53 protein-coding genes and 1 other annotated feature (1 of these 54 running past the window's edge) are annotated in these 57671 nt (G+C 29.7%); of the genes, 16 read left to right on the top strand and 37 right to left on the bottom strand.

The genetic code is table 11. From position 1 onward, the window contains the following. Positions 1-1979, top strand: partial view of a ribonucleoside-triphosphate reductase, adenosylcobalamin-dependent gene (nrdJ, locus tag ACX6CF_RS20870; protein WP_458787300.1) — the 3' portion only. It extends 379 nt beyond the left edge of the window; only the last 1979 of its 2358 coding nucleotides appear in the window; its start codon lies beyond the left edge, outside the window; the stop codon is at positions 1977-1979. Between the two features lie 76 nt (positions 1980-2055). On the opposite strand, the gene ACX6CF_RS20865 is transcribed toward nrdJ, so the two are convergent. Both ACX6CF_RS20865 and ACX6CF_RS20860 read right to left on the bottom strand, forming a co-directional pair. Then, the gene (locus ACX6CF_RS20865; protein ID WP_458787299.1) at positions 2056-2763 is read right to left on the bottom strand and encodes an HAD family hydrolase; all 708 of its coding nucleotides are present in this window, start codon (positions 2761-2763) and stop codon (positions 2056-2058) included. Positions 2764-2992: 229 nt separating this feature from the next. Next, positions 2993-3778: an SDR family NAD(P)-dependent oxidoreductase gene (locus tag ACX6CF_RS20860; RefSeq protein ID WP_458787298.1), complete on the bottom strand. Its 786-nt coding sequence runs from the start codon at positions 3776-3778 to the stop codon at positions 2993-2995. A gap of 192 nt (positions 3779-3970) precedes the next feature. Here ACX6CF_RS20860 and ACX6CF_RS20855 point away from each other — a divergent pair, with 192 nt between their 5' ends. Continuing rightward, on the top strand, positions 3971-5053 hold the full coding sequence (locus tag ACX6CF_RS20855) for a response regulator transcription factor (protein WP_458787297.1): 1083 nt from the start codon (positions 3971-3973) through the stop codon (positions 5051-5053). A gap of 6 nt (positions 5054-5059) precedes the next feature. Here ACX6CF_RS20855 and ACX6CF_RS20850 read toward each other — a convergent pair whose 3' ends face one another. After that, positions 5060-5899 (bottom strand): AraC family transcriptional regulator, encoded by an 840-nt coding sequence (locus ACX6CF_RS20850; RefSeq protein WP_458787296.1) that lies wholly within the window; start codon positions 5897-5899, stop codon positions 5060-5062. Between the two features lie 84 nt (positions 5900-5983). Here ACX6CF_RS20850 and ACX6CF_RS20845 point away from each other — a divergent pair, with 84 nt between their 5' ends. After that, positions 5984-7288 (top strand): sulfatase-like hydrolase/transferase, encoded by a 1305-nt coding sequence (locus tag ACX6CF_RS20845; protein ID WP_458787295.1) that lies wholly within the window; start codon positions 5984-5986, stop codon positions 7286-7288. A gap of 54 nt (positions 7289-7342) precedes the next feature. Here ACX6CF_RS20845 and ACX6CF_RS20840 read toward each other — a convergent pair whose 3' ends face one another. Continuing rightward, positions 7343-7603: a hypothetical protein gene (locus tag ACX6CF_RS20840; RefSeq protein ID WP_458787294.1), complete on the bottom strand. Its 261-nt coding sequence runs from the start codon at positions 7601-7603 to the stop codon at positions 7343-7345. A 169-nt stretch (positions 7604-7772) separates the two neighbouring features. Between ACX6CF_RS20840 and ACX6CF_RS20835 the strand changes: the two genes are divergently transcribed. Continuing rightward, entirely contained in the window at positions 7773-8108 is a 336-nt protein-coding gene (locus tag ACX6CF_RS20835) for a YlbF family regulator (RefSeq protein WP_458787293.1), read from the top strand. Positions 8109-8138: 30 nt separating this feature from the next. After that, positions 8139-9920: a YcaO-like family protein gene (locus tag ACX6CF_RS20830; protein WP_458787292.1), complete on the top strand. Its 1782-nt coding sequence runs from the start codon at positions 8139-8141 to the stop codon at positions 9918-9920. 19 nt (positions 9921-9939) lie between these two features. Here ACX6CF_RS20830 and ACX6CF_RS20825 read toward each other — a convergent pair whose 3' ends face one another. Then, positions 9940-10335 (bottom strand): hypothetical protein, encoded by a 396-nt coding sequence (locus tag ACX6CF_RS20825; protein ID WP_458787291.1) that lies wholly within the window; start codon positions 10333-10335, stop codon positions 9940-9942. Positions 10336-10635: 300 nt separating this feature from the next. On the opposite strand from ACX6CF_RS20825, the gene ACX6CF_RS20820 reads away from it, so the two are divergent. Continuing rightward, complete coding sequence (locus ACX6CF_RS20820) at positions 10636-11964, top strand: methyl-accepting chemotaxis protein (protein WP_458787290.1); 1329 nt, start codon at positions 10636-10638, stop codon at positions 11962-11964. Here ACX6CF_RS20820 and ACX6CF_RS20815 read toward each other — a convergent pair. From ACX6CF_RS20815 to ku, 7 genes are all read right to left on the bottom strand, one after another. Continuing rightward, positions 11961-13049: an NAD(P)H-dependent flavin oxidoreductase gene (locus tag ACX6CF_RS20815; protein WP_458787289.1), complete on the bottom strand. Its 1089-nt coding sequence runs from the start codon at positions 13047-13049 to the stop codon at positions 11961-11963. The two genes, ACX6CF_RS20820 and ACX6CF_RS20815, sit on opposite strands and share 4 nt — an antisense overlap. 243 nt (positions 13050-13292) lie before the next feature. Beyond that, positions 13293-14966, bottom strand: a complete 1674-nt coding sequence (leuA, locus tag ACX6CF_RS20810; RefSeq protein WP_458787288.1) for a 2-isopropylmalate synthase — start codon at positions 14964-14966, stop codon at positions 13293-13295. Between the two features lie 237 nt (positions 14967-15203). Continuing rightward, positions 15204-15445: a binding site (T-box leader), on the bottom strand. A 97-nt stretch (positions 15446-15542) separates the two neighbouring features. Beyond that, positions 15543-17021: a glutamate--tRNA ligase gene (gltX, locus tag ACX6CF_RS20805; protein WP_458787287.1), complete on the bottom strand. Its 1479-nt coding sequence runs from the start codon at positions 17019-17021 to the stop codon at positions 15543-15545. Positions 17022-17202: 181 nt separating this feature from the next. Next, on the bottom strand, positions 17203-18450 hold the full coding sequence (locus ACX6CF_RS20800) for an EAL domain-containing protein (protein ID WP_458787286.1): 1248 nt from the start codon (positions 18448-18450) through the stop codon (positions 17203-17205). A gap of 227 nt (positions 18451-18677) precedes the next feature. Continuing rightward, a complete protein-coding gene (ligD, locus tag ACX6CF_RS20795; RefSeq protein WP_458787285.1) occupies positions 18678-19571 on the bottom strand; it encodes a non-homologous end-joining DNA ligase in 894 nt (297 codons plus the stop codon). After that, positions 19564-20508 (bottom strand): non-homologous end-joining DNA ligase, encoded by a 945-nt coding sequence (ligD, locus tag ACX6CF_RS20790; protein ID WP_458787284.1) that lies wholly within the window; start codon positions 20506-20508, stop codon positions 19564-19566. The genes ligD (ACX6CF_RS20795) and ligD (ACX6CF_RS20790) overlap by 8 nt, the downstream gene beginning before the upstream one ends. A gap of 20 nt (positions 20509-20528) precedes the next feature. Further along, positions 20529-21359, bottom strand: a complete 831-nt coding sequence (gene ku, locus ACX6CF_RS20785) for a non-homologous end joining protein Ku (protein ID WP_458787283.1) — start codon at positions 21357-21359, stop codon at positions 20529-20531. Between the two features lie 306 nt (positions 21360-21665). Between ku and ACX6CF_RS20780 the strand changes: the two genes are divergently transcribed. The 3 genes from ACX6CF_RS20780 to ACX6CF_RS20770 all read left to right on the top strand — a co-directional run bounded on the left by ACX6CF_RS20780 (position 21666) and on the right by ACX6CF_RS20770 (position 24211). Beyond that, entirely contained in the window at positions 21666-21833 is a 168-nt protein-coding gene (locus tag ACX6CF_RS20780) for a hypothetical protein (protein WP_458787282.1), read from the top strand. 105 nt (positions 21834-21938) lie between these two features. Then, positions 21939-22574 (top strand): lactate utilization protein, encoded by a 636-nt coding sequence (locus ACX6CF_RS20775; RefSeq protein WP_458787281.1) that lies wholly within the window; start codon positions 21939-21941, stop codon positions 22572-22574. 131 nt (positions 22575-22705) lie between these two features. Continuing rightward, the gene (locus ACX6CF_RS20770) at positions 22706-24211 is read left to right on the top strand and encodes a TraB/GumN family protein (RefSeq protein WP_458787280.1); all 1506 of its coding nucleotides are present in this window, start codon (positions 22706-22708) and stop codon (positions 24209-24211) included. A gap of 287 nt (positions 24212-24498) precedes the next feature. Here ACX6CF_RS20770 and glyA read toward each other — a convergent pair whose 3' ends face one another. Continuing rightward, entirely contained in the window at positions 24499-25731 is a 1233-nt protein-coding gene (gene glyA, locus ACX6CF_RS20765; protein ID WP_458787279.1) for a serine hydroxymethyltransferase, read from the bottom strand. A 156-nt stretch (positions 25732-25887) separates the two neighbouring features. Further along, positions 25888-27249: a sodium-dependent transporter gene (locus ACX6CF_RS20760; protein ID WP_458787278.1), complete on the bottom strand. Its 1362-nt coding sequence runs from the start codon at positions 27247-27249 to the stop codon at positions 25888-25890. A gap of 423 nt (positions 27250-27672) precedes the next feature. Between ACX6CF_RS20760 and ACX6CF_RS20755 the strand changes: the two genes are divergently transcribed. Continuing rightward, positions 27673-28449, top strand: a complete 777-nt coding sequence (locus ACX6CF_RS20755; RefSeq protein ID WP_458787277.1) for a threonine/serine exporter family protein — start codon at positions 27673-27675, stop codon at positions 28447-28449. Next, positions 28446-28865 (top strand): threonine/serine exporter family protein, encoded by a 420-nt coding sequence (locus ACX6CF_RS20750; RefSeq protein WP_458787276.1) that lies wholly within the window; start codon positions 28446-28448, stop codon positions 28863-28865. Before ACX6CF_RS20755 ends, ACX6CF_RS20750 begins: the two co-directional genes overlap by 4 nt. Positions 28866-28968: 103 nt before the next feature. On the opposite strand, the gene ACX6CF_RS20745 is transcribed toward ACX6CF_RS20750, so the two are convergent. The 6 genes from ACX6CF_RS20745 to ACX6CF_RS20720 form a co-directional block, all read right to left on the bottom strand. Then, entirely contained in the window at positions 28969-29178 is a 210-nt protein-coding gene (locus ACX6CF_RS20745) for a hypothetical protein (protein WP_458787275.1), read from the bottom strand. After that, positions 29179-29898 carry an N-acetylmuramoyl-L-alanine amidase gene (locus tag ACX6CF_RS20740; protein ID WP_458787274.1) on the bottom strand — a complete coding sequence of 240 codons (720 nt, stop codon included), beginning with the start codon at positions 29896-29898 and terminating at the stop codon, positions 29179-29181. A gap of 194 nt (positions 29899-30092) precedes the next feature. Further along, positions 30093-30257: a hypothetical protein gene (locus tag ACX6CF_RS20735; protein ID WP_458787273.1), complete on the bottom strand. Its 165-nt coding sequence runs from the start codon at positions 30255-30257 to the stop codon at positions 30093-30095. Positions 30258-30417: 160 nt separating this feature from the next. Further along, a complete protein-coding gene (locus ACX6CF_RS20730) occupies positions 30418-30903 on the bottom strand; it encodes an N-acetyltransferase family protein (protein WP_458787272.1) in 486 nt (161 codons plus the stop codon). Between the two features lie 109 nt (positions 30904-31012). Beyond that, positions 31013-31669 (bottom strand): HAD family hydrolase, encoded by a 657-nt coding sequence (locus tag ACX6CF_RS20725; RefSeq protein ID WP_458787271.1) that lies wholly within the window; start codon positions 31667-31669, stop codon positions 31013-31015. Between the two features lie 14 nt (positions 31670-31683). After that, on the bottom strand, positions 31684-32382 hold the full coding sequence (locus tag ACX6CF_RS20720; protein ID WP_458787270.1) for an HAD family hydrolase: 699 nt from the start codon (positions 32380-32382) through the stop codon (positions 31684-31686). Between the two features lie 788 nt (positions 32383-33170). Between ACX6CF_RS20720 and yidC the strand changes: the two genes are divergently transcribed. Further along, complete coding sequence (yidC, locus tag ACX6CF_RS20715; protein ID WP_458787269.1) at positions 33171-33836, top strand: membrane protein insertase YidC; 666 nt, start codon at positions 33171-33173, stop codon at positions 33834-33836. 133 nt (positions 33837-33969) lie between these two features. Further along, a complete protein-coding gene (locus tag ACX6CF_RS20710; RefSeq protein ID WP_458787268.1) occupies positions 33970-34143 on the top strand; it encodes a hypothetical protein in 174 nt (57 codons plus the stop codon). A gap of 50 nt (positions 34144-34193) precedes the next feature. Here the strand turns inward: ACX6CF_RS20710 and ACX6CF_RS20705 are convergent, their stop codons facing one another. Next, the gene (locus tag ACX6CF_RS20705; RefSeq protein ID WP_458787267.1) at positions 34194-34442 is read right to left on the bottom strand and encodes a hypothetical protein; all 249 of its coding nucleotides are present in this window, start codon (positions 34440-34442) and stop codon (positions 34194-34196) included. Between the two features lie 11 nt (positions 34443-34453). Continuing rightward, a complete protein-coding gene (locus tag ACX6CF_RS20700; protein ID WP_458787266.1) occupies positions 34454-35626 on the bottom strand; it encodes an iron-containing alcohol dehydrogenase in 1173 nt (390 codons plus the stop codon). A gap of 400 nt (positions 35627-36026) precedes the next feature. On the opposite strand from ACX6CF_RS20700, the gene ACX6CF_RS20695 reads away from it, so the two are divergent. Next, a complete protein-coding gene (locus ACX6CF_RS20695) occupies positions 36027-37484 on the top strand; it encodes a recombinase family protein (RefSeq protein WP_458787265.1) in 1458 nt (485 codons plus the stop codon). Here the strand turns inward: ACX6CF_RS20695 and ACX6CF_RS20690 are convergent. The 8 genes from ACX6CF_RS20690 to ACX6CF_RS20655 all read right to left on the bottom strand — a co-directional run bounded on the left by ACX6CF_RS20690 (position 37469) and on the right by ACX6CF_RS20655 (position 45588). Further along, positions 37469-38149 (bottom strand): hypothetical protein, encoded by a 681-nt coding sequence (locus ACX6CF_RS20690; RefSeq protein ID WP_458787264.1) that lies wholly within the window; start codon positions 38147-38149, stop codon positions 37469-37471. The genes ACX6CF_RS20695 and ACX6CF_RS20690 overlap by 16 nt on opposite strands. Before the next feature lie 38 nt (positions 38150-38187). Continuing rightward, entirely contained in the window at positions 38188-39591 is a 1404-nt protein-coding gene (locus ACX6CF_RS20685) for a recombinase family protein (protein WP_458787326.1), read from the bottom strand. Between the two features lie 153 nt (positions 39592-39744). After that, positions 39745-40923, bottom strand: a complete 1179-nt coding sequence (locus ACX6CF_RS20680) for an acetyl-CoA C-acetyltransferase (protein ID WP_458787263.1) — start codon at positions 40921-40923, stop codon at positions 39745-39747. A gap of 47 nt (positions 40924-40970) precedes the next feature. Continuing rightward, on the bottom strand, positions 40971-41711 hold the full coding sequence (fabG, locus tag ACX6CF_RS20675) for a 3-oxoacyl-ACP reductase FabG (protein ID WP_458787262.1): 741 nt from the start codon (positions 41709-41711) through the stop codon (positions 40971-40973). Between the two features lie 110 nt (positions 41712-41821). Continuing rightward, positions 41822-43066 (bottom strand): DUF1015 domain-containing protein, encoded by a 1245-nt coding sequence (locus tag ACX6CF_RS20670; RefSeq protein WP_458787261.1) that lies wholly within the window; start codon positions 43064-43066, stop codon positions 41822-41824. 27 nt (positions 43067-43093) lie between these two features. Then, entirely contained in the window at positions 43094-43996 is a 903-nt protein-coding gene (locus tag ACX6CF_RS20665) for a D-2-hydroxyacid dehydrogenase (RefSeq protein ID WP_458787260.1), read from the bottom strand. Between the two features lie 68 nt (positions 43997-44064). After that, on the bottom strand, positions 44065-45135 hold the full coding sequence (locus ACX6CF_RS20660) for a pyridoxal-phosphate-dependent aminotransferase family protein (RefSeq protein ID WP_458787259.1): 1071 nt from the start codon (positions 45133-45135) through the stop codon (positions 44065-44067). A 270-nt stretch (positions 45136-45405) separates the two neighbouring features. After that, positions 45406-45588 carry a hypothetical protein gene (locus ACX6CF_RS20655; protein ID WP_458787258.1) on the bottom strand — a complete coding sequence of 61 codons (183 nt, stop codon included), beginning with the start codon at positions 45586-45588 and terminating at the stop codon, positions 45406-45408. 228 nt (positions 45589-45816) lie between these two features. Here ACX6CF_RS20655 and ACX6CF_RS20650 point away from each other — a divergent pair, with 228 nt between their 5' ends. After that, positions 45817-47307, top strand: coding sequence for a hypothetical protein (locus ACX6CF_RS20650; RefSeq protein ID WP_458787257.1), 1491 nt, complete (start codon positions 45817-45819; stop codon positions 47305-47307). Positions 47308-47356: 49 nt separating this feature from the next. On the opposite strand, the gene ACX6CF_RS20645 is transcribed toward ACX6CF_RS20650, so the two are convergent. Continuing rightward, on the bottom strand, positions 47357-48502 hold the full coding sequence (locus ACX6CF_RS20645; protein ID WP_458787256.1) for a uroporphyrinogen decarboxylase family protein: 1146 nt from the start codon (positions 48500-48502) through the stop codon (positions 47357-47359). 128 nt (positions 48503-48630) lie between these two features. Between ACX6CF_RS20645 and ACX6CF_RS20640 the strand changes: the two genes are divergently transcribed. Then, entirely contained in the window at positions 48631-49476 is an 846-nt protein-coding gene (locus ACX6CF_RS20640) for a helix-turn-helix domain-containing protein (protein ID WP_458787255.1), read from the top strand. 76 nt (positions 49477-49552) lie between these two features. On the opposite strand, the gene ACX6CF_RS20635 is transcribed toward ACX6CF_RS20640, so the two are convergent. The 6 genes from ACX6CF_RS20635 to ACX6CF_RS20610 all read right to left on the bottom strand — a co-directional run bounded on the left by ACX6CF_RS20635 (position 49553) and on the right by ACX6CF_RS20610 (position 57624). Next, positions 49553-52165: an acyl-CoA reductase gene (locus ACX6CF_RS20635; protein ID WP_458787254.1), complete on the bottom strand. Its 2613-nt coding sequence runs from the start codon at positions 52163-52165 to the stop codon at positions 49553-49555. Between the two features lie 50 nt (positions 52166-52215). Beyond that, positions 52216-53337: a LuxE/PaaK family acyltransferase gene (locus tag ACX6CF_RS20630; RefSeq protein ID WP_458787253.1), complete on the bottom strand. Its 1122-nt coding sequence runs from the start codon at positions 53335-53337 to the stop codon at positions 52216-52218. A gap of 107 nt (positions 53338-53444) precedes the next feature. Continuing rightward, positions 53445-54449, bottom strand: coding sequence for a GNAT family N-acetyltransferase (locus ACX6CF_RS20625; RefSeq protein ID WP_458787252.1), 1005 nt, complete (start codon positions 54447-54449; stop codon positions 53445-53447). Continuing rightward, complete coding sequence (locus ACX6CF_RS20620) at positions 54446-55684, bottom strand: MFS transporter (RefSeq protein WP_458787251.1); 1239 nt, start codon at positions 55682-55684, stop codon at positions 54446-54448. Before ACX6CF_RS20620 ends, ACX6CF_RS20625 begins: the two co-directional genes overlap by 4 nt. 322 nt (positions 55685-56006) lie before the next feature. Next, positions 56007-56993 (bottom strand): glycoside hydrolase family 130 protein, encoded by a 987-nt coding sequence (locus tag ACX6CF_RS20615; RefSeq protein WP_458787250.1) that lies wholly within the window; start codon positions 56991-56993, stop codon positions 56007-56009. Positions 56994-57009: 16 nt separating this feature from the next. Further along, positions 57010-57624 (bottom strand): DUF624 domain-containing protein, encoded by a 615-nt coding sequence (locus tag ACX6CF_RS20610; protein ID WP_458787249.1) that lies wholly within the window; start codon positions 57622-57624, stop codon positions 57010-57012. Positions 57625-57671 lie beyond the last annotated feature (47 nt).

The raw sequence follows: 57671 nt of genomic DNA, 5'->3' as shown, positions 1-57671 counted from the left end.
TTTATTATAGAACTTACTCTAGATGGCTCCCGGAAGAAAAAAGGCGTGAATATTGGTGGGAAACCGTAAGACGAGCAGTAGAATACAATTGCAGTCTAGTCCCTACTACAAAAGCTGAAGCCGAAAAATTATACGATAATATATTCAATCTTAAACAATTCTTATCAGGGCGTACTTTTTGGGTAGGTAATACTGATGTTGCTAAGAATTACCCTATGGCTAATTATAATTGCTCATTTACAATTATTGATGATTTTGACGCATTCAAAGACTTGTTTTATCTATTAATGATAGGCTCTGGAGTAGGTATTAGAATATTGAAAGATGATATTGGCAAATTACCGAAAATCAGAACTAAATTTGATATTATCCATGAGGATTACACCCCTACGCCTATACACCTACGCGAAGATAGTACTAGTTTAGAATTCAACCATAACAATACTGCTAAAATCATCATAGGTGATAGTAAAGAAGGATGGGTTCAGGCAATAGATTTTTATCTGAAAATATTATATAGCAACGAATACCGTAAAATCAATACCCTAGTAATTAATTACAATCATGTCAGACCAAAAGGTGAAAAACTCAAAACCTTCGGTGGTACAGCAAGTGGACATTCAAGCTTGAAAAATATGTTTATAAAAGCAACCAATATCATAAAAAAACGTGGTGTATTAAACAGAGAAGATTATACTAAGCTTCTTCCCATAGATTGTCTTGATATAGCCAATATTATTGGTGAAAATGTAGTTGTAGGTGGTGTTAGAAGAACTGCGGAGATTGTACTGGTAGATCCAGATGATAAAGAAGCTATTGAAGCAAAAAGTGATCTATACAAACAAATTGATGGTCAGTGGATTGTTGATGAAGATATCATTCACCGTCAAATGAGTAACAATTCCATCTACTATAGAGAAAAACCCTCTAGAGAACAGTTACATTGGCAATTAGAACAAATGCGTTATTCTGGAGAACCTGGATGGGTTAACGAAGTTGCTGGTAGCAAAAGAAGACCAAATATGAATGGTGTTAATCCTTGCGGTGAAATCCTTCTTGATTCAAAAGGTTTGTGTAACTTAACCACAGTTAATGTATTTTCTTTTATAAACAAAGATGATACTATTGATTATGATGGTCTATATGAAGCCCAAAAATTATCAGCAAGAGCAGGATATAGGATGACATGTACAGAATTAGAAATTCCTAGATGGAACTATATCCATAAAAGAGATAAATTATTAGGCTGTTCCTTAACAGGATGGCAAGATATGGTTAACGCAGTTGACCTTACTATTAAAGACCAAGGTGAATTACTAAAAAAACTCAGAGAGATTGCTATTTCATCCGCTAAGGACTATGCAGATGAAATAGGTGAAAACGAACCTCTATTAGTAACAACTGTCAAACCTGAAGGAACTCTAAGTCAGTTACCATCTGTATCCAGCGGAGTCCATTATTCACATTCGCCTTATTATATTAGACGAATCAGAATAAACAGTGACGACCCATTAGTAAAAGTTTGTGAAGAATTAGAATATCCTATTTTTCCAGAAGTGGGTCAAGATAAGGATTCATGTACTACTAAAGTAATTGAATTTCCAGTAAAAGCCCCAAAAGGTATTACTAAATACGATGTTTCCGCAATTCAACAATTAGAGAATTATCAACTATTCATGGACAACTACGTTGATCATAACTGTTCAATCACAGTACATGTCAGAGATCATGAATGGGATGAAGTTGAAGAATGGGTATGGAATAATTGGGATAGCATTGTAGCGTTGTCTTTCTTATCATTAGATAACAATTTTTACAAGCTATTACCCTATGAAGCAATAGAAGAAGAAGAATTCAACCAAAGAACCGCTAAGTTAAGACCTTTTCTACCTAGCCTTATCAGCAAATATGAAAAAGAAGAAATCAATTTCGACATTGGTGATTCCAGTTGTGATAACGGAGTTTGTCCAATAAGATAATATACTACAATATAATTATGTGAGCTATCTTACTATACATTTTATATATCATAGTCTAGTAAGATAGCCTACTAATCTAGATTGCCGGCAGACTCTCTACATATTTATATAAATCTTCATATTTACCTCTATAGGTACAGTTGATATCTCCTCCATTTCTATTGATTATATGATTTTCCACTAAAAATGTTTGTAGACCTAATTCCCCTGCAACCAAATCTTCTTGAACATCGTTTCCAACCATAATACATTCTTCAGGTCTTTTATTTATGAATTTTAATATTTCTTCATAATAATTTACACATGGTTTACAATAGTGACTAGTTTCGTAAGAAGTTATATGATGGAAATCTGTCTCTTTGAGTCCAGCCCAATTAATTCTATGGTTAATTGCCTTCAGCGGGAATAAAGGATTAGTAGCTAGAACGACAGTATATCCTTTATCCTTAAGCATATTGACACATTTAGCCGCATAATCATTTTTTGTTACTACTTTTTCAACCTCTAAAAAGCCCCTATCATAAAAATCGTCAAATCTAATCTTATACTCATCAATTTCATCCCCAACTAATTCTTCAAACTTATTCATGAAGATTTCCATGTTGGTCTTTTGTTCTTCACTCTTCCTCATAAAATCTGTTGCAGTCCACACATATTTAATAAATACTTCTTTTTCAATCATATCTTCGAATACTTTATGCATTTCATCAAAATATGTTTTTACAAATTTTTGTTCTTCTAATGGTAGTAATGTTCCATCTAAATCAAATAGAAATGTATTCATTCTTGTACTCCTTACAAATTATATTTAGATTTTTTTAGGTAATCTATAATCCTTAATCAATAATAAAGATAGTTTATATCAATGATATAAAAAAAATCCCAATAAATCAACAATAATTTACGGGATTTCAAAAATAATATCTTAAAACACATTTTTACATCATGTTGTAAAGATACTCTTACATATCTATTTAATTTGTAATTATAATTCTACTTATTAATTATTCAAGTTAGAATACTATAGATCCACCATCAACATTAATATCTTGTGCTGTAATATTTTTTCCTTGTTCAGAACATAAATAAACAATTATATTTGCTATGTCCTCTGGTTCTTGTGGCCTGTTAAGAGGAATTTCTTTTTCAATATAACTATCAAATATCTTATTTTGTTCTTCTACACTGTCAGCCATAGTTTTTAACTGCGCTGTCCACATTGGTGTCTTAATAATCCCAGGGCAAATAATATTGATATTGATATTATCATGTGCAACTTCTCTTGCTACAGCCTTACTAAAGGCAATAACACCACTTTTTGTAGCTGCATACATAGAAGTTCCTGGAGAAGCATTTTTTGCAGCAACTGATGATATATTAACTATCTTACCATCTTTATTAGGTATCATATGTTTTAATGCTTCTTTAGTTCCATAAATTGTACCTTTTAAATTCAAATCTAAGATTTTATCAATTTCACTATCTGCAAAATCGCAAACTGGTTTCATGATTCCCATTCCAGCAGCATTTATCATAATATGTAAATCACCGAATTCTTTAATTGTAGTTTCCACTAAAGAACAAACTTCATTTGATTTTGTAATATCAGTTTTTACTGCAATGCTTTTTTGACCCATGGCTTTTATTTCATTAACTGTTTCTTTTGCACCTTCAAAATTAATATCGGATATTGTAACTACAGCACCTGCTTCAGCTAATTTTAGAGCAATTGCTTTTCCAAGTCCACTTGCACCACCTGTTACAATTGCTACTTTTTTCGATAAACTTATTTCTAACATATAATTATATCTCCTTTCACTTATGTCGCATAATTTTTAGATTTTCTTTATTTGTAAATTGTTTTATGTTATTATTATCTCATTATTGGTCTTAAAAAGAATACGTATACTTAATTAATCTATCTAGTATTTTTTACGTATTTTTTATAAATAAGCTGAAAACAATGACATTATAAATAAAGGTGAGAATATATGCTGAAAAAAAATGACTTAAATAGATTATTAGATTTTACCTTAGAAATTCAAAATACAGATTATGATTTTAGACAGAAGACTTTAGATATGATCTCTGAACTTTTCAATTATCCTAATACGAATTTTTTTTTATATGATATAAATAGGAATGATATCAATTTATGTAATCCAACATCAACAAAAACCGTTGAGAAAGCAATGAATTCTTACATAAAACATTATTTTTATAAAGATATTTTTCATAAAGCTTATTGTAGTAATCTTAATAATAACTTACACCATAGCAAAGTTATTACTGTAAAAGATTTGATGTCTTACTATAGTTTCACAAAAAGCGAATATTATAATGATTTTCTAAAATGTTACCATTGGGATAATCAAATCGTATTACCTTTAAATTATGACAATAGACAATTAGGCGCAATTGCAATTTTGAAGCAAGGTGGAGAAAATGATTTTACAATTTATGAATCTTGTCTATTAAGTAAGCTAAATGAAATAATAACCCAATCATTAAACATGCATTTAAAAGATTTAGAGTTAAATAAGGAAGCCAATATGTTTAGATCCTCATCTTCTGTTTTGCCTTCTGGATTGATGATATTGAATTATCAATTTTCATATATATACATAAATGATACTGCTAAAGAGTATTGTAAAATCATCTCTCAAAATAGAAATTATTTTAATCACTCGGATGAATATATTAATAAAATTATAGATTTATTTGCTGTTGAATATCATAAATCTAAGAATAGTGAAATTAACATAGATAATCATACATTCAAAATATATCCATTTATTGTTAGTAATACACATAATACTATTGAAACTATGTACACTATCTATATAACCGAAAATCCACAATCTAAAAAAATTAATGATGAGAAGTTGATTAATTATAAACTTACTAAAAGAGAAATAGAAATCATTGATCTCTTATTAAAAGGTTTAACAAATAATGAAATGGCTGATTCTTTATTCTTGAGTAGCCATACAATTCGAACTCACATACAGAATATATATTCTAAAATGAATGTTACCAACAGAACGGCTTTACTATATAAATTGAATTCTTAAGATATTCTACCTGCTATTTTTCATCTTGGCGGGCGTAATACCAAAAGTTTTTTTGAATTGGTTAGAGAATATATATTGATCTGAATAACCTAATTTATTAGCAATTTCCTTAATTGAATAATTGTATTCTGTTAATAGAGTTCTTGAGTATTTCATTTTATTTTCAAAAATATAGCTTTTTGGAGAGATATTATACTGGGCTTTGAATTTCTTGGAAAAATAAGCACTGGAATAACCTGATATTTTTGCTAATTCATTAATATCATGTTCCTTCAATGGATGCTTACTAATATATACTCTGGCTCTTTCTAGACGCATATCATAGCTTCTTCCTTCATTGCTCATCTCACAATATATATCTGATAGAATCTGTGTCATATAAGCGTTAAGTAGCCTTTTATAATTAATTCCATAACTTAGATTTAAATAACATTTGTATATTTCGTTCATTAAGTTTCTATAGTATTCACTGTTACTTGGTGAATGATATATATAAAAAGGATTAACCTCAACACTAAGATCATTTAATAATTGATTATCATATATACCAAATCTAATTGAATATAATGAAGGTGTAATTTCATATTGCTGTGCACTATGTATTAGATTAGGACTAATTAATATCATATTACCAGGTACAATAGGACATATTTTACCGTCAATATCATAATGTCCATTACCATCTCTGATATAAGCTAATAGATAATCATCAATTCTACGCTTTGCTAATCCCCATTTCTTTCTCAATTCAACATTATGAATATCATGAATCTGGAAATGACCTTTGTATGGTATCATATTCAACAGTTCATCAAATCTCTTCCAATTAGTATCGTTTAGTATCATCTTTTTATCTCCTCTTACTATTCATTATCTCCTAAAATAATTATATACTTTATAAAAACAAAATGCATCTTATAGGAGGTAACTATGAATATTGTTATGTTATTAACGGACCAAATGCACAAATATGCAGTTGGTTATGAACAGAGTTTCATCAAAACACCTAATATTGATAAACTAGCTAAGGAAGGCTGCATATTTCGCAATTCATATTCCAATAATCCAGTATGCGGTCCATATAGAGCTAATTTATTTACAGGAATGTACTCCTCTGATAGTAAAGTATATCATAATTGTGAACCTCTTCCTGAAAATATTACATGCATGGCAGATGATTTCAACAAATCAGAGTACGAAACTAGTTTTGTGGGCAAATGGCATTTAGGGGGTAATGGAAATTGTCCTATCCCCGAAAACTTAAGAGGGGGTTTTAAACATTTTATCGGATATCAATGTTATAACGGTTTTTTAGATGATGTATATTTCTATGATGAAAGTAATACTGAGCATAGATATAATAAACACCGAACAGATGTTACAACCGACCTGGCTATTGAAAGATTAAAAAATCTTGCTGATACTAATAACCCTTTTCTACATGTTGTTTTTTATCAAGCACCCCATTATCCTGTTCAACCCTCACAAGAATATGAAGAGTTATATAAAAATGTGGATATGCCTTATCCAATTAATTATGAAGATACTCTACCCTTCACACCAACTGGATCTCCACGTAGTCCAAGACCTGTAGAAAATGACCTAAATTATCAACGTTACGGTACAGATATGGAAAAATATAAACATCTATATTATGGTATGGTTTCTCAGATAGATAACGGTATTGGACGTATTATTGAAGCTATACATAATCTAAATCTTGCAGATGATACTGCTATCATTTTTTCAGCTGATCATGGTGATCTACAAGGAAGTCATGGATTAATCAATAAGAATTACCCATATGAAGAATCATGTGGAGTACCTCTTGTAATATATGTACCTGGTCAAAAAGGTCATAACGAAATTAAAGCACCTGTTTCATGTATTGATTTATATCCTACTTGTCTGGACCTAGCTAATATTAATGTGAATCGCTCTTTTGAAGGCACAAGTTTATTACCTTTCATGTTAAATGATTCAGAACCTGAAAAACAACCTGTCTTTGCAGAAAATTATCATTGCGAAGAAACTGACTGGGTAATGATTAGGACAAATAGATATAAGCTATCTGTAAAAACAACTACTAATGAACCATGGTTATTATTTGATATGATAGATGACCCTTATGAATTGAAAAACCTAGTACATGATGAATCTTACAAACAAATTCTTGGCAATTTTATGAAGCAATTATTTGTTTGGAGTAACCAGCGAGTTAATTCACCTTTATGATCTAATATAATAACCTTAATAATAATTGGGCTGTCTCTAATTGAACAGCCCTTTTTATATAACAATCCTTCCCTCTTCAAATTGAAATATCTTTCTTATTTCAAATGTAGGTGTAATACTTATAGTGAAAACGGCACTTTTAGCAACTCTTCTAGTACCCTCAGTAACATTCAGTGTAAAAGGTATATTAGCTTTTACCAATATATTAATAATGCTATGTATTTGTCCTAACGTAATGACTCCAAGTTCATTACACTCCTTAAAAATATAAGCTGATAACAATGATAGTACATCATTAATATTTTCCTCTCTCATTTTCCCACCTACCTAGTAGTACCTTATATCATTATATGTTAAACAACTTTTCTTGGATACATGTCCATTTATTTATTTTATAATTAAAGAAGAGAGCTAATTTATTTATCATATTTTATGGTTCTACGAATATATTGTAATCACAAATAAATTATTTTTGAGGTGGCATATGAGTATTGAAAGAAAAACTATGGAAATCATTGGCTTAATTAAAAACACACCTGAATTCAAAAACGCTATAACATTAAAAAACAGAATTCTACAAGACAGGAATTTGACATCAATGATAAAGAACTTCCAATCAGAACAAGCCAATCTATACCAAAGGAACCTACCTCCTAATCAGTTGGAAGCTGAAATGAAAAAAATCGTAGATAATTTCGAAAGAATTTCAAGCAAAACAATTATAAAAGATTATGCCGAAGCTATGCAGCAAGTACAAGGGATAATATATCAATCTAATATGACAGTATTAGAATCTATTGATAAAGACCTGAATATATAAAATATTATTATACTGTTGAAAGGTGATATTATGCATTCATTGAGCATAAATAAATATAAGGATTCAGACCCTTTAACAACTATACATAAAATAAGGACTATTTTATATGACTTAAGTGTTAATACCACTGAATTGAATTGGCAAAACTCTGCTAATGGATTTTATAGCGTTACTATATCTGTTTCAGGCACTTCTATACGTACTAATGGGAAAGGCACAACTATGGAATTCGCTTTAGCCAGTGCCTATGGTGAACTTATGGAAAGGCTACAGAATTTTGCCCCTTTCCGCCTATCAATGGATTTTAGCAATAACGTTCTAGCATATGACGGTTTTTATTATGCACCAGATGAAAAAATGTATGATATTAATGATTTACTATCTTCTGATAACGAATGGTTACAATGTCAACTGGCTGCTTTGAATGACAGTCATCCCGAACTAATATCATTATTTACAAAATGGAAAAAAGTTTCATACGAAGATATCCCAAAAGATTTTATCACCATACCTTATAAAAATATATCTACCAGCTATATATCATATATACCTATTAAAATGTCCAATAAAATGTATATGTCCAATGGAATGTGTGCTGGTAATACTCGCGAAGAAGCTTTAATACAAGGTTTATGTGAACTTATGGAAAGATACGCAAACAAACAAATAATCGAAAACAAAATAACTCCACCAACTATTCCAAGAAGCTATATCAATAATTATGCAGGAATTTCATCTATGATTAATGAACTGGAATTTGGTGGAAATTACAAGGTTATCATTAAAGATTGTTCTCTTGGTAAAAGTTTTCCAGTTACTTGTGTAATCCTTCTTAATATTAAAACAAGCGAATATTTTATTAAATTTGGGGCTTATCCTATTTTTGAAATATCAGTTGAACGAACGTTGACAGAGTTATTACAGGGACAAAACATATATAAAATGAAAGGACTAAAAGAATTCTATGTTACGCCACCTGTAAAAGATGCCAGCAATAATGTCATGGGTATTCTAGTCAACGGTTCTGGATATTATCCCAAAGAAATATTCATGGATACACCAACTTATGAATGGATAGAATTCAATGACCTTAGGGGTAGCAGTAATCTGGAGATACTTAATAAGTTAATTTCTTTTATTGAACATCAAGGATATACGATATTAGTAAGAGATGTCAGCTTTTTAGAATTTCCCGCTTATCATATTATTATACCTAATTATAGTGAGATAGAAAAAATTGATGACAATAAATCTATTGATAATTTTATATTATACAATACTACGAAAAGACTAACACGTAATATTAAGAATCTGACTTCTATTGATATATTAAAATTAATTGATCTTATTAATAATGCTAACTTTCACCCAATGGCTAAAATTACAACTATGCTGAATATAGAAGTCAAAAAAGGATTGCCCTGGTACTACAAGAATATATCTTTGTTATTAGTAGCTCTCTATCTTAAATTAGATGATTTCAAGAATGCCTATATGGTATTTAATAATTATATAGAAACAATAAGGTCCAGTGGAAAAATTAATATAACCAATTATTATAAATGTATTAGAAATTATTTAGACCTTCGTTCACAGAACAAAAATGTTTATGAAATAAATTCACTGCTGAATAATTTTTTCCCCAGTTATCTAGTTAATAAAGTTGAAAAAGAATTTAATAATGCAACTCAATTATTTGAAGACGATTGTATGTTAGAATGTTTTAATTGTGAAGAATGTGCAGTAAAATCTTCCTGTATTCATATAGGTAATGAAATTCTTCTAAAAAAATTAAAAGATAAATATAAGTAAGGCGCTATTTATAAGCGCCTTATTCCATATCCATCATATCGTCATCGTCATCCATCATATCATCATCCATATCGTACATCATTCTATCCATAGCCATTCTATTCATACTATTCATTTGATTCATGCTATCCATTGACATTGCACTCATACTGTACATTGCCATTGCTGCCATATTAGCCATAGCATACATTGCCATCATTTGATTTCTTCCCATCATAGGATTCATTGCTGTCATTTGATTCATAGGCATCATTTGATTCATCTGTCTCATAGACATCATCTGTGCCATATCATCCATATCGTCCCTATCATACATATCTTCCATATGGTCAGGATATTTTGGTTTTGATGGAACCATGCGATTCATTTTCTCATCTTTCTCCTTAACGCTATCATAACGGTAAATCTTCTCCATCAGATTACTCCTTATATTTACTTCTAATATTAATATATGTTAGTTTTTATCATCGTGATAGAATAATTATCAGTTATCTGAATTTATTTTATATTTACTTGTTTATAACTCTATAGCAATCATTTAACTAAAGTTATATATACTAATGTAAATAACTTTTTTGTAATAATTTATTTCAAGTAATAGGTTTTGGTAAAATTTTATGTTATACTATCATTATTAAGGTAAAATTTGGTATTTATTATATAATAAACTCACAAATTTATTAAAAACCTAAAAAATTTAATTGGGGTGACATTTTTGAAAAAAATAAAAGCAAAATTACTTACAATAAGTTTAATAATCAGTTCCATCCTATCAATTATCGGCATCTGTTTTTCTACTATTTTAATAATGAAATGTAATAATGCCGAAGAAATTATTAATACTACCAAACTAACTACTCTTGGATTCATATTCTTGGCCGTTGCTGTTGCTAATCTATTAATCACTTTGTTTACCTTATATAGACTGGTCTTTAAACTTGCACCATCTATAAATATCATCAGTAAAAATGCTCTATCTATAGCCGATGGTGATCTTAGTTTTTCTTTAGATAAAAAAGTTTTGAAAACAAATGATGAAAGTGGTAATTTATTAAGATCGTTTTCACTTCTGAAAAATAGCTTTGCTAATTATATTGAAAAAATCAAAGACAACACCACTAAATTAGCTGATTCTTCTAACTTAATAAATGATTCTTCCAAATCAATATTAGATGGTATAGAAGAAATGTCAGGAGCTGTAGAACAAATAGCTGAAAGTTCATCATCTCAAGTTGCCAATGTTGAAAAAGGAAAACAAAACATAGATACTCTTGGAAAAATAATTGATGAAGACCTAACTATTATCAATTATCTATTAGACTCATTTAATGAAATCAACTTAGCAGTCAATGAAGGTGATACTTCTCTAGATTCATTATTGCAAAAAAGTTATGAAAGTGCTAACTCTACTAAAAGTGTATATGAAATCGTACGAGAAACTAATGAAAATGCAGAAAAAATTAGTCAAGTTACAACTCTTATCGCTTCTATTGCAGAGCAAACCAATCTACTTGCTTTAAACGCAGCCATTGAAGCTGCAAGAGCAGGTGAACATGGCAAAGGATTTGCTGTGGTTTCTGATGAAATAAGAAAATTAGCTGAACAATCAGCAACATCAACAGCTCAAATAGATGAAATCGTAAAAGGATTGCAAGAAAAATCTAATACCGCTTATGAGGAAACCAAATTAGTTCGTAAAACTGTGAAATCTCAAATGGAAATGTTAACAGAAACTAAGAAGAAGTTTGATGATATTAATAATTCTATTGAAATATCTCAACAATATGTTACTGGTATAAAATCCAATAGTACAAGCTTACTTAAATATAAGGATGACGTACTAGAACAAATTGCTTTAATATTCGAACTTGCAGAATCAAATGCTGCATCTACCGAAGAAGTGGCTGCTGGTTCCGAAAGCCAAGCCACACAAACTCAACAAATAAACAATGAAATAGACTCAATCTATATACTTATCAATGAATTATCTGCAATTGTTAATAATTTCAAGTTAGGAAATCATGAAAATACCCACCAAAATTAATTTGGTGGGTTATTATTATCAATCTCAAAAATATCTATCTCTTTTTTCAATTTACTCATTAAATCTTTTACAGAAATGATATCTTTAATTTCATTTGCTCTACTGCCTGAAAACACTAATCCCTCGTTTCCTTGTACAGAATTAATTAATGCTTCTGAAATACAATATGGTGTTTCCGCTGGATTGCAAGTATTCAGACATGCAAAACATTTCGTAATAGGTATTTTACCTTTTTGTGTTTTACATATAAAACTATTATTTATAGCTCTACCTGGTAGACCTACTGGACTATTAATAAGACATATATCATCTTTCGTAGAATTAATGTATGCCTCTTTAAAACTATCACATGCATCACATTCATCTGTAGCCACAAATCTAGTCCCCATTTGGACACCTTGAGCTCCTGCTGATAATATTTTTCCTATATCGTTTCCGTCAATAATGCCTCCTGCTGCAATAACAGGTATATTTTTATTGTATTTTTCTTCATAAGGAGAAACCATGGTTAATACATTTTTAACTATTTCTTCTAGGCTTTTACAGGTATTAGCGATTAAATCTTTTGCTTTGAAACCTAGATGTCCACCTGCTTTTGCTCCCTCTACTATAATGGCATCTGGTAAATGGTTATATCTCTCCCATTTCTTAAGTATGATTCTAGCAGCTTTACTAGATGATACAATAGGAATAATCTTAGTATTACTCCCTTTTACGAATTTAGGTAATTCCATAGGTAAACCAGCACCTGATATTATTATATCTATTTTTTCATTAATTGCAGTTTTTACATATTCTTTATAATTTGTCATTGCCACCATTAGATTAACACCAATAATGCCTTCTTTGCTTAAATTTCTCGCCTTTTTTATTTCTTTCTTTAAAGCTCTAACATTAGCTTCTAATGTGTTAGTTAAAAAGTCTGGTTCTGCATATCCAATCTGAACCCCTGATATAACTCCTACACCGCCCTCATTAGCTACTGCTGAAGCTAAATTAGCTTTTGATACACCTATTCCCATACCACCTTGAATTATAGGTATATTAATATTTAGATCTCCAATTTTCAGCTTTGGTATATTCAATTGAACAATCCTCCTAAGTCATATTATTTGATACACAAATATTTTGATAATCAAAGTATAGTTCATTTTCGTTATATTGTCAAGTCAATAAGTGATTTTCAAAACTACGTCTTGAATTATTACTATTATAACCTAATTTCTTCTGATATAAACTTGTTAGCACATTTAGCAATGATATATATAAAAAGTACCTATAGAATACGCCACATTATAAGATGGGTCATCTATAGGTATGTCAATTAACTACTTCATATGACGATTAATTGCACTAATCAAAGCTCTTATAGAAGCTATATTAATATTAGAATCTCTTCCTATACCAAATTTAACTTGATCTTTTTCATTTACAAGTCCGATATATGCAACAGCATGTGCATCTGCACCACCATTCATACTATGCTCTTCATACTCAACTAATTTGAATGGGTCAATGTCTAACTCTCTAATACCTTTTACAAATGCTGCTATCGGACCATTACCTACTCCTTTAATTTGTTTTGTCTCACCTTTGAAGGTTACTTCTGCTGAAACTGTAACTTTAACATCTTTTCGTTTAGTATCTTTATCTTCAATTATACTTTCAAATTTGTTTAATGATAATATACTATCTTGTTCAAAATACTCTTTATTAAATATATTGAATATCTCTTTTGGATTTAATTCTTTTCCTGTTTTATCTGTTACTCTTTGTATCAATTTACCGACTTCCGGATGCATCTTCTTAGGCAATCTATAACCATACTCAGCTTCAAGAATATATGCAATACCACCTTTTCCAGATTGGCTGTTGATTCTAATGATAGCTTCATATTCCCTGCCTATATCTGAAGGATTAATCGGAAGATAAGGAACTTCCCAATATTTATTTTCGTTGCTGCTACAAACATCCAAACCTTTTTTTATAGCATCTTGGTGAGATCCAGAAAATGCAGTATATACTAATTCACCTGCATAAGGATGACGTTCATGAACTTTTAGTAAAGTACATTCTTCATATACATTAATAATGTGGTTGATATTATCTATCTTAAGGTCTGGATTAATTCCTTGTGAATATAAATTCATAGCAACTGTCAACATATCTAAGTTACCAGTTCTTTCTCCATTACCGAATAAAGTTCCTTCAACCCTATCAGCACCTGCTAACATTGCAAGTTCAGTAGCAGCAATACCTGTTCCTCTATCATTATGAGTATGAACACTTATAATAACACTGTCCCTACAACTAATATTTCTACAGAACCATTCAATCTGGTCAGCATATACATTAGGCATTGACATTTCAACTGTAGCAGGTAGATTAATAATTAATTTATTTTTCTCTGTTGGCTCCCAAGCTTTAATAACAGCTTCACATATTTCTAATGCATAATCAAGTTCTGTTCCAGTAAAACTTTCAGGTGAATATTCTAAAATTATTTCTTCTACACTACTCTTCTTAGCAAATTCTCTTATTAATTTAACTCCTTCTACAGCAATATTTATAATTGCCTGTTTATCTTTTTTGAACACTACTTCTCTTTGTAATGTTGAAGTAGAATTATATACATGGACAATGGCTCTTTTACAACCTTCTATGGCATCAAAAGTTTTTTTGATAAGCTCTTCTCGTGCTTGTGTAAGTACTTGAATTGTCATATCATCATCTAACATGTTTTCTTCAATTAATTTACGAGTAAAAGCGAATTCGGCCTTTGAAGCTGAAGGAAAACCAACTTCAATTTCTTTGAATCCCATATCTTTTAAAAGATTGAACATCTTAGTTTTCTTCTCAACATTCATTGGTATAGGAAGTGATTGATTCCCATCTCTTAAATCAACACTACACCATATAGGTGCTTTCTCAATTGTATTAGAAGGCCACCTACGGTCATTTAATTTTACTGGTTCATATCTCTTATAATTTTCAAAACTCATTCTAATTCCTCCTCTAAATCATATTATTATAAAAATTCACTAAAATAATTCACAAAAAAAGACCTACCTCTCTTGATTCAAGAGACGAAGGCCCGTGGTACCACTCTTATTTATTTCTTAGTAAGAAATACACTCTGGTGGATATATAGTAAATGACAATTAACAAAAGTGTTTGTAAATAGAGTTTATTATAAATACACCCTAAAAATGGTATTATAAATTAAAAAACCTTTCGTCAAAAGAGACGAAAGGTATAATTTATCGTAAACCACTCTTTACAAAAATAATTTTGTAATCCTATAGATACAGGTACATTTACCGATATCCTGCCAATATAACGGTTGGGTTCCGTCTCCTCCTACTAAACTTTCAGCGAGCAACTCCAAGGCGAGTTCAATATTTATCAAATGCTATTTCACACCAACCAATAGCTCTCTGTAATAATCCAAATATCTACTATTCCTTTTCACAGTCTTTTTTACATATCAATTTTTAAATATATTATCATCATTTTATACATTTGTCAATATTAAAATGTATTTTTTTAAATTAAATCGTATTTTTATGCAAATTTTTTTATAATATATTTAATTCTTTTTTAAGTTTATCTATACCAGCTTCAATTCTTCTTATGGATTCTTCTTTACCTAGTATATCAGCTAAATCAAATGCACCACCTGGTGTCATAGCCTTTCCTGATAATACAGTCCTTAAAGGCCATAGCATTTGACCATTCTTGATACCTAATTCTTTTACAAAAGCCATCACAGATTCATGTAAGCTATCAACATCAAATTTCTCTTGCTCCTTCAACATAGGAAGAAGTTTTTCCAAATTCTCTAATGAATTCTCTGGATTGGTCTTCATTCTTTTATGATTATATAAATCAATATTGTAATCTGGTAATTCTTCAAAAAAGTCTAGATGAGCAGGTATATCTGTTAATACTTCCACTCTTGATTTAATCAAAGGACTAATTTTCTTAAGATCAATATAATCTTTAGTAATAACTTGTTTCATATAAGGCAACGCCATCTCATGAAACTCATCATCTGACTTATTCTTAATATACTCTCCATTCATCCATTTGAACTTTGTCATATCAAATACAGCTGGAGATTTATTAATATTTTTATAATCAAATTCTTTTATTAGCTCTTCCTTTGTAAATATTTCTTCGTTTGATCTTGGGCTCCATCCTAGTAATGCAACAAAATTAACAATTGTTTCAGCAAGGAATCCTTGTTCTATTAAATCTTCGTATGATGAATGTCCACTTCTTTTACTTAGTTTTTGATGTTCTTCATTAGTTATAAGTGGGCAATGCACATATGTAGGCACATTCCAACCAAAAGCTTCATATAACCTATTATATTTAGGCGAAGAGGATAAATATTCATTACCTCTAACAACATGTGTTATACCCATTAGATGATCGTCAATTACATTAGCGAAATTATAAGTTGGATAACCATCTGATTTAATTAAAATCATATCATCTAGTTCAGAGTTATCTACAGTTATAGTTCCATATATATCATCAATAAAAGATGTACTTCCCGTAGTAGGATTATTTTGTCTGATAATATAAGGTACATTGTCAGCAAGTTTTTTCTCTATTTCTTCTTTGGACAGACTCACACAATGTTTATCATATTTGTAAGTTTCTTTAGCTTCTTCTGCTTTATTTCGTAGGTTGTCCAATCTTTCTTTATCACAGAAGCAATAATATGCTTCTCCTTTATCAATTAATTCTTTTGCATACTTTAGATATATTCCCTGTGCTTGTCTTTCACTTTGAACATATGGACCTACACCGCCATCCTTATCAGGACCTTCATCATGTATCAATCCAGTATTCTTCAAAGTATTATAAATAATCTCTAAAGCACCCTCGACATATCGCTCTCTATCTGTATCTTCTATTCGAAGTAAAAAGTCTCCATCTTCATGCTTAGCTATTAAATAAGCATATAATGCCGTTCTAAGATTACCAACATGCATTCTACCTGTTGGACTAGGTGCAAACCTAGTTCTAATTTTAACTTTATCCATGTTACTGCCTCCATTATTTATTGATCTTGTTCTATCAATATTTATATCAATTCATTAGCTATAATATTATATTAAGTTATTATATAAGTCAACTATAATATAACCAAATTTATCATATAAAATAATATTTTTAACTTATAGGAGAGTTCCTGCACAAGACGTGACATAGTCACTATTTTTGTTACACTGAATCTCTAATCATATTAAATCTATTAATGTTTACATTGAGACATAATATATATTGTTCACCTTTTGAATCCACTATGTATTTGGAAACCCCTAAACATATGTTATTAGTAAGCAATGAATGGAAGGGTTTTGTTATCCAAACATCTAAGATTGTATTAACTAACCTTTCATATATTTCTTTTTTTGAAAAATCCATATATTTTTTGGATATATTAAATATAGAAGAATTTCTTGTTCGGAAATTATCTTTATTAATATAGGCATCACTTATCTGAATACCATTCATATCTAGAATCCAACAATTCTCAACGAAAGAATATTCATTAAATATTTGTTTGAAATTATTTTCTTCGTGTCCAATGTCAGCACCATCAATTTGTCCTTTTATGTCATTCATGAAATTAATTAGTTTCGTCATGGTTTTTCTATTATTATCAACTTTATTACCAGAATAATATTCTTCAATATTATCTTTACGTTTAAAGTTATGTATTATGTCATCAATCTCAACAGATGATAGCTTACTAGGTCTAGCTATATAATATCCTTGAACAAACTGAGCCCCACATTCAATAAAAAAATTAAAATCTTTGTTCGTTTCTATACCTTTTGCAACTACAACCATTCCCATCTCATGTGCAATAGAAGATATAAATTTCATTAAATAATTTCTATATTGTTCACTTTCAAGATTCTGAAGTAAAAAAGTATTAATTTTTATTATGTCTGGATTAATTAATAACAACTTATCTAGATTATAATAATCCTTACCAATATCATCAATACTCATATAAAAACCTTTTGCTCTATATTTTTTAATAAAACTCTCTATCTCTTTTACTGAATACAAATCAAAATTACATAAATCGATAGCTATGTTTTCATATGGAATATTATACTCATCTGCACACTCCGTCAAATAATCATAGGTGATCGAATAAGATATAAAACTATCTTCAATATTTATAAATAATAAAGTACTTTTATTTTTATTATATATATGAGTAAATTCTTCTATCGCTTTTTTTACACATATTTTATCTAATTCAACAGAAAGTCCACACATTCTAGCTTGTCTAAATAATTCACTAGGATTAATACTTGTATTAGTATTTGGATCAACTCCTCTTGCTAATGCTTCAATACCTACAGCAAAATCCTCATGAGGTGATAAAATTACTTGCATTAATATATCAATACTTTCCTGTTCAATAATATCTGTAATACTAATGTTATTCATTATAATTTCCCCTAAACTATATTTTGCACTATAGGAAAATTCTATTTTCCTCAATCTATTGTGCTATTAAGTTATTAATTTAAATCATTTACACCAAATAATTGTTTATCTATAATAGATATATAGTAAACTTAATTAGGTTAATTATATCAATTAACTTTCATATTGTAAATAAATTGTTGCTCTCACTTTTTTTATTAAATAGAACCGGGTAAACATTTCTTGTTCTATTTTATTTGTTGAAGTATTGAACTAAAGCTTCCAACATTTTTATTATCCAGTAGAGGTTCAAAAATATCTCCAACTTTTTTTATCCTATCCAGAGCATTGAATATAGTAAAATCTTGCGGTTTAATACCCTCTTTTACTTCTTCCCATTTTACAGGCATTGATACAGAAGCATATTTAGTAGCTCTTGGCGAATAAGGCGTAATAATACTTTTTCCTTCCCACATTTGTAAATAGTCAAAATATAATTTTCCCCCTCTTTTCTCTTTTAATCTTTCTATAGTTATAATATCTGGATATTTATTTGCAAAATACTCAGCAAAAAATTTACTAATTTTTCTAGCTTCGTTGTAATCATATTTTTCACCCATAGGGATATATATTTGTAGTCCAGTTGCGCCTGAAGTCTTTACATAACTGGTAATGTTAAGCTTATTCAGAGTATCATAGACTTTTAATGCTACTTCAATAACCTGCTCAAAAACTTGTCCTTCTGAGGGGTCAAGATCAAAAACAAGATTAGTAGGAGAAAATGGTTTCTGTATTCTGTTGAAAGTGGTATGAAATTCAAGAGATGCAAGATTGCCAAGCCATACAAGAGTAGCTTGTTTGTTAAGATTAATATACTTACTTTCATCTTTCCACTTGGCCGTATCAACAAAATCAGGAGCATAACTCGGTACCTTCTTTTGATAAAAAAATTTCTTATCATAACCATCAGGATACCTAATGGTAGTCAAAAATCTGTCTTTGGCATATTTAATAATATATGGCGTTAAATATATTAGGTATTTCAGATAATCTACTTTTGATATACCAAGCTCCGGCCATAATAATTTATCTGAATTGGATATTTTTATTTTGTTATCATCTATCATAATAATTTTATCCACGATAAGTATACTCCTTTCCATTAGCCTCTGTAGCCTTTTCTGAACTAAAACCTATAATCTTAGGATGTCTTAGAGAATTTGTGTTTGTCCACTCTAAAAAGCTGACCCAACATGTCAAAATGGGTTTAACCCATATAACATTCTTGGCTTTATTAATATTTTCAAATGGACTTTGATCCATACTGATGACACCCATATATTCTTTTAGCAAATTAAAATCAGACTCCTTGAGACCTAGGCTTGCATTACCTATATAGACAATATCCTCTTCATTGTATATTCCAAGTAACAAAGATTTTATCCTTCCATTATCTAATTGTATACCACCAATAACTGTTAGCATTTTTTTGAATGTTTTAGTTTTAAACCACATATCATGTTTTTTACCAGCTGTATATCTACTATTTATATTCTTGGATACTATACCTTCATAGTTTTTCTGCTCCATTAATTCATATAACATCACTCCATCATCAAATGAATCAGTGATTGTTATTATACTGCTTTTATTCAATGATTTATTCAGAATATCTATCCTATGTTCCAACGAATAGCTCCTTAAGTCTTTACCATCTAAAAATAATATATCAAAGACTATATATTTAATTGGATATCTATTAGCATAATATTTTATCTTAGCCTGATTTCTGACTCTTTCTCTATTAAGTATATAATTAAAAGTTGGACGCAAATTATCATCAAGGACTATGATCTCTCCATCAATAATACCACTTTTACCATTGAAGAGCTGATTAATCTCATTTAGCTCAGGATAATAATCTGTTCTTTCATTACCATTCTTAGTAAAAACCTTATGATTATCACCATCTATATACGTAATACCTCTGATACCGTCCCACTTTATTTGATGTATGAAGTCATCATCTTCAATTATTTTAGTAGATAAAACAGGTTCCATAGGTTTTATCAAATCCATAATCTATAAACCCTTTCTGACTAACTTGTTTGCTTTTTTACTGTGCTCTTTTTCTTCTTAGTTGGCGGTTTAACCTTTTGAGTCTTAGTTTCTTTTAAGCTAGCTTGCAATGCTTCCATTAAGTCTATGACATTTCTCTCAGGGGTTTCTTTTGATACCTTAATTTCTTTTCCTGATATTTTCTTATTAATTAATTCTATTATCGCTTCTCTATAATCATCTTTGTATTTATTTGGATCGAATTCAGCAGTTAGATTATCAATTAATTGGTTGGCTATATTAAGTTCTTTTTCATCAACTTGCTCATCTTCTGGCAATCCTGGCACTTGACTAATGGGACGCACTTCATCTGGATAGAATATCGTTTCCATAACAAGTGTATTCTGGTAAACTCTAAGAGCCGCCAAGGATTGCTTATTCCTAATAGTTATTGTCGCTATAGCTATCTTTCCTGTTTCTGCCATTGCTTTTCTAAGGAGCTTATAAGCCTTTCCAACCATATCTTGTGGGGCAAGATAATATGTTTTGTTAAAATAAATTGGGTCTATCTCTGAAAGATTTACAAAATCCACTATTTCAATAGATTTACTATTAATTTCATTTTTCACAGAATTCAAATCCTCATCACTTATGATTACAAAATGACCTGGTTCATATTCAAACCCTTTTACTATATCTTCTTCTGCTACTTCTTTATTACATGTGGGACAAATTTTCTTATATTTTATAGGAGTGTTACACTCCTTATGAATATTTCGAAATCTAACATCTTTATTTTCAGTAGCTGCAAACATTTTAATTGGTATATTAACTAAGCCAAAACTAATTGACCCTTTCCACATCGTATGCATATTCGTCTTCCTTTCAAAATTATATTGAAATATAAATGACAAATGAAGTGTCTTTAATTTATATTTAATAGTCACACTAAATTATTTTTTATTGACTAATTTTATTATTTGTAAAAGACAAATATTCATTCATTTGATTTCAACCTAATCCACATGCAACATAATTTTTATAGTACATAAAATATCCACTTTAATTGGCTAGATGAATTTTATCTAATTAGACTGTAATAATTCATATAATCTCAATCATATTATTTAATAATAGGTTATAGTTATAACTTCTATTGTAAAAGAAAGGAGATTTATATGATTTATAACGAAATATACGTATACGATGAAAAGGGTAAGATATTAATGTTGACCAATGAAAAGCAACTTGATTACTATTTAAAATCTGGCTTTAAACGAATTACTGAAGAACAAGCAAAAACTCTACCTGACTATGATAAAATTAAAGAAATTCTTGATATGTAAAAATCAAATTTTTATGGTCTATATTATAATGACTATTGTTAATTTAAATGGTATACTACAATTAAGAAAAAGCATCCACAATACTACTTAAGGAGTTGAAAGGTTATGACACCTAGAAAAAAATATTATGAAAACACAAGTAAAAATCTAATAAAACAATTCGAAAAAAGAAGAATTGAAGCATATTATTGTGATAATAGGGAAATGGCAAAAGATAAAATTCTTGAATTAATTAAGGATGGTTCTACAGTTTCATGGGGCGGTTCTATGACTTTGTATGATATTAACTTATTTGATTATTTAAAGAATGGTAATTATAATCTATTAGATAGAAACACAGCCAATAATAATGAAGAAGCAGCAAAAATCTATCATCAAGCACTTTCGGCTGATTATTATCTTATGAGTTCTAATGCTATTACACTTGATGGTGAATTAGTTAACATTGATGGTAATGGTAATAGGCTTGCAGCTTTAATATATGGTCCTAGTAATGTAATTGTAGTAGCTGGTATGAATAAAGTTGTTTTAGATGAAGAAACTGCATTAAAAAGAGTTCGAAATGAGGCATCACCTATTAATACAGTCAGATTAAATAAGAATACACCATGTTCAATTACAGGTAAGTGCAGTAATTGCCTTAGCGATGACTGTATCTGTTGCCAAACAGTTATAACAAGAATGTCACGCGTACCTAATAGAATTAAAGTTATCCTTGTTGGAGAAGAATTAGGATATTAATGTATATTTATTCAAATTTTATATTTTATGGCTATCTTTCTAGATATTGACATAGATATATATGTATGATACTATCATTCAGTAACATATACATAGTTATTCTAGGCATTATAAGAAAGGTGGTTATTTTTGTGAAAAAATTAAGAAAGTCATTTGCAATTTTGTGTATGTCACTTGTTCTTTGTTTAGTATCAATCAATTACAATTTTCAAGTCGCTTATGCAAATCCAGCACCAATTAAGCAACAGCAGCCTGAACAACCTAGCATATGGGCATTAGAAGATGTTCAAATGTTAAGTATCTATGATATTATTGATATATCAATGTTTGGACAATATCAATCAAATGTAACTTACAGAGAATTATATACTGTTGGTATTAAGTTATATGAAAAACTTGCTGATGAAATGGTATCAGAAGAAGATATAACAATCGATGATATTGCTCTTCAAAAAGCTGCTTACAAATTATTTAACGTATTTTTATTAGATGATAACATGAATGTAGTCGTTACAAGAAAAGATGTTGTAGACGTACTATATAGAGTTATCAAAAAGGCAGAACCAACTTTCGACTATGAATTAGATTATTCACTCTCTTTCGATGATATTTCATCAATTGATGGTAATCTTAATAGTGTCAAATATTTGGTTTCCAATAAACTTCTAAATGGTATTGGTAATAATAAGTTAGGACTTGAAAATAATTGTACTAAAGAGCAACTTTTTTCTTTAACGACAAGAGCTTATTATTATGCTATTCAAAAATCTGATAGAGCTGCAAAAGGTGCTTTCTGGAAAGTAAGCGGTGGAAAAAATACTGTTTATCTTCTAGGTTCAATACATATAGCAGATTCTAGTATTTATCCAATGAATGATGACATATTAGAAGCTTTTGATTCATCTGATGCTTTAGCCGTTGAGGTTAATTTGTTAGATAGCCAAGAAGGTATTGCTTATATGCAACAAAAAATGGTATATTCTGATGGTACTACTATAGACCAACATATTTCAGAAGAAACTTACCAAGCATATGAAGAAGCAATGAAAAGTTTTGGTGTTGCTACAAAAGAGCAATATGATTTACTAAAACCTTGGAGTGCAGCATTTACTATTCAAAATCTACAAGCTGCAGAGCAATCAATCCAAGCGGGACTTGGTGTAGATGTTTATTTTATGTCTAAAGCTATGTTCAGGAAACCAATAATTGAAATAGAAGGATATAAATTCCAAACTGATTTATTTGAATCATTTGATCCAGAATTCCAAGAACTATTTTTACAAAGTGTATTAATCAAACCTGCAGAAAATGATGAAGATACTGATGAAACAGATCCTGCGATTGATTCAATTGACAATAATGTTGATGTGATTGCTGGAATGTTAGAATCTTGGAGAAAAGGAAATGTTGGAGAATTAGAAAAAGTAGTGTCATATGATGAAAATGCTACTGATGAATTTACTAAGAAATTCTGGATTGATAGAAATGATCATATGTATGAAAGTGTATTAAGTTATCTTAATGATGATAGTGAAAAAACTTATTTTGTAATAGTTGGAGCTGGTCATATGGTAACGAATGCAGGGATAGTTAAGAAGTTAGAGGATAAAGGTTATAGTGTTGAACAGATAAAATAGCTTTTGTTGTGAGTTATAAAAATAGTTAATTTAGTAATTTAGGACTAACGTATGGCTATATTAGTGGTATATGATTCGTTTTACTTGCCTTACTCCAAAGGAACGGTCTGCGTAAAACGAATCATATACCACTTTTTTATGCCCATTAATTTTAATATCATGAGTGTACGGTCAACTATTTTTCATAAATGATTTTTTTATTAGGTACTGATATGTATTTCATAATAGAAAAAGCTCAGTGGGGTTAGTCACTGAGCTTTTTTGATATATTAATATATTATTTATTTTTAATATAGTGGATATTTTTTTACTAGGTCTTTTACTAGATTTTTAGCTTTGTCTTTGTTGTTTTCGAAGTCACTGAGTGCTAGATATATGATTTCAGCAATCATATCCATGTCTTCTTCTTTCATCCCTCTTGTTGTAACAGCAGGTGTTCCAAGTCTTATTCCGCTAGTTACAAATGGACTCTTAGGATCGAATGGCACTGTATTTTTGTTACATGTTACAGAGACTTCGTCTAATAATTTTTCTGCAACTTTACCAGTTAACTCCATATTTTGAAGGTCAACTAATAGTAAATGATTATCAGTTCCCCCTGATACAAGATTAAATCCTCTTTTAGTTAGACCTTCTGCTAAAGCTTTAGCATTGTTAATTGTTTGTTTTTGATATTCTTTGAAATCATCTGCTAAGGCTTCTTTGAAGCTGACTGCTTTTGCAGCTATAACGTGCATCAATGGTCCACCTTGGATACCTGGGAATATAGCTTTATCAATTATTTTAGCATATTTTTCAGGACATAAAATAAGTCCGCCCCTTGGTCCTCTTAATGTCTTATGAGTTGTAGATGTTATAAAATCTGCATATGGTACTGGGCTTGGATGAAGTCCTGCAGCAACTAATCCTGCAATATGTGCCATGTCTACCATTAGATAAGCTCCAACTTCATCAGCTACTTCTCTAAATTTCTTGAAATCTATTGTTCTAGCATAAGCACTTGCTCCTGCTACAATAAGCTTTGGTTTGCTTTCTTTTGCAATTTTCATTAATTCATCGTAATCAATATAACCTTCTTTATTTACACCATATGGTACAATTTTATATTGTTTACCTGAAATATTAACAGGACTTCCGTGTGTTAAGTGTCCCCCATGTGATAAATTCATACCCATGATAGTGTCACCAGGATTAAGTACTGCAAAGTAAACAGCTAAGTTAGCATTAGCACCAGAATGTGGTTGAACATTAGCATGTTCTGCACCAAATAATTCCTTTACTCTGTCTCTTGCTAGGTCTTCAGCTATATCTACACATTCACAGCCTCCATAATATCTTTTGCCTGGGTAACCTTCTGCATATTTATTAGTTAGTTGGCTTCCCATTGCTGCTAATACTGCTTTTGAAACAAAATTCTCTGATGCTATAAGTTCAATATTATCCCTTTGTCTGTTTATTTCTTTATCCAGTGCACTAGCTAATTCTGGATCAATGCTCTTAACTTCATCAAATGTATACATCTACATACCTCCATTTTTACTTAGTAAATCAATGAAATTATTATAGCATAAGTTAATCTATATTGGAATACGCATTTGACATATTTGATTTATTTCCTTTTTTTATGAATTTATGAAATACCTAACTTAACATTCATTATAATATCTAGAAAATATCTAAATATTGAAAACACCTAAACCTGATAAGAAGATAAGAATAATAAGTATAGGTATAATATACTTTAATAAGAAAATCCAAAAGTTAGCTAATCTAAATTTTACTGTACCACCATTAGTTGCCTCATTTATAGCATTTTTCTTACCTAATACCCATCCAACAAACAAGCATACCATCAAGCCTCCAAAGGGTTGCAATATATTAGAAGTAATAAAACCATACATATCAAATATACTTTTACCTCCAATCATTACATTACTCAAACTGCCTTTTGATAATGATGAAAAAATGCACATGATAAATACAATTAAACTAGTTATAATAACTGCTTTTTTTCTTGTCCATTTTCGCTGTTCTATTAAATACGCAACTGGTATTTCAAGTAATGATATTGATGACGTAAGCGCAGCGATACTCAACAAAACAAAAAATAATGTTGAAAAAACAGCTCCAAGGCTTGTACCCATTGTAGTAAATACCGCTGGAATTGTGACAAAAGCAAGACTTGGTCCTTCTTCTGGTGTAAAACCAAATGCAAAAACTGCTGGAAGGATAGCAAATCCCGCCATGATTGCTACTAGGGTATCTAGTAATGGAACAATTATTGCATTCTTAACTAAATTTTCGCTTTTATTTAAGTAACTACCGTAAGTAACCATACAAGCCATACCAAGACTCAAAGAGAAAAATGCTTGACCAGCTGCATTAAGTATAACTTTTGGTGTTATTTCACTAAAATTAGGCTTAATAAAAAATTTAACACCTTCCATAGCGCCTTCAAGAGATAAGCTCTTGAAGGTAAGAATAATCATAATTACAAATAAAGCTGGCATAAGTATTTTACTAGCTTTTTCAATTCCTTTATTAATGCCTGATGAAACAATAACAATGTTAAGAATTATATAAATGCCGCCCCAAAAAATTGGTTGAACATCATTTACCACTAAATCATTAAATGAGTCAGATAGAAAGTTAGGGTCTGTTGAATTAATTGTCCCTGTTATGGCCTTAAAAATATATGCTAATGACCATCCTCCTACAATCATATAAAAACCCATAATTAAAAATGCTACTATAACACCTATAAAACCTATAAAACCGAATCTTTTGTCAATACTTTTAAAAGCTCCAACTGCATTACTTTGAGAATACCTTCCTATAGTAAATTCGGCAAGCATTAAGGTAAACCCTATAATAACTACAGTTATCAAATAAATAAGCACAAAAGCTCCGCCACCATTTTCTCCAGCTAAATACGGAAACCTCCATATATTTCCTAAACCAACAGCTGAACCTCCAGCAGCTAATATAAACCCTATTTTACTTCCCCATTGACTTCTTTGAGCATTATTGTCCTTCAATGTATACACTTTCCTCTCTGCAATATATAGATATGTCTCCTGAATTTTACATAACAAACAAAAGTAAGTCAATTAGTTATATTTGACTATGCATCTAGTACTTTATTGCTATTTGCTGATTATACATTTTTTAAGTATTATAGATACGGTACATAAAAATACTTGTCCTAAGATAAAATAAGTATATCCTAATCATGTTAAAAAAAATACTAATTTTATTATAATTATTGTTATAAAACGTTTACTAAATATTGTTAATTACTCTTAATGATATTATTTATTATAATTTTCAATTTTAAATTGATACCTGTTTAAGTATAGTGTACAATATATTTGAATACGAAAAACGGCTAGATTTTCTAAAAGATTTCTATGAAAATAGAAAGCAGATTTTTTATATAAAAATAATTATAAGGTGATAATATGAATTATAAATTAATTTTCAAATCAGCTATTCTTTCTGGAGAGATTATGTTGAGAAATGGTGCCGAGACTTATAGAGTTGAAGATACCATTAATAGGATATTAAAAACTACAAATTTTCAGGTTATAGAATCTTTTGTTACACCTACAGGAATATTTGCTACATTAGATGATCCAACAATTGAAATGATTACATATGTAAAAAGGGTTAATAAACGAACCATTCATTTATCTAAGGTGGAATCAACTAATGATATTTCCAGAAAATATTGTGCTGCTCAATTGTCAATTGAAGAAGCTTATGAAAAACTCCTTGAAGTTCAAAGGAAACCTCTGTATTCTGATATGATTACAATCATTGCTACGGGATTAGCCGCTGGTTTTTTCACTATAGTTTTCAGTGGTAATTTAAATGATTTTATTGTATCTTCAATCATAGGTGCTAATTTAGCTATTATTGATATACTCTTTAAGAAATTAAATATATATAAATTCTTCTATGATATTGTGGGTGGTTGTTTAATTGCACTAATAGCTATTTTATTCACTAAGTTCATCCCTCTTGGCACCAATTTCGATCTTATAATTATTGGTTCTATTATGCCTTTAGTTCCGGGAGTCGCTTTTACCAATGCCATTAGAGATACTATAGAAGGCAACTTATTATCTGGTATTTCAAGAGGTGTGGAAGCTCTTATTATTGCGGCATCCATAGCAACCGGTGTAGGTGTTGTTCTTAAGCTATTTTATCTATTATATGGAGGTAGTGCAATATGATTATTCAAGTAATTGGAGCATTTTTTGCTACTTTGTTTTTTTCAATAATATTTAATATTTCAAAAAAGCAGCTTTTTTATTGTGGCATAAATGGAGCTATAGGATGGCTTGTTTATTTATTAACAATAAATATGGACTCAATAACTCTTTCAACTTTTCTTGGAGCTTTAGCAATCAGTATTATAGCCCATATATTATCAAAAATAAGAAAAACACCAGTAACGGTATTTTTAATTGCAGGAATTATACCTTTAGTACCTGGAGCAATTTTATATAAAGCTATTTACAATATTGTTATTCAAGATTATGATATGTCTACATATTATGGCATACAGGCTATAGAACTAGCATGCGCTATAGCAGTAGCTGTTTTTTTGGTTGCTTCTGTAACTAAATCTCCAAAAATGAAAAGATAATATATTGAACTTAATACTCTCTAGTTCAATATATTATAACAATTGATATTTGTAGCATGTCCTTATTATACATGTTGAATTAAATATATATAATAATTAAAAGCTATTTTTTATCATCCCAGTTCTCTGTCTCCATTCCTTTATCATTAAGTACCCCTAATAGAATTCCTATTGTGCATAGTCCTTCAACAATAAGCATAACATTTTCATTTGGTACTTTTACACCTGCTGCAACAAGCATCATAATGATTGTACTAGCTATACTAATGATTACTTTTGTATTTGTCAATCTACGTAGAATCTCCTTTTTCATCTACTCCACCTCCTTTTTAAGTAATCTAGCTATAACTGTTGCTAACTCTGCTCTTGACACTTTTTCATCAGGTTTGAAGTCTCCATTGGGATATCCTGTCATTATACCTTGTAAAACTACTTCGTTAATATATCGTTCTGCCCAATGCCCTTTGGTATCATTAAAGGTATTTTTATTATTTAAAGCATGTATAATTTGATTAAAAGGATATTTTTCTCCTGGACAATTAGGTTTTCTTCTTGGATCAATTTCATAATGTCCAAGTATATGTTTTCTATCTATAGGTATATCAATATTCCATTTTCTTTTAACATAATCTATTATATACTGATGTAGCCAAATGGTTGCTTTTAACTGCTTATCTGTTAATTTACCTTGTGTCATTCTATATATTCCCTCATGTTCTATTGAAACTGAATACCAATTAGGATTAACTCCAACTTCTTTGACAATTGAGGCAGTAGAAAATTTTCTGTTCTCTGAATTAATTCCATTAGCCCACGCATTATCTTCTATTTTAACAAATTGATATATTTCTCCTGATTTAGTAACAAGAAAATGTGCTGATGATACCGTATTACTTGAACTTGCAAACCAATTTATTGTTGATTTTGCTGAACCTTCTGTTATGTGATCAACAATTACTTCAGGGGCATGTCCTCTTCTAGTAGACTTGTTTGTATTGCTATTTCCTTTCCAGATGATTTTATAATTAGTCATTTAGTCACCTCTCTTTCTTCTTTCTTAATCTTAAGTGTTTTATAATACCTAATTTATTATATGCTCAAGAAATAGAGAAAGTGAACGTTAGATGCAATTCATGTATATATAACATTAGTTTTCTAATGAAATTATTATAATATGGCATAAAAAAAGGCACTGTACATAAATAGTTACATACACTGCCTTTTAGTCTAAGAATTTACTTTCTTTCTTTTTTTTCTTGCATACTCTGCCTGTTTGTCTAGACACTCTTGACATCTTAGATATCCTGTACTATGTGGTTTGCTACAATCAATACATAAACCTTGTTCTTTCCTCGCATCTTTTAATTTTCTTGTATAAAACGTACTTTTCATATTCCTCACTCTTTCTGACAATCATTCTAGTATATATTTTGTCCTTTTTTAGACGTTACTAAACTTTTATTCTTTGTCATATATTACTTTCATTCGTTAAATAATATTCTACCATCTTATATATTGTAAAGCAATACTTTCCCGAAATCGTTAAAACTACTTATTCAATGTTATATTGCCAATATCCTACATCTATCCATTTGTCAAATTTCAAACCCACTTTTTCAAAGTGTCCCGCTTTTTTAAACCCAAGCTTTTCATGTAATTTAACACTTGGCTCATTAGGCAATGCCACTACTCCCATGATTACTCTGTAATTAAGTTTTCGTAATCTATCTATTAATTCTTCATACAAAATAGTTCCGACACCTCTACCACTATAATCTTTATCCAAGTATATTGACGATTCAACGCAAAAACGATATGCACTTCTACCTCTCCACTCAGAAACATACGCATATCCAACTACTTTACCCTTTTTTTCATATACTATAAAACAATATTTATCTGTAATATATTTAATCTTATCTATCATATCCTCTACTGTTACATTTTCTTCTTCAAAAGTAACCACCGTATTTTCCACATAATAATTATAGATATCACATATTGCCTGAGCATCACTTAATTTTACATCTCGAATCATATAAGTACTCCCTTCTAGTCTATTCTATGTATTCCATTTCTTTTAGTATTAATACTTGTTATTACATTATTATATATGTTATCCCCTCTTATAACAATAGCTATTCCTTCTAATTATTTAGTTCATCAATAATTATATTAACTTCATTCAAAGAATTACATATGTATCTTGCGTTTTCTCTAGCTATATCTGATTCAGCAATGATATCCGGTATCCATATGGGTATCATATTTGCTCTAGTCGCAGCTAATATACCATTTTCCGAATCCTCCAGAACAATACATTTTTCCGGATTCACCCCCAACTTCTTACTTGCCATAAGAAAAATATCTGGTTCAGGTTTCCCTTTTTCAATCTCATCTCCACAAACTATAGTATTGAAGTAATCAACTATATCCACTTTTTCAAGTAATTCCAATGCATCACTCCTATTTGTTGATGTTGCAACCGCAGTAGGAATTTCTCTTGTTTTACAATATTCCAGAAATTCTAGAAGACCCTCTTTCATTGGAACACCATTCAACGACATAAACTCTTTAGTATAATCTATCCTAACTTTTCTCACTTCCTCGAAAGGAAAATCATCACCAAGATTATTAACAAGCAACTTTCTAGTATCCACCAAAGTTCTTCCCACAGCTTTCATCATCAATTCCCTACTTATCACATATCCCAAATCTTTACCTGCCCTCTCCCAACTCTCCAAAGCAATACACTCCGTATCCAACATCAATCCATCCATATCAAAAATTATTCCTTCTATCACAACAATCACACTCCTCAATCTAAAATTTTCACTAATTCATCTAATGAAGATATACTCTCAACCTGTTTATCATAACTTTTATCTCTATCTAAAATTATAGAATTTATCCCTAATTCTTCTGCACCTTGGCAATTACTATAATTATCATCAATAAATAACGTCTGTGCTGGTGATATACCTAATTCCTCTAGCGCTGGAATAAACATACCTTTATCAGGTTTTGTTACTCCCATTATTGATGATATAATAAACGTTGAAAAATAATCCCTCAATCCCGCTTCTTCATATACATTTAATAAAGACGGCCAAGCATCAGAGATTATACCTAATTCAAACTTCTCATAAAGTTTTGGTATAATTTCATACACATCATCATAAAACTCATATTTACTATTATTATATACTAAATCTTTGGCTATCATATCTACAAGCTCATCATCCAAGTTTAAAATAGGCAATTGATCAGAAAATATTCTATAGAACCTTCTAAAATGATAATACTCCTGTTCCCTGTCTATAATTAAACTTTGCTTTTCTATGTAATAATAAGCTTTCCGCAATGCCTTATTTATATACAGTTCCTTTACCCTATCAAAAACATCTCTATCAATAAATTCAAAAATCCTTGGTGATATAAACCAATTTCCTGTCCTAGGATAGTTTAACACTCTCCCTGAATCAAATAAAATTGCTTTAATATTATTGAATTTCATTTTAATTCCACCCCTAATATACAATTTATAAACATCATACAAATCATTATATCAACCAAATAATTTAACTTCAAGAAATATATATCTGCACCACTCTCTTCATGAAATTGAAATTTGAAATAGCCAATAGTTAATCTAACATAGAAGAAAAAGTGTTTTGTGATTATATTGACGGTTAATTCAAGCAAAATAGTATATGTATATGTGGAGTAGTGAGGCAGGACGCCAAACCCAGTTTTTAATCTGACAGCCCTACTGGACTGTCAGAAATAATAATGGACTCGATGTCCATTATTATTTGTTGAGCTCAGGACGAGCAATAGCTGGCGTAACATATACATATGCTATTTTGCAAAAAGCCAAGTCAGAACAAAACATCTTTTCTGACTTACTTGAATAATAACTTACATCTAAAGTAAATTTTTATTATTTTCTTTTATCAAATTTCACTTGCAGAAAATCTCAATTCCATGTATCATTATACCAATACTATTTTTAGAGGTGAGAAATTATGAATATCGATTTTTCTTTAATCATACAACTTATACTAGTTGCCTTAATCATGTACTTTATGTATATTCATATTGATACTAATAATAGTATGCGTTTCTTTAAACAAATATTTATCTATAACACCATTAGCTCGACTCAATATCTTGATTATAAAACTACCCTATATCAAGAAGATATTGAATCCTATCATAAATATAAAATATGGATTTACTTCGAGAAAACGAAATTAATATTCAACTAAATCAACCTAAAACCTAAAACTAGGAGGAATTTAATTGAATATTGTAATAAAGTTCTTATCTGATATACTAAACCAACTGTATTATGTAGTTAATGATTGGGGCATCACTATAATCCTAATTACACTACTAATTAAAATACTGTTAATACCACTAAGTATCAAACAGAAAAAAGGTTTAGAACTTCAACAAAAATTATCTAAAGAAGTTGAAAACATCAAGAAAAAATACAGTAATGACAAAGAGAAGATGGAAAAAGAAATAAGCAAAATTTCCAGTAAATACTCTGGTAGTATGATAGGTTGTTTATTAACATTTGTTCAACTTCCAATCATGATATCACTTTATAGAGCTATTTCTAGTATTCCGATAGAGGTAGCATCGACTGTTATCTTACCTTGGGTAACTAATCTAAAGGCTCCAGACAATTATTATATTATACCAATAATATCTGTAATAATTCACTTGATGCCTAATATTATGTACTATCTTAATATATTCAAAAAATTAGAACTAACTAAACCTAATAAATTAATGATCTTTAGTACAATAATAATAAATGCATTATTTATATCAAAAGCCCCAGTCATAATAGGTCTATACTGGATTATAACTGGTTTATATTCGTTTATAGAACAATTAACAACTAATATCATTCTAATAAGAAAAAAGCCCCAATATGAAGCTTGTACAAAAAAATAGATTAATGGAAACACTAACACATAAGAGCTCTATTAAAAAGGGCTCTAGTTTTATTTCAAGAGACCTTATGCTTAATTAGATTTAATTAAGTACAAACCTTAAGACATAGAATATTAGTGGAGGTGATAATCTAATGGTAGATGGGTATAAAATAACATCTTATATAACCAACTTATCCACTGGAGAAAAAGTTCCATATAATTCCTTGACAAAAGAACAAAAAATAGAAGCTGAAAAAAAGATGATTCACCAAATGGTAGATGCTATAGGATATAGCGTAAAAAGTATAAAAATCGATAATCAATAAATTCTATGTACCTAGAGTCTAACATTAGTTAGACTCTAAATTGCTATATACTATAAGCAATTATCACACTCTGTTTTAGTAGCTGCTTCATCTGCTGGAGTTGGATCTTCTACTGGATCATAACAACAAGGTTTAATTGTTTTTGGTCTAGTACATAACTCAAGGGGTTGAATACTTTGTTCTAGCAAATCACCTTCAACAAATTCTAAGCAAGGATTTTGTTCACAAGGGTTAATTGGTATGCATTTTGGTGGTACACAAAGACCTCCATGTTGCAATATTACATATACAATTTTCACTTAGCAAATTTTTACCCTATCTGATTATATATATTAATAATATCTTCTAATGAAATTTTCTTAGGATTAATCAATGTACAACCATGTATTATAGCATCTTTTGACATTAGATCTATACTTTTTTCATCCATTTCATATTGTTTTACGGCTTCATCAATATTAATCTGTTTCATTAATTCTTCAATTTTATTAATTAGATGTTTGTGGTATTGACCTTTATCAATTTTAGTAATATCAACATCCATGTATTTTAGTATGTTCTTGATTTTGTCTTGTAACTGTTCTTTATTAAATTCTAACATAGGTATCTGTAGAATTCCTACCGCCAATCCATGTGGCATACCACAATGACCTGTCAATGGACATCCAAGAGCATGAGGAATAGTAGCCCCACAATGACTCATTGCTATTCCAGCTAGCATAGATGCATAAGACATATTTACTCTAGCTTCAATCTCTCCACTATTCACTGCATCTACTAAACTATTAAAAACAATCTTAATCGCTTCTAAAGCAAATAAATCAGTCATTGGATTTTCTATGGTGGAAGTATATGCTTCTAACGCATGTCCTAATACATCTAAACCTGTGCATGCAGTAATAAAAGGAGGTAGATTTTTAGTCAAAACAGGATCTATGATAGCTGTTATAGGATAAATTTTATATGAAGTTATTGAATCTTTTATCTTAGTTTCTGGATCGGTTAAAACTGAATAGAAAGATACTTCAGAACCAGTTCCTGATGTTGTAGGTATTGCTATTATTGGTAATGGATCGTTTACTATTTCTTTTTTACTGTCTCCTCGCCCATCTAAATATTCATATGAACTTCCCTCATTAGTTGCCATTACTGATATCCCTTTAGTGGTATCCATTGCACTTCCTCCACCAATAACAATAAGAACATTACAATTTTCATTCTTACATTTTGTAGCTGCTTCATCCACTACATTTATTGTTGGATTAGGGATTACCTCATCATATAAATAGTAATCTATATTATTTTCAGTAATAATATCTAGTACCTTATCAACTATACCAGCTTTAATTAATCCTTTATCTGTAACGATCATGATTTTCCTAGCATTAATTTCTGCTAACTGACTTTTCAAAGAATCTAATTGATCTTTTCCAAAAATTATTTTGGTACTTAGTAAGAATTGAAATGAATTTAAGTTTTCCATTTAAGTCACATCCCCATTTTATAATATTAAATATTTTGTATTTCAATTATACTAAACTTAATTTTGTATTTCAATGAATCCAGTGTTATTCAAATTACCAAATCCTTTCTTATAATTACTGCAACCCACTACTATTTTTTTTAATTTATAATTAATACCACTTAGTTTTTTAGTTAATTCCATAATAGTTATTATTTTAAGTATATCCACATAGGTATACTTGTCAAAATGATATAACATCAGTATTGTAATATTCCTATTATATACTTAATAATTGATTTTATTATTAATCAAAGTAACTAACTGTTAAAAATATCATTTAGCAACTTATCTATACATATAATTAAAAGGAGATGTGTCATGAACAAGAATAACATTAGAATATGATAAAGGTGATGTTATGCAAAAAGCAGCACTTTACATAAGAGTATCAACTGATGAACAAACAGAATATAGCCCTAGCGCTCAAAAAACAGCATTATTAGAATATGCCCATAATAATAATTATCTGGTCCAAGATGAACATATATTCATAGACGAAGGAATATCTGGAAGAACAGCAGAGAAAAGACCTGCATTCATGCGTATGATAGGTCATGCTAGAAGTACTCCTCACCCTTTTGATGCCATCTTAATACATAAGTTTGATAGATTTGCACGTAATCGTGAGGATTCAGTAGTTTATAAATCTCTCCTTAGAAAAGAATGTGGTATTAAGGTAATAAGTATAACTGAACATATTGAAGATGATAAATTCGCAATTATCCTTGAGAGTATGTTGGAAGCTATGGCAGAATACTACTCACTCAATCTATCAGATGAAGTAAAAAAAGGCATGATAGAAAAAGCCAAACGCGGCGAACATTCAGGCACCTGTCCTATAGGTTATAGATTAGATAAAACATCTAAGATATTACTAATAGATGGAAAATACAGTACAGTAATAAAACTTATTTATAATGATTTTAATGAAAACAAAACTCTTTATGAAATAGCTAAAAATCTTAATATACTAGGATACAGAACTAAAAAGAATAAATTATTCAGTAAACGTACTATTGAATATATAATTAAAAACCCTGTGTATTGTGGCTATAATAGATGGAACTATCGTAAAGGCGGCTTTAATATCCCTAACTCCACTGATCAATGGATCATAGCAAAAGGTCAACATGAATCATTAATAGATAAAGAATTATGGGATAGAGCTCAGTTGAAATTAAAGAATAACAAAACATTAATGGCTACACACTACCGGCCTATATACGAAAAAAAACATTGGTTAAGTTCTATACTTCGTTGCGCTTCTTGTGGTAGTGCAATGACTACAAATATAATAAAAGGCAAATATATTAATTTTCGTTGCTCAAAATATTTTAAAGGCAATTGTAATTCTCCAAACTATATCAGTGGCAAAAAAATAGAAAATCATGTTTTAAGAAAGTTAGAACAAGACCTTGATAATTTTTATGATATAGTTATTAAAAAAAATGCTATTTCAACGACTTCAGATAATATAATACTATTACAACAACAACTTAAAAAAACAACTAAAAAATATGAATTAGCTAATAAATCATATCTTGAAGAGATAGATACCCTCAAGGAATATGAAAATAATAAAAGTAATATAAAAAAAGAAGAAGCTGAGTTAATTGTAAAAATAGATAAACTCAAGCAAGAAGAACTCCAAGATGAAAACACATCTGTCCTACAGCTATCTTCTCCAGCTACAATATTATATCTTGATGATATATCAGTAATGAACAAACATAGAATCGCTAAATCTTTCATAAAGCAAATTATATTTGACTCTACTAAAAATACAATTATAATTGATTTTTATATTAACAAATAGGAAACAAGATTCATAAAAAGCGAACGTTTATAGTTATATCGTTTGCTTTTTTTATATACTCTATTGAAACAAAGACCTGCATGTTTAATTCTATACTGAATAAAATAAATAGTTTTTAGATATAATGATAATCCAACAGCCATACAGCCGTCATCAAGGTCTATTTCTATAACTTTTGCCAATCCCTGACAACCAATACCTTGGCGTAATTCATTATTTCTATCAGGTCCCTCAACAAATCCCAAATAATTTATACAAGGAATACATTCTTTACATTCTCCATAATATGAAAGACCATATGGAGCATATAAATCAATTGTTATTGATGGTGGATTTGTATCATCATCACAATGTGGAGAATCTTTATCTGGTAGATATAGTGCTTGGAAGCATTCTTCTGCTAATACTCTACAATGTTTATCTAATAATTTTGCTGCGAATCTAACTTTTAGTTTAGATAATGTTACTCTAACACAGTTAGGTCTTTTTGGTAAAGTTTCAACACACGAACCATCAATTTCACCTATACTAAAATCGATATCAATAACTTTTAATTCAACAGCTTTTGTACATGGATTTTCTTCAAGTAAACATTCTGGTATCTTTATTTCTCTACATAGATTAATACCACATTCATCAAAAACCACTGGAGCAACACAAGTCAATAACTTAGGTTCACCTAATAGTCAAAGGAACACACAAATTAATCATTCTTATAATAAATAATGTGAACTGTTTTTTTCATGACATCAATTTCTATTTTACCAATAAAAGATCTATACAATTTGTTTCTTATATCCTTAGAATAATTATCGATAGTAAATATATTATGTAACATGATTTTATTCTCTTGATCAAAAGAAATACTCCTTATATTTTCTAGTTCCTTGATTAGATTTTTACGTTCCTTACTTAATCTTAGCTTATTATCCTTGTATTCTTCAATTGAATCAATATCTTCGATATAAGCTTTTTTAATCTTCTCAAACTTATTTTCTAATTTATTCAACTTATTCAAAATTATTTTTCTCTGATTGTTCATAAGCATCTTTTTATGTTTTGTAGTAATCAATACGTTATTAAAATCTTCGACTAATTTACCTTCTATTAATTTTTCTAATAAGTTTACTCTTATCATTTTTCTCTGGAGACATGCTCCTTCAGAACTTTTTCTACATCTGAAATATGAATATCTTTTTTGATTATTCTTATATACCATACTTCCTTTACAATATGAGCATTTGACTAATCCTGATAAATAATGACTGTATTCATTAGAATGATTAATCTTATTAGTCTTTTTCATTCGTTCTATTTTTTTAATAGATTGATTATATATTTGTTCATCAATTATCCTTTCATGATCACCATTAGAAATTATCCAGTTATCTTCATCCCTTAATTCACTTTTTTTATTCTTTCTGTTCCATCTTACAATACCAATATAAAAAGGATTTTCGAGAATGTATTTTATTGACTTACTTTGGAATAATCCATTATTTTTAGTTCTATACCCCATATTGTTGAGTATATTAGCAATATTGACATATCCTATATTATCATTTACAAATTTATAATATATCATTTGTACTATTTCCTTTTCAGTATCATCAACTACCATTTTACCATTCACCACTTTATATCCTAGAGGCGGTCTTGTTTGCATTCCGCCTCTTCTTGCTTTTTCACTCATACCTTTTTTAACTTCATCTGATAGATTAAGGGAATAGTACTCTGCCATAGCTTCTAGCATACTCTCAAGAATAATCGAAAATTTATCTTCCTCCAACTGTTCTGTTATACTGATAACTTTAATATTACAATCCCTTTTCAAAAGTGATTTATAGACAACACTATCTTCTCTATTTCTAGCGAATCTATCAAACTTATGAACTAAAATTACTTCAAATGGTTTTGGCTTCTCTTTTGCTTTTTTAATCATCTCCATAAAAGCTGGTCTTTTTTCAGCTTTCCTGCCTGATATGCCTTCATCTATAAAAATGTTACAATTAGGTATATTTATATTATTTTTATCAGCATAATTCAAAATAGCATTTCTTTGTGCACTGGGACTGTATTCTAACTGCTCTGAAGTACTAACTCTAATATACGCTGCACCTATAACTTCTAATCACCTGCTATAACATCCTTCTTAATATATTATATTTTTAAAATTGTTACTTTAGTATTATCTTTATGCAAAGAATTAGCTGTCAAATAATATTTTTAATAAATATATTATTTGACAGCTCTTCATATTTTATCTTTCCACTATTATTGCAGTACCTTGCCCTCCACCAATACATAGAGTAGCTAAGCCTGTTTTACTTTCACGTTTAATCATTTCATATATTAGAGTAACTAAAATACGTGCTCCTGAAGCTCCTATAGGATGACCTAATGCAATCGCTCCTCCATTAACATTAACTTTTTCTTTATCCAAACCCAAGTCTCTGAGGACAGCAATGGATTGAGATGCAAATGCTTCATTAGCTTCTATTAAGTCAAGATTATCTATTGTCATTTTAGCTTTTTCCAACGCTTTTCTAGTAGCTGGCACTGGAGCATAACCCATTATACTTGGATTAAGCGCTGCTGATGCATAAGATTTTATAGTAACCAAAGGCTTAATTCCTAATTCTTCAGCTTTGTCTTTAGCCATTACGATAAACATAGCGGCTCCATCATTAATTCCTGACGCATTACCTGCTGTAACTGTACCTTCTTTATCAAATGCAGGTCTTAATTTCCCAAGCTTTTCAATGGTCATACCATGTTTTGGAAATTCATCTTTATTAAATATTACTGGCTCACCTTTACGTTGTGGGATTACTACCGGCACAATCTCATCTTGGAATCTATCTTCTTTTTGAGCTTTTTCAGCTTTCATTTGACTATTAAGTGAAAATTCATCTTGCTCTTCTCTAGATATCCCCCATTGTTTGGCTATATTCTCAGCTGTAACACCCATATGATACTTATTGAATATATCTGTAAGTCCATCATTTATCATAGAATCAACAAGCTCACCATTTCCCATCCTATGACCCCATCTAGCTTTTGGTATCAAGTATGGTGCATTACTCATACTTTCAACACCACCTGCAAGTACTATATCTGCATCCCCAAGCATTATAAATTGTGCAGCCATACTTACAGTTCTAAGTCCAGAACCACAAACTTTATTAATTGTAATAGCAGGTGTAGTTTCTGGTACATCTGCACCAATTGCAATTTGTCTAGCAGTATTTTGCCCAAGTCCTGCTGACAAAACATTACCTATAAGAACTTCATCAATTAGTTCTGATTTTATACCTGCTCTTTCAATGGCAGCTTTCGCTGTAACCACCCCTAGTTCAACAGCTGAAAGCTTAGCTAAACCACCACCGAATTTACCTATTGGTGTCCTTACTGCACCCACAATCACTACTTCTCTCATAAATACCCATTCCTCTCCAAAAAAGTGTTTTCTTATCATCTTCCTTTTTATAATACAATACCACCAGTTACTTCAAGTACTGAACCAGTTACATAACTGGCTTCATCAGAAGCTAAATACAGATAAGCATTGGCAACATCTTCTGGCAATCCTAATCTCTTTACAGGAGCTTTATCTCTCATCATGTTAAGTACTTTTTCAGGCATACCTTCTGTCATAGGCGTAAGAATAAAACCAGGTGCTACAGCATTAACACGGATACCTTTCTTTCCTAACTCTTTTGCCCATGTCTTAGTCATTCCAATTACTCCCCATTTTGTAGCAGCATAATTAGTTTGACCGTAGTTTCCATATAATCCAACTACAGATGTAGCATTTAAGATTACTCCCTTACCTTGCTCTACCATGACTTTTGCAGCTGCTTGACCACAGTTATATACACCCTTCAAATTCACATCTATAACTTTATCAAAATTCTCTTCTGTCATTTTAACCAAAGTACCATCTGCTGTTATTCCTGCATTATTAACTATAATATCCACTTTTCTATAAGCATCCAAGGTTTTTCTAACCATAGTATCAACCTGTTGTTTATCGGTCACGTCAACTACTATACCAATGGCTTCTCCACCATTTTCTTTCACCTTATTAACTGTCTCTTCTACCTCATTTTTAAATAAAGACGCTATTACCACTTTTGCACCTTCATCAGCAAACCTAATTGCTGTAGCGGCTCCTATACCACGTCCTGCTCCTGTAATAATTGCAACTTTATCTTTTAACCTCACATATACTCCTCCTTTAATATTATAAAATGGCAGTAAATAAATTGTGGGTCCATATTAATCATAATTTATCACTGCCATAATATTTATGTTTTAATAACTGATTTTATTAATCAACTTAATCTGTGAACAAATAATCCACTTCTTAATTTTGGTTCAAACCATGTTGATTTTGGTGGCATCACTTCACCTGTATCAGCAACTTCCATCAAATCATCTATTGTAGTTGGATACATGGAAAAAGCTACTTTCATTCCTCCATCAACACGTCTTTTTAATTCTTCAAGACCTCTTATTCCCCCAACAAAATCAATTCTTTTATCAGTTCTAGGGTCTTTAATGTTAAGAATAGGTCCTAATAGATTATCTTGTAGAATTGCCACATCTAATCTATCAACTATATTGTCTTTGTTAGTGATCTTGTCTTTGGCAGTAATCTTATACCATTTATTATCTAAGTACATACCATAAGTATGTTTATTAGTAGGTTTATAAACACCATCTGCTTGTTCTTCTACTAAAAAATTCTCTTCAACTTTTCTCAAGAATTCTTCTTCTGAATGACCATTCAAGTCCTTAACCACTCTGTTATAATCCATAATAAATAGATCATCATCTGGGAAAATAACTGATAGAAAATAATTGAATTCTTCTTTCCCTGTAAAATCAGGATATTCTTCTCTTCTTTTCATTCCTACTTTTACAGAAGATGCCGAACGATGGTGTCCATCAGCTATGTATAAATAATCTATATTGCCAAATATTTCACTAATTTTATCTATTGTTAAATCCCCACTAATAACCCATACAATATGCGTGATTTCATCTTCACTTGTAAAATTGTAGATAGGTTTATTAAACTTAATATAATCATTAATTATTTTATTCAATTCATCATTTTTTCTATATGTCAAGAATATTGGTGCTGTATTAGCATCACAATAATCAAAATTATTGATTCTGTCCACTTCTTTAGCTGGTCTAGTAAATTCATGCTTCTTGATAATATTATTCATATAATCATCAATAGATGTACACCCAACCAGACCAGTTTGAACTCTTCCATCCATGATTTGTCTATAAATATAATAGCATGGCTCTTCATCTTGAACTAAAATTTCATCCTTAATCATGTTGTCAAGATTTTTTCTAGCTGTTTTATATACAACTGAATCATATTGATTTACATCATCATCTACATCTATCTCTGCACGGACTACATGTAAAAATGAATGTTCATTACCATCTGACATTTCGTTTGCTTCTTCTCTATTCATGACATCATAAGGAAGAGATGCTACTTTCTCTACTAAATCTTTGCTAGGTCTAATACCCATAAAAGGTCTTACTACAGCCATATATTAACCTCCAATCAATACTTATATTTAAAAGTATTCTTTAACTTTATCTATTATTTCTAAACCAATTCTAGACTGAGCTTCTTTGGTTGATGCTCCAATATGAGGTGTTAATGAAACTTTCTCATGAGTAAATAACTTTTTATTTTTAGTAGGCTCTTCTTCAAATACATCTATAGCTGCACCTGCAACTTTACCTGAATCTAGAGCTTTAATTAATGCCTCTTCATTAACTACGCCACCTCTTGCACAGTTAACGATATAAACTCCATCTTTCATCATATTAAATTCATTTTCATTAAGTACTGGTCCAATCTCTTTAATGAAAGGTATATGTAATGATATGAAATCTGATGTTTTAAGTACTTCTTCTTTTGTAACACAACTAAATTCGTCATATCCATCCTTAGTTATGATATCTGTATAGATAACTTTCATTCCTAGGGCACTAGCTTTTTTAGCTACTTCTATTGCAATTCTTCCAAATCCTATAAGTCCTAAAGTCTTACCAGATAATTCTATACCCTTATATGCTTTCTTGTACCACATTCCATCTCTCATTGTCACATTAGATATATATAAGAATCTTGATAAAGAAAACATATGAGCGATGGTAAGTTCTGCTACTGATGCACTACTGGCTTTAGGTGTATTTTCAACTGCTATACCTTTTTCTCTAGCATAAGACACATCAATATTATCAAGCCCTACTCCAGCTCTAATGATTAGTTTAAGATTACTTCCAACAACCGCATCAATAACTTCTTTTCTGATTTTAGTAGCAGATCTAATAATGATTACGTCATAATCACCTAACTCCTTTTTTAATTCTGGTACATCTAAATGCTCAATCACTAATTCATGCCCCATATTTGTTAGCTCTTTTGCAGCATTTCTATCCATACCATCAGCGACTAATATTTTAGCCATAATATAACCTCCAATAAACTTACTTTTTATACCTATAATTAAATTTTAAACATGATCATTTACTTAAATTAAAGTTTTAATATATCTTCAATATTTTCAAGAAGTTCTTTTACTTCCTCTAGAGTAGTATCAGCCATATGAGCTATTCTAAATGTTTTTTCTTTTAATTTACCATAACCATTTGAAATCATGAATCCTCTTTCACCTAAAGCTTTATTTAACTCAGAAACACTAATTTCTCTTGTATTTTTAATATTTGTTAGCGTATTTGACGCATATTTTTCATCAGGTAATAATTCAAAATATTCATTAGCCCAATTTCTAACGTATTTCGCCATCTTGGCATGCCTTTCAAACCTATTATCTAGGCCTTCCTCTAAAATCTTATCTAATTTATAATCTAACGCAAACATATGTGATAATGATGGTGTTGATGGATACTGATGATCTTTTTTCTTGATAGTATCGTATAGCTTCACAAGATCTAAATAAAATCCTCTATTTTCTACCTGTCTTGCAGCATTTATAGCTTTTTCTGAAACAGTACAAATAGCAAGTCCTGGAGGTAATCCAAGAGCTTTTTGAGTAGAAGTTATACATACATCTATTCCACATTTATCCACCTCAATCTTAGCTCCACCTGCTGAACTAACAGCATCAACTAAGAAAACTACGTCAGGGTATTTCTTAACAACTTCACCTATTTCATCAACTGGATTCATAACACCAGTGGATGTTTCATTATGAGTAACTGTGACAACATCATATTTACCAGTTGCTAACACTTCATCAACAGATTCTTTCGTTGTAGGAGTACCCCATTCAACCTCATATAAATCAGCTGGAACATTATTACCCACAGCCATTTCATACCATCTTTTACCAAATGCACCAACTGCAAATACAGCTACTCTCTTTCTCGTACAACAACGAATGGCTGATTCCATTAATCCACTACCAGATGTAGTTGATAGAATAATTTGATTTTCAGTGTAAAAAAGTTTCATAAGTTTTTCACTAATGTCTCTTTGAAGCTTAGATGCCTCTTTAGTCCTGTGCCCAATCATAGGTGTAGCCATCATCTTAAGCACATCATCTTTAACCTCTACAGGTCCTGGAATAAATAATTTTTTATGCATATTACAGCCTCCTTACGTTAAAATTAAAATTAAAATACCACTTTTAACTTACATGAACTAATATCCATATAAATATATAAGTGATACATAGAGAAATAATATAATATTATTTTTTAATATTTACAATATCTCTCCAAATTAAGAATATCATAAATAAATCATACTACAACTAAATCGAAATTATATTTGTCAAAATAAAGAATTAATTATCTTTTTTTTACATTATAAAGTAATTAAAACATATTAATTTAAATTATAATCATTGTTGACTCATTCAAACCCAAAAAAACATGTGTTCATTAAACCATTAGGTTCTCCTAATGGTGGGCATACACATGCATCATTTGCAGGATCAACTGGTACTTCTGGATTACATACTGGACAATTACCCTCTACAGGTCGACGCATAAATTTTCCATCACCTTTATGGAAACATATTTTGCAATCAGACACTTTACTTCCTCCTCTAAAAATTAATTTCAATATATTTTATGAATAAATATAGAGTAGTGTTACAAGGTATCCGCTTATAATTACATTTTGTCTTATAAATTATTATTCTGTTCATATTTTTAGCAAAGACATGCTTGTAAAAATTATTTCAAGCATTAAACATAATAGACTAGAATACTATATTAATAAATAAGTTATTATAGCACCTAATGTAAAGGGGAAATGTATATGCCATATCTACTATCGAAAAATAATACTTCGAACTTACTTATAGACAAAACTGGTGAAAGTATATATTATAGGCGTTATCCGATAAAATATAATCAAAGAGCTGTGGTTATTGCCAAAAGTACAAATAACGAATATTCTGCTTCTCTTGATGAATATAACAATCTCCATATAATATATAAGAATTCAACTAATAGCTTAGTCCACTTATATGAAAAGAATAATAAATTCGAATTTAATAATCTATTAGATGACTTGGATAATAGTTACCAGATAAGTAATATCAGATACTTGTGTCACCATAATAATTATTTATTCTACTGTGCTTATAACCCTTATGAGAGAACCAGCGATCTAATTTTTCATTCATTCAAAGAAAATGAAAAAACTGAACCCCAATCATTGTTTTCTGTCCCTAACCTTTCATCACCTTATGAATGTTTTATAAGCAATAATATAATTTATCTTTTATGCCAAATACTTAATGACAAAGGAAGTTATGAATTAAATCTTTATAAATATAATATACAATCAACTAACTGGGAAGAATTCGAAACAATAACTGATTCTGTTAGTCCTTTTATAGATTACAGCTTATGCTTATGCAAAGATAAAATATGTGTTACATATGTAGAAAAAAAACTAACCAATACTATATTTTTCATTAGTAAAACCGATAAATGGTCTAACCCGATAAAAATCTACTCTACTACCGCAACAATTTCACCTATCATTTTTATTTATAATAATATTGTATGGATTAATTTCAAAGAAAATAATAATCTTAAGTATTCACTATCTTGTAATAATGGAACTACATTTACTGAACCCAAATTATGTTCAGCTCAAAATCCAGAAGCTAGACATTTCTATTTTTATGGCTACAACAATAATAGTTTGTCAGGCAATAAATTCTTTGGATACATCTATAAATATCCTATACTAGCTGTATTAAGCCAGGTTGATACAGATAATATACTGTTAAGTAATCAAACCAACCTAGAAATAAAATCAATTATTGGTAACTTTACTTCTAATGAAATGTATAATATTGCGTCATTGAAAACAGAATTGGAAGATCAAAAAGAAGTTCAACAGGATATAACAAAACAATATGACGATCTAGCCAAAATGGCTAAAGAATTACAATCCCAAGCTAAAATGTGGAAATCTAAAACTACTCAGGCTGAACAAGAAATCAAAAAGTTAAAGAAGAAATTAAGAAAAGCATATATCCCTCACGATAAGAAACCAATTAAGAATAACGAAATTGACGATACCAAATATGAAAATACAAAAGAAACCACAAAAGAAACCATCGACAAAAATATAGATATTAAAATCCCAGAATTAATTAAACAAATTAAAGAAATCGAAAGTAAAACTACTAATTCAGATATTGAAAAAACTAAAGAACAAAAAATTGAAATCATTACAAATGATAATTTAAATAAAAAAAACAATAATGTTTCTCTTGATTTAATTGAATAAAAATATAATTTTCGCACCTAATATTGTCTATATAGGTGCGAAATATATTTTACTTATTCTTATTTAATGATGCATTATAATCATCTACTATTTTACCAACAGTTCTAACTCTTTCAATATCACCAGTTGATGAGATTTCATCTGATATTCCTAGAATTAACTTGTCTTTGAATAATCTTATAAGTTCTTCTGTTTGTTGGATCAATTCTTCTTCATGATATATCTCATCAAATAATACTGCTGCTATACCATCTACAAGATAGATATCGTCTCCTAATGCTTCTTTCACTTCTTCTAGGGTAACATCGCCTTGTGGTTTAGGAGTTATAGCTTCTATTCCATCCAATCCACATGTTTTGGCGAATGGTAAAAGCGCTTTAGTATCTCCATCCCAATGAGAATATACAAAATTACCACCTTCGTGAAGCTGTTTACATCTTTCTATATAAGATGGTTGAACATATTTTTCGAAGTAATAAGGTGGCAATGTTCCACAATGTAAGTTATCACCAAAATTAATAATATTAATAGGTGATTTATTAATGCGATCAATCATTCTACTATGATTTTCATCCAATGCTTTAAAATATCTCTCAATCTCTGCTTCATAGTCCATTAAAGCATAAACAGCTTTTTCCACACCCATTAAATCAATGTAGAGATTTTGAACATTCACTCTTGGAATAAAAATGGTTGGAGCACCTAAATCTCCCCATTCTTTTTTTGTTTTTTGAAAATATTCTTCATTCCAACCCCAATCACTATTTTCAGCTATATAAGTAAAAACCTTAATATCCTCTTTATTTTCAGCCCACCATTTTTTAATTATTTCATGAGGACTAGAAGGAGTTTTCTCTGTAACTAATGATACTTTACCTACAGGAGTATCTATCACATGTTCAGTTTTTGTTTCACTTAATCTATTTACATATCTCTTAATCTTTGGTCCATCAATAGAATAAAAACTATCATTATATTCATATATTCTAGATGAACAACCAAGTTCTCTATATATTTCTGGTTTAGTTTTCCCTTCATAAAGATCAGGTAATTTTTCTCCAGCAAATTGCTTATCTGTTAACCAACATTGAATCCTTGGTTGCCAGATTATTTCACCATTAGCTCTTCCAAATGCTACATCTTCATGCAATTTGGCTAAATTTCTATTCTTGTGGTCAGTAATTCTTCCTTTCATAAATATCCTCCTAAATGTTTTTAGCTGATATTATTTTAACTTAAAGTGGATAATATTTCTCATTACATATTGACAATCATTATGGTATATTGATATTATTACAAAAAACTTATTGAGGTGTTTTATATATGTGTGATCATTTATTATTAAAAGATTTCTTGAAAAATGATGAAAAATTTTATGTTGCAAAATCATTATTTAATTCTAATATAAAAAGTAATTTACATTCACATGATTTTTATGAAATGTTTTTCGTAGAAAAAGGTACATTTATTCATTATATTGATAATGAAAAATATTATTTACCTGTACAATCTATACAATTCATCTATCCTGAAGACACACATTGTTTTTCAGCAAGAAAAGATAAGGAAACAACAATAACCAATCTCGCTTTTTACTTTTCTGACCTTGATGATAAGTGCAAAACATTTTTTGACAACATAAGGAAAGAGAATTCCTACAAAGGAGTATCTAGTATCTATGCTCTAGATTACCAATGGAATAGTATTTTCAGTAAGCTAAATAAAATTAAACAAATGCCTTTAGAGGTACAAGAATATTATTTTCAAAGTGTTATTTATGATTATATATTTATATATAACACCAATAAATTAAGCGCTCAAAACAACGAAATTATACCTAGATGGTTACTATATGCCAAAGAGAAGATGAAAAATAAAGATAACCTAGTAATGGGATTAAAAAGATTCATTGAAATTTCAGGAAAATCTCAAGAACATCTAAATAGACAGATGAAGAAATACTATAATCAAACTCCTGCTCAATGGATAAATCAAATAAGATTAGAAAAAATGGAGCTATTACTTTTAACTACAAAGATGGAAATCTTAGACATAATATATGATGTTGGTTTTCATAATGTTTCTTATTGCTATTCTTTATTTAAAAAGAAAAATTCATTAGCTCCTAAAGAATTCAGAGAACGTAATAGAAAAATCTTTAATGCTTGATACATGATAAGAAGTAGGATTGACTCCTACTTCTTATCGCCAACAATATGGTTTGTATCAACAACATGACTGATGTTTAATTATATCTATTATCTATTACCTTACGTATTTTTCCTGTTCTAAAGTTACGTTTGATAGTTTCAGGTTCCAGCAATTCAAGATATATATGCCCAATCAAATTCTTACTACTGAATTTTCCTAGAGCTTTTGTCTGTCTTTTAATTGAATCCAGAACACTCGAAACAAATTCTTCATTACATTCCATATCTTGTATAGTTTCTATACGAATATATATCTTAATTAATTGTCCTTCATCTTTATCTAGCTCAATTTGATAGAATGGTGATAGATAGTCATTCTTTTTAATAACCTGATCTATATCATATAAATATAAATCCGTATTATTTAACCTGATAACATCATCATTTCTTGATATGAGTTTGATTTTGGGCGACTTATTCCCACAGCTACAGACTCCTTCTACATACTCTATATTATCACCTAGTTTATACTTAATGATGGGATTTAATTTTCTTTCTAAATCTGTTATTAGAATACTATTATCATCATCTTTTTCTACATAACACCAATCTTCAAAAACATGATATTCACTTGGTTTGCAATATGGACACTGATAACCTATTGGTCCAGTTTCTACTGCTGCATAACCAAAAGACTTGATAATACTGCACTTGAATATTTTCTTTAGATACTTTTCTCCCGATTCTGCCATATGATTACCACTATAGTATATTTTTTCAAAAGTAATATCTTCATTCAATGCTTCTGCTTTTTGAGCTAGTAGTATTAATGTACCAGGTATACCCATAATTGTATTTGGTTTTAATTTCTTAATAATATTAATACTGTCTTCTTGACACTGATTAGCTGTTAACGATAATATTTTACATCCTGTTTTTTCAAGTCCCTTATTTGTAGCTAAGAAAGCTGTCCATAAACTACCAGCTTTCAGATAGTTGACTACAAAATCATCCTTAGTGATACCTACATTTCTGAATCCACTACCAAATACTTCTTTGGACTTGGAAAATTCTTCTGCACTATACCATACAAATTTTTCTTTACCTGAAGAACCTCCTGAAGAAAAAACGTAACTGTTTTCATTTTTATCCGTAAGCATATTTGAAGATTGATTAATAAGCGCTTTACTAGTCAGTGGAGGTAATTTCTTGAAGTCTTCTAGAGATTTTACAGGTATCTCTATACCTTTATATAATTCTTTATAGTATGTTGATTTCAATGCCTGTCTTAAAATTGCATTGATTTTTGATAATATTATTGCTTCTTTTTTACTCTTATTGCAATTAGACAAACCAATACTTGAATATGGTAGATCTTCAAATCCTATTTGTCTAATAAGACAAGATGTGATGTTGATTCCATCATGTGTAAACGATTCTTCTGAAGAAATACTCATGTTTCCTGGTGAACAAAAACGAAATACACCTAATGGAGAAAAATCATCAATAATCTGCTGATAATCATTATTAGATGCAACTCCTATAGTAGACATATAATATTGTAATCCATTTATATTTCCCTCTAATATATCTTTATAATCTTTTATGATATTAATATATATTGTTCGAAATAATGGTGAATCTTGAATATCCTTTGAATGATTGACTATTATAGTATGATGACCTCTCACACCTTCAATAATTCTTGCTTTATCTTCATACTCTTCGTATCTATAAAGTGATCTTGTTCTTCTAATTTCCATTTTTTCATCAATAGTCAAATACTTATTTTTATATGTAACTCCTAATAATTCAAGTGACTCATTAAGTAATTGAATGAATTTTTGAGTATTGTCATCATCCTCTATGAATATATTTTGGCAGCTTGTACAAGCATTCTGCTCCCACATTATTATATCCTTTGCATAGCCCACTGCAATTTCTTCTAACTTTTCATCTGATAGTTCCTTAGTAACTAGACCAAAACTTAGTTTTGGACCAAATGCGACTACATTAACTTTATGGGACGTACCATTCTTATAGTTCAATACTGCTTCTCTGCCACCAAACAGTAAAATGATATCACAATGTTGCTTCATATAATTTTCAATATATGCTTGATTAATTCTATCCCAATATATTATTGATATATAAGGTATCAGTATATTATTCTTATCTGCTTCCTTTAGTGCTTCAAAAAATATGTATGCAAAATCAGGACTCTTTTTTGATACTTTCACTATGTTGATATTTTTTGTTACAATTCCATAAATCAGAGAATCAATAGCTCCTAAGAAAATATTCCCAGCAGCTATATGGCATACGCATCCTGCAGGTAAAGCATAGGTGATATTATTATCTATATCACAAGGATAATCTATAGAATGATAATCTTTTAACACATTCAATCTCTTTGCCAGACTATCCATAGTCAATATCTCTTGCAACATAGAAATACCTAATCCAACCATACTGGGTGAATAACCTAGAAGCTCAGGTAATATTTCCATTGATTTCTTATAATACTTCTTATCTTTATCATTCATCAATTCGCCTGTTTGTACTAGTACATACAATATATCATCTATAGGAATTTTCCAAAGCTCATTTTTCATAATCTGTAACTGTTCATCATTGAAATTCATTTCAATCAACTTCTCATCCAATGAATCATTTATATCTTTTCCCCATATAATATTTTTTATCATGAAACTCTATTCCTTTCTTTCAAAAATTGTGTTGTTATCATATTCCACTGTTATCTTGAATTTTTAAGTATTTCTAATGCTGCTATTGCACAACCTTTGTGCTTTTTCTTTCCTCCACGACGAATACTTTTGATATAGGTACCTTCTCTTTTACACGGACAATTTCCCCCTAATGTTACTATATCTGTTGAAAGAAGTGATAAATTAGGTTGGGCAATATTATAAGGTGTAAGTAAATGAAGCATGCCTTCCTCACCTATAAGAACAGGTTCTAATGTCAATGGGTCACATACCCTTACACGACTGTATTGTGGAATATGATAATGACCATATTCACAAGAACAATAAGGTATACCATGCTCAGCTAACCCATATGTATCCCCTATATGACTAGGTTTTAACCCTATATTTTTTTCCATGTAATATCCAAATTCTTTTAGTGTCATTGATTTCCCAAGATGATTTTTCCATCCTCCACCAGCTAGTATAAAACTTTTTTCATCTATTTTCATTGGCTTGTGTATTTTTTTTATGGTTTCTACCATTTTATACATATATGCTGGAAAACCTAATAACCTGACAGGTCCTTCCCCACTTCGTTCAATAAAAAGCCTAGCCCATTTTTCATCATCAAATATGTATTGCTTTTTATCTTCATCCCATTCTATCATCCAATGTACTGATTTTTGTGGAGCCAATTCAATCATTTGTTTATCACTCCAAGTAGTACCTATGTCCGTCGCCTTATTAATATCATAAGAGAGTACAAAATATTCAACTGGTGTCTCAGAACTATATCCCATTCCATTAAAGACCGACAACGCTATTTTATTCAGGCGAGATAAGGAATCTTTATCAAAAAATGATTTGGTTTTTTGTCCTTTTGTACCCGAACTAGTTAGTGTTAATTCTATATCCTTCATAGGCAAACTACACAAATTATGATATTTCATCAAATCAACAAAAATAGGAGGTATAGAAAACAAATCATCTATTGTATTTATAGATACAGATCCATTGGAATACTCCAACATATACTTTAAATAGGGATGTTTTGATAATTGAAATTCATAGTTTTCTTTCATAGCATTTACAAAAATTTGGTCATATTCTTTATTGAACTCAAAAGGTTGCAGTTGACTGAGTTCATCTATATATTTAAATGTATGCATAACCATTCTCCTTATATAATATGTTTACATATCACCACTTACTTGATATGCCATATTTAATTTCATTCTTATAATAGAATCTTAAGTCAAAATCTTTTATCTTGCAGTTATATCACTTTCGGATAATTGTGAGTAATATTGTCATCTCTCAGATTAATATTATTTTTGTTTTTTAGTATATGTTTCAAAATTTTTTCACCAATTGATGAATTCACTTTTATACTATCTTGATGAAACTCCTTTACTTTTTGCAATATTAATCTATTACATTCCTTACCTGGCATAACTCCCGCAAAAAAGAATCCTCTATTTGAAAACTGCTCAAAAAATTTATGAATTTGTGAATCCTCTAGCCTTATATATAGATAAACACTTGATAAGTGATTATTATCATATTTGGTAATTACCTCGTCCACCTTTTCCATTAAATCTTTTCCAAATCCTATGATATCTATATAACATATTGAAGCATCTGTATAGGTTATATTGATTTTACATTTTCCTGAGATGGATTCTTCTGTTTCTGGTAGAGGCAAAATGTTTATGTAAAGATTAGAATAGATTAAATTAACTATTTCTAGCAAAGAATACGGTATATATAATCTTAGATTATCAGGTTTATCATAGAAAAGGTACGTTGCTTTTAATGATTCACGCACAGTCTTTTCTATTATACCTTTGAACTTCATAGGTTCCATACATGATATGAGAAATGCACAATCTTTAAATCCTAATTTTGAAGCTACTTTTTGTGAATATACATGACTAGTTATGGACATAACATATATGGCTTCTAATCCTAATTGCTTACCATATTGTACTACCTGTTCTGATAGATCATACAATATATTTTGTCTTCTATATTCTTTTTTTACAAATGCAGCGGACATTTCAGCTTGAGAATTATTAATTTTCAATCCAACATGGGCTATAACTTCTTCATTATCACCTATCGCAACAAATGATATAAATTTTTTACTTTCATTAAGTATTATCATGTTTCTTTGATCGTACATATTTTTATGTACATATGTATCGCCATATATTTGATAAATTAGATTACATAATTCTGGAATCTCGTTAGGTTTAATCAATCTTATATAATAACTCATAATTCATCCCCTCCTTCTTGATATTTTGGTATAAATATTATTATAAATGCAACCAAAACAGATAATATTCCTTCGTAAAAAATTACTTTTGACACACTGATAATATTAGCTAGTGCACCATTAATGATATATGTTATAGGTATAATGCTGAAACACATTGTAGTAAGGATTGCAAAAAAACGTCCTTTTAAATAATCTGGTACTATCTTTTGGAAAAAACCATATGCTGTAGCATTTACATGGGCTAATGTACAACCTATTACAAATAAAAATAAAGCAATCATATATCTATTAGTCAATAATCCTATTAAACTCATAGATGCTCCCATAGTAAAAACACTGATAAAAATTTTTTTATACATATTCTCATTGATCTCATTCTTAAAACTAAGTAATACAGTGACTATTACTGAACCAAATGCAATTGATCCCTCTAATATTGCAAGCCAGTTTGGTTCTTCTTTTATGACAAACTTCACAATAAGGGGTATAAATAATGCAATGGGTGATACAAAAAAGTTGAAAATGAGAAAAAAAATAATCAATGCAAATAAAGGTTTAGTACTTATAATATATTTAAATCCTTGGACAAGTTCATCTTTAAAATTATTAATTACAGTGATATCCTTTTTAACACTTAAATCAGTATGTATAAAAAGTATAATCAATAATGATACGACAAACGACGAAGCATTAAATATAAATGCACCTTTGATTCCTACAGCATAGATAGCTACTCCACCAAGAAAAGCTCCTAGTAGATTGGATACTTGCAAAACCATAGAATCAAGAGCTACAGCTTGAGAAATACTCTCTTCATCGGTTAGAACTTCTATTGATGCATTAGTCGCTGATTCAAATAATGGCGTAAATGCAGCTATTAAAAAACTCAAAACAAATAAAGACCATATGTTATAATTATTATTACACACAAGGAATGCTAAAATTGCCATAAAAAAAGCTCGTACTATATCAGCCAAAATAAGACACGTTTTTCGATTGATACGATCAGCAATAGTTCCCATAAATGGTCCAAAAATAACTACTGGTAAAATATTAGCGACCATCACTATACTCAGATGTAAGGCAGAATTAGAATTATTCATTGATAATACTAACCAAGAAAGCGAAAGCAAGAAAAATTTATCCCCTATAGAAGATATGAGTCTTGCAAAAAATAATTTTCTGAAATCTGCGAATAAAATTAAAGGATGTTTTCTTATTTCTTCTCTCATATTTAATACCTCCTGTCATTATATGACATTAGATATAATATCACAATATTTCTAAATATTTTGTAGAATTTTGTCTTGTAAATGATTATAATCTGTAATTTTAATTTTTAAAATGTTATTTTGATTTTCACTATATTTTATTAATCATTTCAATACTATTTATTAATATTATTAACCAGTATATAAAATATAATTTACAAAAGTAATGTGCAAAAGATGATATATTAGAAAAAATTTTCTCATAAAATAAGAAAAGAACCATTTTTAAAGGGTCTAGCAAAAGTAGTTTGTATCTACTATTAACTAGGCCCTTTATATTATTTTATACTTCTGAATTAGCCTTGATAAAATCAATTAACTCATCCGCTTCAGCATATGCTAAACATGTAACTGTATCTGCTCCACCATAATAAATAGCAATTCTTCCTGTATCACTATCTGTTAAAGCTGCACATGGGAATACTACATTAGGAACATCCCCTACACACTCATATAATTCTCTTGGAGCTAATAAATAAGGCTCAGTTCTAGCAATTACTTTCCATGGTTTTTCCAAGTCAAGTAACGCCGCTCCGAAATGATATACATAACCATTACAAGAAGTCAGTACTCCATGATAAATTAGCAACCACCCTTCGCTAGTTTCGATAGGCACTGGTCCTGCTCCAATTTTAGTACTTTGCCACCAACCTCTAGGTGCCAATACATGTCTATGTCTACCCCAAAATTCCAAGTCATTACTTTCACTATAGAATATATCTCCAAAAGGAGTATGTCCTGTATCACTTGGACGACTTAACATTGCAAAATTACCATTTATTTTCTTAGGAAAAAGAACTCCATTTCTATTGAAAGGTAAAAAAGCATTTTCTAATTGGTGAAATTCTTTAAAATCATAAGTATAAGCAATACCTATAGTAGGTCCATGGAATCCATTACACCATGTTACATAATATCTATCTTCTATCCATACTACTCTAGGATCATAAGCATACTCGAAATCTTTAACTTGTTCAATATCACAGTTAAATTTTATAGGCTCTTTGTTAATATCCCAGTTAACACCATCTTTACTAAATCCTGCATGAATTCTCATTTCTCTTCTTTTATCATCACATCTAAAAACACCTGCAAACCCATCTTCAAATGGTACAACAGCACTATTGAAAATACTGTTTGATGTTGGTAAATGATCTCTTTTAATTATTGGGTTCATATCGGAACGCCAAATCACTTCGTTACAATCAACTGGTTTTTCTTCCCACGGAATATTTTTTAATGGTTCACCAATAATATTATATTTTGCCATTGATGTTCTGTCTCCTTTATTCTAATATAATTTTATCTTTTATTATCAAAGATGTAAGCATAATCAGACCGCTTATACCTGCACAAAGTATAATCGGTACATGAAATAAACCAATAAGTACAATTATCATTAGTGCTAGGCAAGTTAAAGTTGTAAAAAGATACTTATTACCTAAAACAAATGCAACCTTAAATAAAAAATTAACTGGTTTATCATACATTGCCAATAAAGAAAATATATATATGCCTATAATCAATATCTCAATAAGTACCAATAATTGGACTACGAAAAGAAACATTGTCATATATGTATTTCCAATTATACTTTGAAAAAAGGTGATATTATTAATGTTCACATATATTATTGAAAATACTGATATAAGAACAATCCAAACGATAGTTGACTTCTTGAAGTTTTTCTTAAAACCATAGAAGAATTCTTTAAAATTACAATTCCCCTTATCTTCAGCTCTTCTCAACATAACATAGAATAGAGCCGTTGTGGATGCTCCGCCTGTAATACCCAATCCTATTATTGTAAACACTATCCATAATAAATTCATGTAAAATAAATCAATTATGGTCGTTCCTATTTTATATAGAATACTATCTATGGAAAATAATTTTCCCAATTTCAAACACCTCTTTTCAAAGTATATTTATAGTATAAAAGGGGCTG

The organism is Vallitalea sediminicola (genome assembly GCF_054408565.1).
Note: the sequence above shows the minus strand (reverse complement) of the source record. Positions and strands in the feature narration are given on the sequence as shown.

Bases quoted from the DNA above. Each gene is read 5' to 3' on its own strand.
- ACX6CF_RS20665 (WP_458787260.1), bottom strand. From the start codon at position 43,996: ATGGCTAAAATATTAGTCGCTGATGGTATGGATAGAAATGCTGCAAAA.
- ACX6CF_RS20835 (WP_458787293.1), top strand. From the start codon at position 7,773: ATGAGTATTGAAAGAAAAACTATGGAAATCATTGGCTTAATTAAAAAC.
- ACX6CF_RS20650 (WP_458787257.1), top strand. From the start codon at position 45,817: ATGCCATATCTACTATCGAAAAATAATACTTCGAACTTACTTATAGAC.
- ligD (WP_458787284.1), bottom strand. From the start codon at position 20,508: ATGGATTTGATAAAACCTATGGAACCTGTTTTATCTACTAAAATAATT.
- ACX6CF_RS20740 (WP_458787274.1), bottom strand. From the start codon at position 29,898: ATGACTAATTATAAAATCATCTGGAAAGGAAATAGCAATACAAACAAG.
- ACX6CF_RS20830 (WP_458787292.1), top strand. From the start codon at position 8,139: ATGCATTCATTGAGCATAAATAAATATAAGGATTCAGACCCTTTAACA.
- ACX6CF_RS20635 (WP_458787254.1), bottom strand. From the start codon at position 52,165: ATGATAAAAAATATTATATGGGGAAAAGATATAAATGATTCATTGGAT.
- ACX6CF_RS20855 (WP_458787297.1), top strand. From the start codon at position 3,971: ATGCTGAAAAAAAATGACTTAAATAGATTATTAGATTTTACCTTAGAA.
- ACX6CF_RS20700 (WP_458787266.1), bottom strand. From the start codon at position 35,626: ATGGAAAACTTAAATTCATTTCAATTCTTACTAAGTACCAAAATAATT.
- ACX6CF_RS20800 (WP_458787286.1), bottom strand. From the start codon at position 18,450: ATGAATAACATTAGTATTACAGATATTATTGAACAGGAAAGTATTGAT.
- ACX6CF_RS20850 (WP_458787296.1), bottom strand. From the start codon at position 5,899: ATGATACTAAACGATACTAATTGGAAGAGATTTGATGAACTGTTGAAT.
- ACX6CF_RS20750 (WP_458787276.1), top strand. From the start codon at position 28,446: ATGATTATTCAAGTAATTGGAGCATTTTTTGCTACTTTGTTTTTTTCA.
- ACX6CF_RS20745 (WP_458787275.1), bottom strand. From the start codon at position 29,178: ATGAAAAAGGAGATTCTACGTAGATTGACAAATACAAAAGTAATCATT.
- ACX6CF_RS20670 (WP_458787261.1), bottom strand. From the start codon at position 43,066: ATGGCTGTAGTAAGACCTTTTATGGGTATTAGACCTAGCAAAGATTTA.
- ACX6CF_RS20825 (WP_458787291.1), bottom strand. From the start codon at position 10,335: ATGGAGAAGATTTACCGTTATGATAGCGTTAAGGAGAAAGATGAGAAA.
- ACX6CF_RS20615 (WP_458787250.1), bottom strand. From the start codon at position 56,993: ATGGCAAAATATAATATTATTGGTGAACCATTAAAAAATATTCCGTGG.
- ACX6CF_RS20720 (WP_458787270.1), bottom strand. From the start codon at position 32,382: ATGAAATTCAATAATATTAAAGCAATTTTATTTGATTCAGGGAGAGTG.
- ACX6CF_RS20840 (WP_458787294.1), bottom strand. From the start codon at position 7,603: ATGAGAGAGGAAAATATTAATGATGTACTATCATTGTTATCAGCTTAT.
- ACX6CF_RS20640 (WP_458787255.1), top strand. From the start codon at position 48,631: ATGTGTGATCATTTATTATTAAAAGATTTCTTGAAAAATGATGAAAAA.
- ACX6CF_RS20660 (WP_458787259.1), bottom strand. From the start codon at position 45,135: ATGCATAAAAAATTATTTATTCCAGGACCTGTAGAGGTTAAAGATGAT.
- ACX6CF_RS20860 (WP_458787298.1), bottom strand. From the start codon at position 3,778: ATGTTAGAAATAAGTTTATCGAAAAAAGTAGCAATTGTAACAGGTGGT.
- glyA (WP_458787279.1), bottom strand. From the start codon at position 25,731: ATGTATACATTTGATGAAGTTAAGAGCATTGATCCAGAATTAGCTAGT.
- ku (WP_458787283.1), bottom strand. From the start codon at position 21,359: ATGCATACGATGTGGAAAGGGTCAATTAGTTTTGGCTTAGTTAATATA.
- ACX6CF_RS20620 (WP_458787251.1), bottom strand. From the start codon at position 55,684: ATGAGAGAAGAAATAAGAAAACATCCTTTAATTTTATTCGCAGATTTC.
- ACX6CF_RS20710 (WP_458787268.1), top strand. From the start codon at position 33,970: ATGGTAGATGGGTATAAAATAACATCTTATATAACCAACTTATCCACT.
- leuA (WP_458787288.1), bottom strand. From the start codon at position 14,966: ATGAGTTTTGAAAATTATAAGAGATATGAACCAGTAAAATTAAATGAC.
- gltX (WP_458787287.1), bottom strand. From the start codon at position 17,021: ATGGATAAAGTTAAAATTAGAACTAGGTTTGCACCTAGTCCAACAGGT.
- ACX6CF_RS20845 (WP_458787295.1), top strand. From the start codon at position 5,984: ATGAATATTGTTATGTTATTAACGGACCAAATGCACAAATATGCAGTT.
- ACX6CF_RS20730 (WP_458787272.1), bottom strand. From the start codon at position 30,903: ATGATTCGAGATGTAAAATTAAGTGATGCTCAGGCAATATGTGATATC.
- ACX6CF_RS20645 (WP_458787256.1), bottom strand. From the start codon at position 48,502: ATGAAAGGAAGAATTACTGACCACAAGAATAGAAATTTAGCCAAATTG.
- ACX6CF_RS20735 (WP_458787273.1), bottom strand. From the start codon at position 30,257: ATGAAAAGTACGTTTTATACAAGAAAATTAAAAGATGCGAGGAAAGAA.
- ACX6CF_RS20755 (WP_458787277.1), top strand. From the start codon at position 27,673: ATGAATTATAAATTAATTTTCAAATCAGCTATTCTTTCTGGAGAGATT.
- ACX6CF_RS20780 (WP_458787282.1), top strand. From the start codon at position 21,666: ATGATTTATAACGAAATATACGTATACGATGAAAAGGGTAAGATATTA.
- ACX6CF_RS20865 (WP_458787299.1), bottom strand. From the start codon at position 2,763: ATGAATACATTTCTATTTGATTTAGATGGAACATTACTACCATTAGAA.
- ACX6CF_RS20695 (WP_458787265.1), top strand. From the start codon at position 36,027: ATGCAAAAAGCAGCACTTTACATAAGAGTATCAACTGATGAACAAACA.
- ACX6CF_RS20775 (WP_458787281.1), top strand. From the start codon at position 21,939: ATGACACCTAGAAAAAAATATTATGAAAACACAAGTAAAAATCTAATA.
- ACX6CF_RS20680 (WP_458787263.1), bottom strand. From the start codon at position 40,923: ATGAGAGAAGTAGTGATTGTGGGTGCAGTAAGGACACCAATAGGTAAA.
- ACX6CF_RS20625 (WP_458787252.1), bottom strand. From the start codon at position 54,449: ATGAGTTATTATATAAGATTGATTAAACCTAACGAGATTCCAGAATTA.
- ACX6CF_RS20630 (WP_458787253.1), bottom strand. From the start codon at position 53,337: ATGCATACATTTAAATATATAGATGAACTCAGTCAACTGCAACCTTTT.